The sequence below is a fragment of the Paeniroseomonas aquatica genome (genome assembly GCF_030409335.1).
Taxonomy (GTDB): domain Bacteria; phylum Pseudomonadota; class Alphaproteobacteria; order Acetobacterales; family Acetobacteraceae; genus Belnapia; species Belnapia aquatica.
This window is the reverse complement of sequence record NZ_JAUFPN010000195.1, coordinates 54,624-108,423: the sequence shown is the minus strand read 5'-3', so window position 1 is coordinate 108,423 and position 53,800 is coordinate 54,624. Positions and strand designations below refer to the sequence as shown.

The following is a 53,800-nucleotide window of genomic DNA, read 5'->3' as shown; positions in this document are numbered from 1 at the left end:
GCACATCTCGAGATGCGCGCTCCGCCCATGCACCTGCTGCGAGGAGGCGTGGATGTCGCGCATCCGCCGCTCGAAGGGGCCGGAGAGCATGATCGCGCTGGCCCCGGCCTCGTGATAGGCCCACTCGGCCACCTCCTTGGCGCGCTGGATGCCCGAGGTCGTCGCCAGCCGGATCATCGCCCGCTCGGTCATGGTGATGCGGCCGGTGGCCTCGGCCACCGCATGCGCCTCCTCCAGCACCTCGATCAGCCAGGCGCGGGCGGAGCGCAGCTTGGCCTCGGCCTGGGCGATGCCGTTCTGGATCACCTCGCTGTCGCGCAGCGGCCTGGTCGCCGCCGCCGCGGTCTTGCCCCTGGCGAGGTCCACGAAGGCATCCAGCAGCCCGCGGGCGATGCCGATCGAGACCCCGGCGAAGCCCGCGGAGTAGAGATGGCTGGTGGTGAACTGGTACAGCGGCGCCTGGATGCGGCGTTCCGCGTCGCTGTCGCGGCAGACGCCGTACTCCTCCGGCACGAAGATGGCGTCGTAGGTATAGGTGTCGCTGTTGGTGCCGCGCAGGCCGACGACGTTCCAGACATCGTGGAAGCGCGCCATGCGGCGCGGCACCAGCATGCTGCGCTCGTGCTGGCTGCCGTCGGCATTCCTGCGGATCGACCCATCCGGCTCGATCACCCGGCAATGCCCGCCCATCCAGGTGGCGTGCCGGTTGCCGCTGGCGAAGGCCCAGGTGCCGCTGACCCGGTAGCCGCCGGGCACCACCTGCGCCGCGCCGTTGCCGAAGCCCCAGGCCAGCACCGCATCGGCCGGGCCCCAGATCTCCCGCGCCACCTCGGGCGCCATGTAGGCCGAGGCGATGGAGCAGCCGGAGGCCTGGCAGAGGCACCAGCCGGCGGAGCCGTCGGCGGCGGCGATCACCTCCATCATCCGGTAGAAGGCGGCCGGGGTGACCTGCTCGCCGCCATAGGCCTGGGGCAGCAGGGTGCGGAACAGCCGGGCCCCGTGCATGGCGCCGAGGACCTCGGGCGGGATGGCCTTGTCGGCCTCGATCCGCGGCCCGGCGGCCTCGAGGACGGGGGCGACCGCGCGGGCGCGGGCCGCCGGTTCGCCGCGGTCGAGCATCGATGTGACGCCAGCCAGAGCCGTGGACATAGCCGCCCCTTTCGTCCCGTTCTTGGTCGATCGACCAAATTGCGTGACGCGAGGGGCTGCTGTCAATGCCGGCGGCGGGGCGGGTGGGGGGATCGGGGGATCAGGCCTGCTTGCGCTCGATCAGCCCGCGGCGGATCCGCCGCCCGCGCCGGATGCGGTCCTCGATGAAGCCCGCCTCTCCCCAGCGCACCGCCCGTCCCAGCGCCTGGGCATCCTCGGTGAAGCGCGCCAGCATCTCGAGCAGCGCCTCCCGGTTGTTGAGGAAGATGTCGCGCCACATGTCGACGTCGGAGGAGGCGATGCGGGTGAAGTCGCGGAAGCCCGAGGCGGCGAATTTCAGCACCGCCTCCCGCGTCTCCTCGGCCAGGTCGTCGGCGGTGCCGCAGATGGTGAAGGCGATGAGGTGCGGCAGGTGGGAGACGATGGCGACGACCTTGTCGTGGGTCGCCGCATCCATGCGCTCGACCATGGAGCCGCAGCGCCGCCACAGCTCGGCGATGCGCTCGACCGCCGCGGCATTGCCGCCGGGCACCGGGGTCAGGATCACGTAGCGGCCGCGGAACAGGTCGGCGAAGCCGGCATCCGGGCCGGAATGCTCGGTGCCGGCCATGGGATGCGCCGGCACCAGGTGCACGCCGGGCGGCAGCAGCGGCCCGAGGTCGCGGATCACGCTGCCCTTGGTGCTGCCGACGTCGGACAGCACGCAGCCCGGCGCCAGGTGCGGCGCGATGGCCGCCATAACCCCGGCATAGGCGCCGACCGGCACGCAGAGGATGACGCAATCCGCCCCGCGCACGGCCTCGGCCGGATCGGCCTCGACCACGTCGGCGAAGCCGAGCGCGCGGACCCGGGCCAGGGTTTCGGGCTTCCGGGTATGCGCCACCACCGTGCGGGCGATGTCGCCGCGCTCCCGCGCCGCCCGGGCGATGGAGCTGCCGACCAGCCCGACCCCGATCAGGCAGAGCCGCTCGAACAGCGGCTCGCCCCGCCTGTCATCGACCACGCAGGAAGCCCGTCAGCGCATCCAGCACCATGCCGCATTCCTCGGCGGTGCCGATGGTGATGCGCAGGCACTGCGGCAGGCTGTAGGAGGCCATCGCCCGGACGATCAGCCCGCGCGCCTTCAGCGCCGCATCGGCGGCCTGGGCGCGCTCGGCGGTGCCGAAGTCGGCCAGGATGAAATTGCCCTCGCTCGGCACCACCGCGACGCCGAGCGCCCGCAGCCCGTCGCTGACCTTGGCCCGCCATTCGCTGTTGTGGGCGACCGACTTCTCGACCCAGCCGGCCTCGGCCAGGGCGGCGACGCCGGCGGCGGCCGCCGGGGCATTCACGTTGAAGGGCCCGCGGACCCGGTTCAGCACGTCGGTGATGTGCGGCGGCGCATAGGTCCAGCCCAGCCGTACCCCGCCCAGGCCGAAGACCTTGCTGAAGGTGCGGGTCATGATGGTGTTGGTCCCGGCCTCGACCAGCGCCACGCCGGCGTCGTAGTCCTCCCGGGTGACGTATTCCGCATAGGCGGCATCCAGCACCAGCAGCACGTCCTCGCGCAGCGCCGCCCGCAGCCGGGTGACCTCGCTCGCCGGCAGCATGGTGCCGGTCGGGTTGTTCGGGTTGGCCAGGAACAGCAGCCGGGTGCGCGGGCCGACCGCGGCCAGCATCGCGTCCACGTCGGCGGTCAGGTTCCGCTCCGGCACCTTGATGACGCGGCAGCCGGCGTAGCGCCCGGCGATGTCGTACATGACGAAGCCATGCGCGCTCATCACCAGCTCGGTGCCCTCGCCGCCATAGGCCATGATGATGTGGCCGATCAGCTCGTCCGAGCCGTTGCCGCAGACGATCCGGGCCGGGTCCAGCCCGAAGCGGGTGCCGATCGCCTGGCGCAGCGCGGTGCTGCCGCCGTCGGGGTAGCGGTGCAGCTCGGCCGCCAGCTTCGCATAGGCCGCCTGCGCCCCCGGCGGCACGCCGAAGGCGCCCTCGTTCGAGGAGAGCTTGATGATCCGGTTGACGCCCGGGATCTTGGATTCGCCGCCGACATAGGGCTCGATCGACAGGATGCTGGGGCGCGGCAGCAAAGCGGACATCAGCCTTGGTCTCCTCTCTCGGGCACCGCGTAGAAACCCAGCGGCAGGGCTCGGTCCACCGGCAGGCCGGCCAGGCGCGGGTCGTCGGCCGTCAGCACGCCATCCACCTCGGCCAGCGCCCGCAGCACCCCGCCGTCGCGGCGGAGCTGCAGCATCCGGGGCGCCAGCCCGGCCGCGGCCAGCGCCGCGGCGAGCGGCGCACGGCCGGGCTCCCCCACGGCCTCGAGCCGCAGCAGCGAGCGGTCGGCCCCGCTCGGGTCGGGCGCGCCCGGCGCGACGGCCAGGGCCCCTTCCTCCCCGCCGGCGGCGAGGAAGGGCAGCCGGGCGATCACCTGCAGCCGCGGGCTGTCGAGGCCGAGCCACCAGGCCGCCTCCGGCGCCTCGCCCTCCTCGGGCAGCGGCAGCACCGCCACCTGGGCCTCGCCGCCGGCGACCGCCGCGAGCGCCCGGGCGGCGCTGGGCAGGATTTCCAGCGGCGTCAGGCTGCCGAAATGCTCCCGCGCCAGCCGCTCCGGCCCCCGGCCATGGACCGCGACGGTGAAGCCGCCCTGCTGGGCGGAGGAGGAGGCGAGCAGCTCGCGCCAGAGCCGCACCAGCGCGACCGGCGGCAGCGGCCCGGCGTGGCGGGCCAGCAGCCGGCGCAGGATCATCGCCTCCCGCCCCGGGCGCAGCGGGCTGGGGCTGCCGGCCTTGGCCCGGCTGGCGGCCAGCCGGGCGACCACCGCGGCCCGGCGCATCACCAGATCGTGCAGCGCGTCATCCAGCGCATCGATCTCCGCCCGCGCCTGGGCGAGCGGGTCCGAGGGGACGGACCCGGGGGCGGTATCGGGGGCTGGCGCCAAGTCGCTGTCTGAAGATGTCATGTCCGGGGCGTCTTTCGCGGCAGCAATAGACGCTGCCCCGCCCCGCGCCAAGGCTCCCCCGGCCCCACCCCGCGCCCCTCGGCCGGCGGCGCCCGTTGAAGAGCCGGCCCGGCGGGCCTATTCCTGGCAGCCAGGCCAGCAGAACCGAGCATGTCAGCACCCGTCGTCCCGCTTCCCCAGGTTGACCACCAGCGCGCCCTCTTCGCGGAGGGCCTGGCGCTCGACTGCGGCATGGTCATCGCGCCCATGGCGGTCGCCTACGAGACCTATGGCACCCTGAACGCCGCCAGAACCAATGCGGTGCTGGTCTGCCACGCGCTGACCGCGGACCAGTACGTCTCGGCGACCCATCCGCTGACCGGCCGGGCCGGCTGGTGGGACACCATCGTCGGCCCCGGCCTGCCGCTGGATACCGACCGCTACTTCCTGATCTGCGCCAACGTGCTGGGCGGCTGCATGGGCAGCACCGGCCCGCGGGAGGAGATGACCGACCCCGAGGGCCGCCCGATGGGCCGCCCCTGGGGCACGGATTTCCCCAACATCACCATCCGCGACATGGTCCGCGCCCAGAAGCTGCTGGTCGACCGCCTCGGGATCGAGCGGCTGCTCGGCGTCATCGGCGGCTCGATGGGCGGGATGCAGGTGCTGGAATGGGCGGCGACCTTCCCGGACGCGGTCTATGCCGCGGCGCCGATCGCGACCGCCGCCTACCACAGCGCCCAGAACATCGCCTTCAACGAGGTCGGCCGCGCCGCCATCCACTCGGACCCCGACTGGCGCGGCGGCCGCTACTGGGAGGATGGCGGGATCCCGGCCAAGGGCCTCTCGGTCGCCCGCATGGTCGCCCATATCACCTACCTCTCGGAACAGGCGCTGACCCGGAAATTCGGCCGGCGGCTGCGCGGCGCCAGTTCGCTCACCTTCCTCGAGGACGTCTTCGAGGTGGAGAGCTACCTGCGCCACCAGGGCAGCACCTTCGTCCGCCGCTTCGACGCCAACAGCTACCTCACCATCACCCGGGCCATGGACTACTTCGACCTCGGCGCGGAGCATGGCGGCGACCTCTCGGCCGCCTTCCGCGGGACGAGGACCCGCTTCTTCGTCTCCTCCTTCTCCTCGGACTGGCTCTTCCCGACCAGCGAGAGCCGCGCCGTGGTCCGCGCCCTGAACGCCGCGGCGGCCAATGTCAGCTTCGTCGAGATCGCCTCGGACAAGGGCCACGACGCCTTCCTGCTGGAGGAGCCGGACTTCCACCGGGCGCTCGGCGGCTTCCTCGCCGGCTGCGCCGACCGGCTGGGCGTCTAGCGGGACCCCGGTCCCGCCGCCGGCTTGCCTTCCCCGGCTGGTCTGGCGCCGGCCGGGCCCCCATATCATCCCCCTTTCCCTCAGGATCTCCGCCATGCCGCCCAAAGCCGGCCTCAATGACGGACTAGTCGGCCAGGCCGCGGCGCTCGCCCGCGAATTCGCCCCCGAACTCGATGCCGTCCTGCTGACCCATTTCCCCGATGCCGAGACGCTCGACCTTTACCGGACGGGCGATTTCCGGCTGGGCGAGGCCGACCTCGCCACCGTCACCGCGGTGAACCGCGCCGTCGCCGCCGAGCTGGCGGCCAATGGCGTGCGGGTCTTCGTCCAGCGGGCCGACCGCGGCGCCTTCCGCCGCTGGATGGATGGCCGCATCGACACGGTGGAGAACCGCCTCGCCTGGCGCGACCGCGCCCGCATGCTGAGCGGCGCCGCGGCGCTGGAGGCGCTCGGCCTCGATGCCCGGATCATCCCGGCCCAGCCCAGGCTCGGCACCGTCCCCGGGCCGCTGGCCGACAGCCTGCTGGCCGCCTTCGCCGAGGAGGACGGCGCCGGCTTCGAGGCGCTGGCCCATGCGCTGCTGGCCGGCGGCCGGGCCGGCGTGCTGGAGCTGGCGGTGCGCAAGGCGGCCGACCGGCTCGGCGAGGACATGGCCGAGGACCTGGTCGGCGCGCTGCTGGCGGTGGCCGAGGGCGCCGAGGCCGGGCCTTCGGGCTGGGCCGAGCTGGTCGCCCTGCCGGTCGCCCTGGTCCAGGGCGAGGTGCCCGAGGCCGCCGCGCTGGGCAGCGGGCTGATCGCCGCCGGCATCCTGCCGGCGACGCTCGAGCTGCGCTTCCTGCCCGGCTGGCGCTCGCCCGAGGCGGTCGCCCGGCTCGACCCCGCCGCCATGCGCCGGGTGCTGCTGGACCTGGTCGCCGGGATGGAGCCGCGCGACCTGCCGCCGGCCGATACCGACGAGCTGGCCGATGCCGGCTTCGGCGTCCTGCTCGGCGTGCAGCTCGACTGGACCATCCCGAGCTGGGAGGAGATCGCCGCCGAGGGCCCGCCGGACGAGGAGGCCGAGGAGGACAGCCCGGAGGACGCCAAGCGCACCGCCGCCTTCGACCGCTGGCGCGCGGCGACCTTCGAGGCCGGCGGCTGCGTGCCGCTGGCCCTGGTGCCGCCCTCCGAGATCGGCGACGAGGTCAGCGACTTCCTGGGCGAGGCCGGGCAGGAGACCGCCGGCATCGAGGAGATCCGCGACTTCGTCGCCATGGCGCGGCAGGAGGCGCCGGGCGAGGAGATCGTCTGCCGGCCGGAGGTGGTCGGCGACGGGCTGGAGCTCTCGCTCTACACCGCCGCGGGCCGCTTCCTCGACAGCCTCAGCCTCGCGGCCGACGAGCTGCCAGCGCGGGCCGAGGAGATGCCGCGGCTGATCGAGGCCTTCGTCGTGGTGGTCAAGGACGCGCCGGGCCGCTGAGGGGCGGCGGCCGGCGCGGGTCCCGCGCCGGCTGCCGGGGCGTCAGCGGACCTCGGGCGCCCTGCCCTCGCCGGCGCCCGCCGGCAGGGACTGGTTCGCGGTGATGCGCCAGATGGTGTTCGAGAGGTCGTCGGCGACGATCAGCGCGCCGCGGGGATCCACCGTCACCCCGACCGGCCGGCCGCGGGTATTGCCCTCGCCGTTCAGGAAGCCGGCGACGAAGTCGACCGGCTCGCCGGCGGGCTTGCCGTCGCGGAAGGGCACGAAGACCACCTTGTAGCCGACCGGGGTGTTGCGGTTCCAGCTGCCGTGCTGGCCGACGAAGACGCCGTCGGCAAAGCGCCCGCCCATGGCCGGACCCGAGAAGGCCAGGCCGAGCGCCGCCACGTGCGAGCCCAGCGCATAGTCCGGGGCGATCGCCGCGGCGACCTTCTGCGGATTCTGCGGCTGCGCCCGGTGGTCGACGTTCTGGCCCCAGTAGCTGTAGGGCCAGCCGTAGAAGGCGCCCTCGCGCACCGAGGTCAGGTAGTCCGGCACCAGGTCGGGGCCGATCTCGTCCCGCTCGTTCGCCACCGCGAAGAGCTGGCCGGTGCCGGGCTGGATCGCCAGCGCGGTCGGGTTGCGCAGGCCGGTGGCATAGGTCCGGTGCGCGCCGGTCCGGATGTCGATCTGCCAGACCATGGCCCGGTCGATCTCGGCGTCCATCCCGCGCTCGGTGATGTTGCTGTTGGAGCCGATGCCGACATAGAGGAAGCGGCCGTCGGCGCTGGCGGTCATCGCCTTGGTCCAGTGGTGGTTGATCGCCGCCGGCAGCTCGGTCAGGGTCACCGGCGGGCCGCTCGCCTGGGTCTGGCCGTCCCGGTAGTCGAAGCGCACCACCGCATCCTGGTTGGCGACGTAGAGGCCGCCGTCGACCAGCGCGAGGCCGTAGGGCGCGTTGAGGCGGTCGGCGAAGACGCCCTTCATCTCGTAGGTGCCGTCGCCGTCGGCGTCGCGCAGCAGGGTCAGCCGGTTGCCGCCGGGGACCGAGGTCTTGCCCAGGCTCTTGATGAAGCCGGCGATGATGTCCTTCGGCCGCACCGTGGGGGCGCTGCCGCCCGCCCCTTCCGCGACCAGGATGTCGCCGTTCGGCAGCACCAGGGTCTGGCGGGGAATCCGGAGGTCGGTGGCGATGGGCGCGATCCGGTAGCCCGCCGGCACCGTCGGCAGGGAATCCCCCCAGCTCGCCGGCCGCGGGATCTTCATCGAGGGCAGCAGGCCGCGCTGCGGCTCCGGCAGCGTCGGGCTGGGGCCGTGCTGCGCCTGCACCCGGTCGTCGTCGCAGCCCGCCAGGGCGAGCGCCAGGGCGCCCATCAACAGAGCCGAGCGCATCATGCCATCTCCTGCGTATGAAACCCGGAATAGCCGATCCAGCTCGCGGCGAGCGCCAGGGCCGACACGACCGCCGAGAGGTAGAGGCCTTCGGGCATGACCGCCCAGGCGTCCTTGGCGTGGACCAGGGCATTGACGAAGCCCAGCGCCCACATCGCCAGCAGCAGCAGGCAGTAGAGGATCAGGCGGCCCCGCCTGGCGGAGCCGCGGCGGAACAGGTTGACCAGCGCCCAGAGCACGGCGAAGGCGCTGAAGAACAGGCCGCCGGCGATGAGCCAGGAGGCGAAATTGGACCATTGCACGTGAAAGCTGGCCCGGTAGGCGAGGTCGCTGAGCAGGGCGCCCAGGAACAGCGGCAACGGGAAGGCCAGCAACAGGGCATGCAGCGGATGAAGCGGCCTCGCCAGGGGCGAGGCGGTCAGAGTGGCCACGGCGTTTCCTCTCATGCCGGGACCCGGCCGCATGGCCGGGCGTCGGTAAGGCGCTGTTGGCCAGCGAATCACCGGTCCGCGAGTTTCGTCCCGGGCGGAGATTTCATGCGCCCGAAACTCAATGCGCGCCCGTCATCTCCACCAGCTCGACCACCAGCCCCGCCGTGCTGGCAGGGTCGAGGAAGGCGATGCGGTGGCCGCCGTGGCCGCTGCGCGGCACCTCGTCCTGCAGCCTGATGCCCTTGCCCTTCAGCTCGGCCAGCGCCGCCTCGATGTCATCGACCTCGAGGCAGATGTGGAACAGCCCCTCGCCGCGGGTGCGGATCCATTCGGCGGTGGCGCCGGTCTCGTCCTGCGGCTCGAGCAGCTCGAGGGCGCTCTCGCCGATCGGCAGCATGGCCAGGCGGATCCGGTGCTCCGGCAGGGTCTCCTCGTGGTCGCAGCTGATCCCGAGCGTCGCCAGCGTATCCCGCACCGCATCCAGGTTGCGGACCGCGATCGCCACATGTTCGATGCGCTTGATCTTCATCGGAGCCTCCTTGAACCGGCGCCAAGGGTGATACCCTGCCGGCAAGAACGGAAGGGGGAAGCAACCATGGTCCGGATCGCCCGCCGCAGCCTGCTCGCCGCGACACTCGCCACGCCCGGCCTCGCCGCGGCCGAGGCCCCCTGGCCCAGCCGCGGCATCACCTGGGTGGTCCCCTTCGCCGCCGGCGGCATCACCGACAGCTCCTCCCGGGTGGTGGCCCAGCGGCTGTCGCAGATCCTCGGCCAGCCCGTCGTGGTGGAGAACCGGCCCGGCGCCGGCGGCACCATCGGCGCCGAGGCGGTGGCCCGGGCGGCGCCCGACGGCCATACCCTGCTCTATGGCAGCCAGGGGCCGATCGCCGCCGCCCCGGCGCTCTACCCCGCCCTGCGCTACGACCCGAAGCGGGACTTCGTCCCGGTGCAGGGCCTCGGCGCCTCGCCCAACATGGTGGTCACCAGCCCGGGGCGGCCCTGGCGCAGCATGGCCGAGCTGGTCGCCGCCGCCCGGGCCCGGCCGGAGACCCTGACCTATGCCTCGACCGGCGTCGGCACCGCGCCGCACCTGGCGGTCGAGATGCTGCAGCAGGTCACCGGCATCCGGCTGATCCACGCGCCCTATGCCAATGGCGCCCAGGCGGTGAACGACGTCATCGGCGGCCGCGTCGACGTGATGTGGGACTACCCGATGACCAGCATCCCGCATGTCCGCGACGGCCGGCTGCGGGCGCTGGCGGTGACCGACCCCGCCCGCGTCCGGCTCGCCCCCGAGGTCCCGACCATGGCCGAGGCCGGCATCCCCGAGGCGGAATTCCTGCCCTGGGCGGGCCTGTTCCTGCCCGCCGCCACCCCGGGCGCCATCGTCGCCCGGCTGGCCGCCGGCCTGCGGGAGGCGATGCAGGACCCCCGGGTGCAGGAGTTCTTCGACGGCACCGCGACGGTGCTCTGGCCCGAGATGGGCCCGGAGCGGTTCAAGGATTTCCTGGCGGCGGAATGGCCGCGGATCGCCGCCCTGGTCGCCCGCTCCGGCGCCCGGCCGGGCTGAGCCCGGCCCCGCGCCTTGCGCCGGCAGGCCCGATTGGCTAGCTCCACCGCGGCCGGAGGATGGACCGCATGAGCGAGGCGAAACCCGCGGAGAAGGCCCAGCGCGCCCTGGTGCTGGACACCGAGACCACCGGCCTCGACCCCGCCACCGGCGACCGGGTCATCGAGGTCGCGGCCATCGAGCTGGTGAACCTGATGCCGACCGGCCGGGTCTACCACGTCGTCATCGACCCCGAGCGCGACATCCCGCCCGAGGCCAGCAAGGTGCACGGCTTCACCATCGAGATGCTGCGCGGCAAGCCGAAGTTCGCCGAGATCGCGGAGGGGCTGCTCGACTTCCTCGGCGATGCGCCGATCGTCGCGCACAACGCGCCCTTCGACTTCGGCTTCCTCGATGCCGAGCTGGTCCGCGCCGGCCACCGCCCGCTCGACCGCGCCCGCATGGTCGACAGCCTGATGCTGGCCAAGCAGCGCTATCCCGGCATGCCGAACAGCCTCGATTCGCTCTGCCGCCGCCTCGGCATCGATAATTCGATGCGGGACAGCCACAATGCGCTGCTCGACGTGCAGCTGCTGGCCCAGGTCTACCTCGAGCTGATGGGCGGCCGGCAGCCCGGCTTCGTGCTGGCGCTGAACATGGGCGGGCCGGTGGTGACGCTGGACGGGCTGGCCCGGCCCCGCACCCCGCGGCCCATCCTGCCGAGCGAGGCCGAGCTGGAACGGCACGCGGCTTTCCTCGGCAAGCTGAAGGAGCCACTCTGGCTGCAATAGCAACCGGAGGAACCCAGGAATGCCCCAGGTCCAAGGCAAGGTCGCGCTCGTCACCGGCGCGGCCTCCGGCATCGGCGCCGCCTGCGCCCGCACCCTGGCCCGCGAAGGCGCCCGGGTGCTGCTGACCGACCTCGACGATGCCCGCGGCGAGGCGCTGGCCGCCGCCATCCGCGAGGCCGGGGGCGAGGCCGCCTACCTCCACCAGGACGTGACGGAGGAGGACCGCTGGGCCGAGGTGGTGGCCGCGGCCGAGCAGCGCTTCGGCCGGCTCGACGTGCTGGTCTCGAACGCCGGCATCGGCATCATGACCAGCATCGTCGACATGACGCTGGCCGACTGGCGGCGGCAGATGGCGATCAACGTCGACGGCGTCTTCCTCTCGGTCAAGCACAGCATCCCCGCCATGCGCCGGGCCGGCGGCGGCTCCATCGTGCTGATCTCCTCGGTCGCCGGGCTGCGCGGCTCGGCCGGCCTCGCCGGCTATTCCGCCAGCAAGGGGGCGGTGCGGCTCTTCGCCAAATCCGTGGCGCTGGAATGCGCGCGGGAGAACATCCGCTGCAACAGCGTCCATCCCGGCATCATCGAGACGCCGATCTGGGAGAAGATCCCGGTCGGGGCGGCCGGCTCCGGCCGCAACGCCCCGCTCGACCCCCGCGCCATCGCCCTGGCCAGCGTGCCGACCGGGGTGCTCGGCCAGCCGCAGGACATCGCCGACGGGGTGCTGTTCCTCGCCTCCGACCAGTCGCGCTACGTCAACGGCTCGGAGCTGGTGATCGACGGGGCGCAGACCGCGGGCCGGGTCGGCAGCATCGCCCGGCCGTGACGTCCCCGGGGAGGGGCGAGTGATTTGCCCTTCCCCCGCACCCATGGCTAACTGACATTTCAGTCGTTAGCCTGGGGGACCATCATCAATGCCGGAAGCGCCGACGCCCTCGCAATTGCGGCCCCTGGCGTCGCCCAGCCCCGATAAGCATGTGGAATACTCCACCCCCATCGGCGACACGGTCAAGACCACCACCTGCTACATGTGCGCCTGCCGCTGCGGCATCCGGGTGCATCTGAAGGATGGCCAGGTCCGCTACATCGAGGGCAATCCGGACCACCCGGTGAACAAGGGCGTGCTCTGCGGCAAGGGCAGCGCCGGGATCATGACGCAATACTCCCCGGCCAAGCTGCGGGCGCCCTTGAAGCGCATCGGCCCGCGCGGCTCGGGCGAGTATGCCGAGATCAGCTGGGACGAGGCGCTCGAGACCGCCACCGGCTGGCTGAAGCACGTGCGGGAGACCGACCCGCGCCAGCTCGCCTTCTTCACCGGCCGCGACCAGTCGCAGAGCCTCACCGGCTTCTGGGCGGCGCAATTCGGCACCCCGAATTTCGCCGCGCATGGCGGCTTCTGCTCGGTCAACATGGCGGCCGGCGGGCTCTACACCATCGGCGGATCGTTCTGGGAGTTCGGCGAGCCCGACTGGGACCGCGCCAAGTACTTCCTGATGTTCGGCGTCGCCGAGGACCACGACAGCAACCCGATCAAGATGGGCCTGGCCAAGATGAAGGCGCGCGGCGCCAAATTCATCTCGGTCAACCCGGTCCGCACCGGCTATTCCGCCATCGCCGACGAATGGGTCGGCATCCGCCCCGGCACCGATGGGCTGTTCGCCCTGGCGCTGGCGCATGAGCTGCTGCGCACCGACCAGATCGACCTCGAATTCCTCGCCCGCTACACCAACGCCTCCTGGCTGGTGGTCCGCAACCCCGGCGGCGCCGACGACGGGCTGTTCGCCCGCGACGAGGCCGGCAAGCCGCTGGCCTGGGACCGCGCCCGCGGCGCGGTCGATGCCTCCCTGGTCGATCTCTCCGCCGTCATGGTCGGCGACTTCACCCTGGCCGATGGCCGGAAGGCCCAGCCGGTCTTCCAGCTGATGGCGGAACGCTACCTGGCGCCGGAATACGCCCCCGAGGCGGTCGCCGAGCGCTGCGGCATCGAGGCCGCCCGCATCCGCACCATCGCCGCCGAGATCGCCGACGTCGCCTTCAACCAGGCGATCACCCTGGAGCAGCCCTGGACCGATGTCTGGGGCCGCCGGCACGAGACGATGGTCGGCCGCCCCGTCGCCTTCCACGCCATGCGCGGCATCTCCGCGCATTCCAACGGCTTCCATTCCTGCCGCGCGCTGCATGTGCTGCAGATGCTGCTCGGCGCGGTCGATACCCCGGGCTCCTGGCGCTACAAGTCGCCCTTCCCGCGGCCGATCCCGCCCGGCCCCGGCCCGGCCGGCCGCGGCGCCAAGCCGAATACCCCGCTCGCCGGCAACATCCTGTCCTTCCCGCACGGGCCGGACGACCTGCTGGTGGACGACGACGGCAATCCGCTGCGGATCGACAAGGCCTTCTCCTGGGACGCGCCGCTGGCGCTGCACGGGATGATGCACACGGTCATCGGCAATGCCGGGATCGGCGACCCCTACAAGATCGACACGCTCTTCATGTTCATGGCCAACATGGCCTGGAACAGCGCGATGAACCCCGGCGAGGTCATCCGCATCCTGACCGAGCAGCAGCCGGATGGCGAATACACCATCCCGCACGTCATCTACTCCGACGCCTACTACTCGGAGACGGTGCCCTATGCCGACCTGATCCTGCCGGACACCACCTATCTCGAGCGCTGGGACTGCATCAGCATCCTCGACCGGCCGATCGGCAGCGCCCATGGCGCCGGCGATGCCATCCGCCAGCCGGTGCTCAAGCCGGACCGCGACGTGCGCCCCTTCCAGGACGTGCTGATCGAGCTCGGCTCCCGCCTCGGCCTGCCGGCCTTCACGAAGCCCGATGGCAGTCCGCGCTGGAAGGACTACCCCGACTACATCGTCAACCATGAGCGCATGCCCGGCGTCGGCCCGCTCGCCGGCTTCCGCGGCGCCGACGGCACGAAGAAGGGCGTCGGCGAGCCGAACCCGGACCAGCTGCAGCGCTACATCGACAACGGCTGCTTCTGGCGCGACCACCTGCCGCCGGAGCAGTCCTACTACAAGCACGCGAACAAGGATTACCTCGAGCAGTCCAAGGCCATGGGGCTGATGGGCAAGTCGGACCAGATCGTCATGCAGATCTGGTCGGAGCCCCTGCAGAAATTCCGCCTCGCCGCCGAAGGCCATGGCACCAGGCAGCCGCCGGACCGGCTGCGGGAGCGGGTGCGGACCTATTGCGACCCGCTGCCCATCTGGTACGCGCCGCTGGAGCACACCGGCCAGGACCTCGGGGAATTCGACCTCTCGGCCATCACCCAGCGGCCGATGGCGATGTATCATTCCTGGGGCTCGATGAATGCCTGGCTGAAGCAGATCCTGGGCTCCAACAAGCTCTACATGGCCCGCGCCCGCGGCGCCGCGCTCGGCATCGAGCAGGACGACTGGGTCTGGGTCGAGAGCCGCGCCGGGCGCCTGAAGTGCCAGGTGGCGCTGATGGAGGGGGTGAACCCCGACACGGTCTGGACCTGGAACGCCATCGGCAAGCGCTCGGGCGCCTGGAACCTCGACCCCGGCAGCACGGAATCGACCAAGGGCTTCCTGCTAAACCACGTCATCTCGGAATGGCTGCCCGCCCAGGAAGGCTTCCGCCAGGCGAACGCCGACCCGGTCACCGGCCAGGCCGCCTGGTACGACCTGCGGGTGAAGGTCAGCAAATGCGCCCCCGGGGAGGAGGGCATCACCAGCCCCCACCCGGAGACGCTGGGCCTGCCGCCGCACATGCCCGACCGCCCCGACATCCTCCGCTATTCAACGAAGGCCAAGCCGTGACCTGCCTGCCCGAGATCACCCCCGGCCAGAAGAAGCTTGGCCTCGTCATCGACCTCGACACCTGCGTCGGCTGCCAGGCCTGCGCGACCAACTGCAAGGAATGGAATTCCTCGGGCCACAGCGGCCCGCTGCCCGACCTGAAGCCCTATTCCGCCGGGGCCGAGGGCGTCTGGTTCAACCGCGTCCACAGCTACGAGGCCGGCGAGGGCGCCGACGGCCGCACCGTCCACTTCCCCCGCTCCTGCCTCCATTGCGAGACGCCGGACTGCGTGACGGTCTGCCCGACCGGCGCCTCCTACAAGCGGATCGAGGACGGCATCGTCCTGGTCGACCACGACATCTGCATCGGCTGCGGCTTGTGCGCCTGGGCCTGCCCCTATGGCGCCCGCGAGATGGACGAGGACGAGGGGGTGATGAAGAAATGCACCCTCTGCATCGACCGGATCTACAACGAGACCATCCCCGAGGCGCAGCGCCAGCCCGCCTGCGTGCTGACCTGCCCGACCAATGCCCGCCACTTCGGCGACCTCGGCGACCCCGAGAGCGATGTCAGCAAGCTGGTCGCCGCCCGCGGCGGCCAGGACCTGATGCCGGAGCTGGGCTACAAGCCGGTCAACAAGTACCTGCCGCCGCGCAAGCGCAGCAGCGCCGCGGCCACGCCGCAGGAAGCCGTGCCGACCGCGATGGACATCAAGAACCCGCTGCTGCGGTGGATGGACAAGGTCCTGACGCGATGAACCCGGCGCCGTCCATCGTCTTCTTCACCACCGCCTCCGGTGCGGGCTACGGGTTGCTCTTCTGGCTCGGCCTGCTGCGGCCGCTCGGCATCGTCCCGGCGACCCCGGCCTTCGCCCTGGTCTGCCTGGTGCTGGCGCTGCTGCTGATCACCGCCGGCCTCGTCTCCTCGATGCTGCATCTCGGCAATCCCACCCGGGCCTGGCGGGCCTTCAGCCAGTGGCGGTCCTCCTGGCTGTCGCGGGAGGGTGTCGCCGCGGTCGTCACCTATGTCCCGGCGATCGGCTTCGGCGCCGCGCTGCTGGCCGACCTGCCCGGCCTCGCCACCCTGGCCGGGCTGCTGGCGGCGGTGGGCGCGGCGGTGACGGTCTGGTGCACCGCCATGATCTATGCCTCGCTCAAGCCCATCCGGCAGTGGCACCACCCGCTGGTGGCGCCCGGCTACCTGCTCCTGGCCGGCTATTCCGGCATGGCGCTGCTGGCCGGCGTCTCGGCGCTCGGCGGCGTGGTCGGCGGGCCGGCGAGCTTCATCATCACCCTCGGCCTGGCCGCGCTGGTCCTCAAGCTCGCCTATTGGCGGATGATCGATGGCGGCGACCCGGTCGCCACCGCCGAGAGCGCCACCAGCCTCGGCTTCATCGGCAAGGTCCGCCCGCTCGACCCGCCGCATACCGAAAGCAACTACCTGCTGCGGGAGATGGGCTTCCGCATCGCCCGCAAGCACGCCGCCTCGCTGCGGACCATCGTGCTGGTCGGCGGCTTCGCGGCGCCCATCCTGCTCGCGCTGCTGGCGACGCAGATCGGCGGCGGGGTGGCGCTGCCGGCACTCGCGCTCGGCGCCCTGCTGGCGCTGGCCGGCCTGCTGGTCGAGCGCTGGCTGATGTTCGCCGAGGCGACCCATACGGTGACGCTCTACTACTCCGGCCGCTGACGCCCCGGCACTTCCAGCCAGCGCTTCTCTGCCTCCACCAGCAGGAACAGCACCAGGGTCACCGCCGCCACCGCGGCCCAGAGCCCGACCCCGATCGCCGCCGTGCCCAGCAGCGCCTGCAGGGGCGGCGCATAGGTGAAGGCGAGCTGCAGCAGCAGCGTCCCCGTCACCGCCAGCCAGACCGGCCTCGCCGCCGCGGTGCCGAGGCCGGCGAAGGGCGAGCCGGCGGCGCGGCGGACGTTGAACAGATAGGCCGCCTGGAACAGCACCAGCACGTTCACCGCCGCGGTCTGCGCCTCGGCCAGCGACGACCCGCCCGCCCGCGCCCAGGTGAAGACGCCGAAGACCCCGGCCAGCACCAGCACCGAGACCACCAGGATCCGCCGCAGCAGCAGGCCGTCCAGCAGCGGCGCATCCGGGGCCCGGGGCGGCCGCCGCATCACCGCCGCCTCCGCCGGCTCGAAGGCCAGGGCGAGGCTCAGCGCCACCGTGGTCACCAGGTTCACCCACAGCAGGTGCAGCGGCGCCAGCGGCATGGTGAGGCCGGCGACGGCCGCGACCAGCACCACCAGCCCCTCGCCGCCGTTGCCGGGCAGCGCGAAGAGCAGCGCCTTGCGCAGGTTGTCGGCGACGACCCGGCCCTCCCGCACGGCGGCGGCGATGGTGGCGAAATTATCGTCGGCCAGCACCATCTGCGCCGCCGCCTTGGCCGCGTCGGTCCCGGCGATTCCCATGGCGATGCCGATGTCGGCGCGGGCCAGGGCGGGGGCGTCGTTCACCCCGTCGCCGGTCATCGCCACCACTTGGTCGCCCCTTGGGCCACCCGCCTGCAGGGCCTCGACCAGCGCCAGCTTCTGCTCCGGCGCGACCCGGGCGAAGACATCCACCCCGGCGGCGCCCTGCCGCAGCGCCTCGCCCGGCAGGTCGGCGCCGGTCAGCACCCGCCCCGGCCGCGCCAGCCCGACCGCGGCGGCGATGGCGCCGGCGGTCGCCGGATGGTCGCCGGTGATCATCACCACGCGGATCCCGGCCGCACGGCATTCCGCCACCGCCTGCCGTGCCTCCGGCCGCGGCGGGTCCAGCAGCCCGACCAGCCCGACCAGGGTGAAGCCACCGGCTGCCACCGCCGCCGGCTCCAGCGGCGCCTCCGGCGCCGGCTCGGACCGCCGGGCCAGGGCGAGGACCCGGCGTCCGGAGCGCGCCATGGCCTCGGCCTCCGCCAGCCAGGACGCGGCCTCCAGCGGCTGGTCCCCCGCCACATCCCATTGCCGGGTACACAGCGGCAGCACCGCCTCCGGGCCGCCCTTCAGCAGCAGCGCGTCGGCCTGCCGCACCGCCATCCAGCGCCGCACCGCATCGAAGGGGATGGCGCCCCGCCGCGGCTGCGCCGCCCGGATGGCCGCATGGTCGCCGCCCGCCCGCCGCGCCAGCGCCAGCAGCGCCGCCTCGAGCGGGTCGCCGACCGCGGTCCAGCCCGCCGCACCCCTCGCCAGCTCGGCATCGTTGCAGAGCACCAGCGCCGGCAGCAGCGTGCCCAGCAGCTCCGCCGGCGGCACCGCACCATCCTCAAGGGTCAGGCTGCCCTCGGGCCCATAGCCGGTCCCGCTCGCCACCAGCCGGTGGCGGCCGATGCTGACCCGGTCCGCCACCAGCTCGTTGCGGGTGAAGGTGCCGGTCTTGTCGGAGCAGATCACGCCGACCGAGCCCAGGGTCTCCACCGCCGCCAGATTGCGGATCAGCGCCTGCTGCCGGGCCATGCGACCCACCCCGACCGCCAGGGTCACGGTGACCAGCGCCGGCAGCTCCTCGGGGATGGCGGCGACGGCCAGGGCCACGGCGGCCAGCAGCATCGCCCCGGCCGGCTGGCCATGCAGCAGCGTGCCGGCGAGGAAGGCGAGGACCGCGAAGCCCAGCACCGCGACGGCGATCCAGCCGCCGAGCCGGGCGATCTGGCGCAGCAGCGGCGTCTCCGACCGCGTCACCGCGCCGAGCAGCACGCCGATCCGGCCGACCTCGGTCGCCGCCCCGGTGGCCACCACCAGCCCCAGCCCGGTCCCGGCCACCACCACCGTCCCGGCATGGAGCATGCAGTGGCGGTCGCCGGGCGGCGCGGCGGCGGCCACCGCCGGCACCGCCTTGTCGGCGGGCAGGGACTCGCCCGTCAGCGCCGCTTCCTGCGCCCGGAGTGCCTGCGCTTCGAGCAGCCGCAGATCCGCCGGCACCCGGTCCCCGGCCTCCACCGCGACCACGTCGCCCGGCACCAGGCTCTCGGCCGCCACCTCCTGCCGCCGGCCGTCGCGCAGCACCCGCGCCCGCGGCGCCAGCAGCGCCACCACCGCCGCCAGCGCGCCTTCCGCCTTCTGCTCGAGGTAGAGCCCGATCCCGGCATTCAGCAGGATGACCGCGGCGATGACCCCGGCATCCACGGCATGGCCGAGGACGCCGAGCGCCAGCGCCGCCACCGCCAGCAACTGGACCAGCAGGCTGCGGAATTGCGCGGCGAAGCGCCGGGCGAGGCCCGGCCGCTGCCGCCCCGGCAGGCGGTTAGGGCCGTGCCGGGCGAGCCGTGCCGCCGCCGCCGCCGACGTCAGCCCCTCCGGCCCGGCCTCCAGGGCGGCGAGCGCCTCGGCCGGGGCGGAAGCATGCGGCGGCAAGGCGGCTGGATCGGGCATGACGCCATCCATCACCCGATGTTACGGTTTTGCAAGCCGCGGCCGGAACAGCGGCGGTCCATGATTTGCTTGGCTGCAAGCATCCGCCGCGCGGCGGCAACACTGGGAGACGGGGCAATGCGACATCTGCGAGGACTGTCCTTCTGCGCGGCGCTGGCCGCGGGCCTAGCGATGCCGGCCAAGGCCGCCGACCTCACCATCGCGGTGGGCGGCGCCTTCACCTCCATGGACCCGCATTTCTTCGACCTCTCGCCCAACCACGCCCTGGCCTGGCATGTCTTCGACCGGCTGGTGCACCCCGACCTCGACCAGCGCCCGGCGCCCGGCCTTGCCACCTCCTGGCGCGCCGTCGACGAGCTGACCTGGGAGTTCAAGCTGCGCGAGGGCGTCCGCTTCCAGGACGGCACGCCCTTCACCGCGGACGACGTGGTCTTCACCTTCGCCCGCGCGCCCAACGTGCCGAACAGCCCGACCTCGATGGGCCAGTACATCCGCCCGGTGACCCGGCTGGAGGTGGTCGACCCGCATACCATCCGGCTGCATACCGCCGAGCCGGTGCCCTTGATCCCGCAGATGATGGGCAGCTTCTCGATCGTCGGCCGCCGCCAGGGCGAGGTGAACGGCCAGGCGCTCGGCACCGCCGAGTACAACAGCGGCCGCGCCGCCATCGGCACCGGGCCCTACAAGCTGGCCTCCTTCGCCATCGGCGACCGCGCGGTCTTCACCCGCAACCCGGACTGGTGGGGGCCGAAGCAGCCCTGGGACCGCGTGACCTACCGGCTCATCAGCAACGACAGCGCCCGGGTCGCGGCACTGCAATCGGGCGACGTCGATGCGATCGACACGGTGCCGACCCGCGACGTCGAGCGCATCCGCCGCGACACCCGGCTGACGGTGCAGTCCCGCCCCGGCCTCCGCCTCATCTACCTCTACGTCGATGCCAACCGGCCGCAGTCGCCCTACGTCACCGACCGCGACGGCAAGGTGCTGCCGCAGAACCCGCTGCGCGACGTGCGGGTGCGCCAGGCGCTCAGCCTCGCCATCAACCGCGAGGGCATCCGCCGGCAGATCATGGAGGGCAATTCGCTGCCCACCGGCCAGGCCATGCCGGAGGGCAGCATGGGCTACGACCCCTCCATCCGGGTGCCGCCCTACGACATCGATGCCGCGAAGAAGCTGCTGGCCGAGGCCGGCTTGCCGGACGGCTTCAACCTCACCCTGCACGGGCCGAACGACCGCTACGTGAACGACGACGGGATCGTCCAGGCCATCGCCCAGATGTGGTCGCGCATCGGCGTCCGCACCGCGGTCTCGACCAGCCCGGCCAGCGTCTTCTTCACCGCCGGCGGGGTGCGGGACGAACATTCCATCTCGCTCACCGGCTGGTCCACCTCGACCGGCGAGCCCGATACCCATCTCTCATTCATGCTGGCGACGCCGGACCCGCCGCGCGGCCGCAGCACCCGCCTCCGCCCCTCGCACTACAGCAACCCCGACCTCGACCGGCTGGTCGACCGGGCGCTGACCACCATCGACAACGAGGCGCGGGAGAAGCTGTATTTCGAGGCCATCCGCATCGGCTTCCAGCGCGACGCGGCAGTGATCCCGATCCATCACCAGGTCAATGTCTGGGCGATGCGCAAGGGGATCGCCTATACGCCGCAGCTCTCCGAGCAGACCCGCGCCATGGAGTTCAGCCTGGCGCGCTAGAGCGGTTTCCGCTCTAGCCTGTTGTTCTGGCGAGCAAATATCTCCGGTCTGATGAGTCCATCGGATCGGAGTTTGCTCTGGGCCTACTTCAATAGGCTGAGGCTCGACATCAGGCCGCGCAGGGCGTCGAGCCCGGGCGCGGCCAGGGCTGGGTCGAAGGGCCGTCCCGCCGCGGTGCCGCGGGCGGCGCCGACGGCGGCCCGGTCCTGGCCCAGCTCGGCCGGGGAGAGCCGGCCGTTGCCGTCGTAGTCCAAGCTCTCGACCAGCAGCCGCGCCGCCAGCACCCCGGCCAGCCCGGCGGCACCGGTCGCCGCGCCCAGGGTCTCCGCCGTGGCGCCGTCCTGCAGGGCGACGACCCAGCCGAGCCCCCGCGCCAGCCGCGCCAGCTCCGCGCTGCCGAGCTCGCCGTCGCCCGAGACATCCGCCTGCCCGACCAGCGCGCCGAGGCAGGCCCCGGCCTCCCCGGCGCAGGCCGCCTCGAGGTGCTCCAGGGCCGCCAGCAGGGCGAAGCCCTCGCCATGCCGCGCCGCCAGCGCCGCCGGCACCGCGGCGCAGCGCTGCCAGCGGGCCACCGGCGCCGCGCCCGGGAGCTGGTCGTCGCGCGTCTTCGCCTCGGGCTCGGCGGTCTCCAGCGCCTCCCCGGCCGGGCGCAGCAGCAGCCGCGGCGCCTCCGCCCCGCGCGCGGTGCCGATGCTCCAGCCGCCCGCTTCCCGCAGCGCGGTGAAGCGCAGCAGGCGGCCGCTGCCCGCCGCCGGTACCCGCGCCGCCGCCCGCGCCGTCACCTGCAGCAGCGCGGCGGGGCTGGCGCAGTCGCCCTGCACCCAGGTCCCGCGCAGCCCTTCGGGCAATCCCTGCCCCAGCGCCAGGCCCGGCGCCAGCAGCAGCAGCAGTGCGGCCAGCCACCTCATTGCAGCACCAGCTCCTGCCCCGTGCAGAGATCGGCCGCCGGCAGGCGCCACTCCCGCCCGTCGCGGAAGACCGCGGTCAGGTCCGCCTGGCAGCGACCGGGCCCCGGCGGCAGGTCGTCCGGCGGGGTGAAGTCGAGGCTCTCCCCGGCCCCCAGCACGGTGCGCCCGAGCCGGTCCGGCCCGCGCTGCGCCGCCCCCGCCGGGTCGGCGTAGAGCTCCACCACCGGCAGCGCCGCGGCATTGCGCAGCCGGACGCTGCCGGGCTGCAGCGCCGCCTTCTCCGGCCCGCCGGCCTCCGCCGCCGGGCCCGGCCTTTCCTCCAGCGTCCAGCCCGGCCGGAGCGCGATGGTGCTCGCGGCGCAGATATCGACCCCGCGCCGCTCCTCGGCCGAGCGGTTGTCGAAGACGATCCGCAGATCCGCCTGGCAGCCGCCCTCGACGCGCACCACCTGCCGCGCCCCCGGCGCCAGCACCGCATCGCCCAGCACATCCGGACCCCAGTCGTCGCTCTCGGCCGGGGAGACGAAGGCGCGTTCCACCGGATGGCTGAAGCCGTTCACCAGGGTCACCTGGCGGGAGCCGCCCTCGCCCGCCACCGGCCGGCCGAAGCTCACCGCCGGCGCGGCGCAGGCATCGAGGCCGCGCCGCACCTCCTCCCGGTCGTCGTCGAAGACCGCACGCAGGTCCCAGGCGCAGCCGGCCCCCCGCAGCCGCAGCCGGAATTCGGACCGCGGCTCGACCATGCTCGAGCCCAGCCGGTCGCTGCCCCAGGCGTTGCGGTCGGCCGCGCCATCCGCCGCCCGGGCATAGAGCTCCCGCAGGGTGCGGCGGCCCTGGTTGGTCACCGTCACCTCGCGCAGCGGCAGGCCGGAGTCGCCGAAGGCCAGCCGCGGCACCCGGCAGACATCCTGGCGCTCGCGGACTTCCTCGGTCCCGTCGGCGAAGACCGCGCGGAGGTCGAAGACGCAGCCGGAGAGGTTGCGCAGCCGCAGCCGCAGGCTGTCGCCGGCCGACACCGTCTCGCTGCCCAGCCGGTCCGGCCCCCAGCCGGCCTCCGGCGCCCGTCCCGCCGGCCGGGCGCCGGGGGTGGCCAGGTAGAGTTCGCGCAGGCCCTGGTCGGCCTGGTTCACCACCTCCACCTCGCGCCGTGGCCCGGTATCGGCGAAGGCCACCCGCGGGTTGCGGCAGAGGTCGACGCGCCGCCGCATCTCGTCGCCGCCCTCGAAGGTCGCGCGGACCTCGAAGGCGCAGTCCCGGGTGCGGCCGAGCGCGACCCGCAGGCTGGCGCGCGGCGGCAGCACGTTGGGGCCGAGGCGGTCCGGCCCTTCCTGGCCGGCGCCGGGGCGGAAGATGAACAGCTCCTGCAGGCTGCGGTCGGTCTCGTTGGCGACCACGGCCTCCCGCAGCGCCGGGGGGGCCTGGCCCCAGGCTGGCCCGGCCAGCATCAGCACCGCCGCCAGCATCATGCGCCGCATGGGAATCCCCTGAATTGCCGGGGGAGAATGCCGTTATGCTATCTCTGGTTGCAAGCCGCTCATTGCGTGGCCAGCAGCCCCGCCTCGCGCATCAGCCGGCCGATCACCGCCTTGTCGCGGCGGAACAGCGCCTGGGCCTCGGCCGGGCCGGCGACGACCGGGTCGCTGCCGGTCGCCTCCAGCTTGGCCCGGGTCGCGGCATCGCCGGTCGCCGCCTGGAAGGCGCCGGCGAGCCGGGCCTGGATCGGCTCGGGCGTGCCGATGGGGCAGAAGACCAGGATCCAGGTGGTCAGCTCGTAGCCCGGCAGCACCTCGCCGATCGCCGGCGCCCCCGGCAGGTTCGGCCGCCGCCCGGCCCCGGTCACGCCGATGACCTTGCCGCGGCCGGACTCCAGCACCGGGCGGAAGCTGCTCTCGCTGATGAAGCAGGCATCGAGCCGCCCGGCGGCGACGTCGCGGGCCACGTCGGCACCGCCGCGGTAGGGGATGTGCTCCATCCGCACCCCGGCCATCGCCTGCATCAGCTCCCCCATGAGGTGGCCGACATGGGCGACGCCGGGGGTGCCGAAGGTGACCTCGCCCGGCCGCCGCTGCGCCTCGGCCAGGAAGCCGCGCAGGTCGCCGGCCGGGAAGCCCGCGCGCATGCCGAGCACATAGGGCGCGCTGGTGAGCTGGGTGATCGGCAGCAGCAGGTCGTAGTCGAGCGGCAGCGACTTGTTCACCAGTGGGGAAGTGATCGTCGTCGCTCCCTCCATGACCAGCGTGTAGCCATCGGGCGGCGCCTGCGCCGCGGCGGCGGCGCCGACCGCGCCGGAGGCGCCGGTGCGGTTCTCGATCACCAGCTGCTGGCCGAGGTGTTCCCCGGTCCTGGCCTGCACGATCCGGGCGACGGTATCGGCGATGCCGCCGGCGCTGTAGGGGCAGATCAGCCGCACCGGGCGGTTGGGGAAGTCGCCGATGCCCTGGGCGCCGATCCCCTGGGCCAGGGCCGGCATCGGCAGCAGCGCCGCCCCGAGCAGCGCGCGGCGCCTCATCGCGGCGGCTCCTCGCCGAAGTCCCACCAGATGCCGGCCATCAGCCCCAGCCCCTCGCGCAGCAGCGGCGCCAGCGCGTGCTCGTCCGGGCCGTGCTGGTTGCAGCCGGGGTAGCTGTTCGGGATCCAGATGCAGGGGGCGTCGAGGATCTTGAGGAACAGGTCGGAGGGCGAGGAGCCGGAGGAATTCGGCACGATGTTCGGCGCCTGGTTGGAGGTCCGCCGCATCGACTTCGCCACCGCCCTGACCCAGGGATTCTCCGGGTCGGTCCGGCTGGCCGGGAACATGCTGCGGTTCAGCGCCTCCTCCACCCGCACCATGCCGAAGCCATGCGCGTCGAGGTGGCGGCGGAGGTTCGGCACGATGGTCTCGGCCGGCACGTCCACCGTATGCCGCACCTGCAGGCGCGCCCGGGCCTTGCCCTGCACCGCATTGGTCGGCGCATCCGGATGGCCGCAGACCGAGGCGAGGACGATGACGCTGGTCCAGGAATAGATCCGCTCCGCCTTGCTCATCCCCGGCTCGCCCCAGTCGGCGCTGCCCTCGGGCACGCCGGGGATGTCCTCGAAGACCAGCGCCTCGACCGCCGCCTTCACCGCCGGCGGGATGGTGGCAGGCAGCCAGCCATCGACCAGGATCTTGCCGCGCGGCGTGACGATGGAGGCCAGCGCATGCGCCAGCACGAAGCCGGGGTCGTCCAGCACCCCGCCCCAATGGCCGGAATGGTGCTCGCCCTCGCGGTAGTCCACCACCAGGTCGAAGGCGACGCCGCCGCGGGCGCCGAGCGACATCTCCGGCATGAAGGTGGTCTGCCGCGGCCCGTCGAGGGCGATGAAGACATCGGCCGCGCAGGCCTCGCGGTGGAGTTCCAGGAATTCGGCCAGCCCCGGCGAGCCCACCTCCTCCCCGGTCTCGACGAAGAATTTGGCGTTGAAGCCGAGCCGGCCGCGCTCGGCCAGCACCGCCCGCAGGGCCTCGAGCGCGATCAGGTGCTGGCCCTTGTTGTCGACCGTGCCGCGGCCGTACCAGCGGTCGCCGGCGACGGTCACCGCCCAGGGGTCGCGGCCCTCGGCCCATTGCGGCGCCAGGCCGCGCACCACGTCGCCATGGCCGTAGATCAGCACCGTCGGCAGCGCCGGATCCTCGATGCGGGTCGCCAGCAGCACCGGGCCGCGCCCGGCTTCCGGATTGTCGAGCACCCGGCTCTCGAAGCCCATCCCCGCCAGCATCGGCGGCAGCACCTCGCCGCAGTAGCGATAGAGGTCCGGCAGGCGCTGCGGCATCTGGCTCTCGGTCGGCACCGCCACCAGGGTGCGCAGCGCGGCCAGGTAGCGGCCGTCGTCGTAGCAGGCGGTGGCGCGGGCGATGGCGCCCTCGCGTGAACCGGACATCGCAGGCCCTCCCGAAGCGCGGCCATGGTGGGCTTGGCCTCCGCCGCGGGTCAACGCCCCCGGGGCCGGATCGAATCGATGCAACCATACGCGTTCGTGAGCGAAACTTTCGCCGAAGATAACGCTTCAGACAGTTTCACGACGGCAACATCCAGAGGAGCATCGATATGAATTGGTCTCGTTCAGCCATGGCACTGGCCGCGCTGGCCGCCCTGGCCGCCTGCACCACCTCGGCCCCTCCCCCGCGGGCGCCGTCCAACGTCGGCGCCAGCGCCGCCGCGCCCATCGTCCCGGGCACCGGCCAGATCATGGGCGGCATCAGCAATGCCGAGGTCGAGCGCACCACCCCGGGCGCCGGCGCCCAGGCGCCGATCGTCCCCGGGACCGGCCGCATCATGGGCGGCACCAGCAACGCCGAGATCCAGCGCACCCGGCCCGGCCGCGGCGTGCAGGCGCCGATCGTGCCCGGCACCGGCCAGATCATGGGCGGGATCAGCAACGCGGAAGTCAACCGCGTCGGCGGCGGCCCGCCGGCCCGCTGAGGTAAGGGGGCCAGCCCCGGGGGCACTGCCCCGGGGCTGGCCTCACAGCGCGCGCATCACCGCCCGCAGCGCCAGCGCCAGCAGCCCGACCGCGGCGACGCCGGCGGCCCAGAGCCCGAGGAACCACAGCCAGCGGCGCAGCGCCCCGGCGGCCATGCTCAATGGTACCCGGCCCCGGCCTTCACCTTGCCGCGGAACAGCCAGTAGACGTAGGCGGTATAGGCCAGGATGACGGGGATCAGCACCGCCGCCCCCACCAGCAGGAACAGCTGGGAGGAGCGCGGCGCCGCGGCATCCCAGATGGTGATCTCGGGCGGCACGATCATCGGCCACATGGTGATGCCGAGCCCGGTATAGGCCAGGAAGAACAGCCCGATGGCACAGAGGAAGGGCAGCCCGTCGCGCCAGGGATGGCCGTCGGTCTCGCCCAGGCTGCGGAACAGCTTCCAGGCCAGCGCCACCACCAGGACCGGCACCGGCAGGGCGGTCAGGATGGCGGGGAAGGCGAACCAGCGGGCGCGGAATTCCGGCAGCAGGAAGGGCATCACCAGGCTGACCAGGACGATGCCGGCCAGGGTCAGCGCCGCCAGCCGCCGCGCCAGCCGCGCGGCCTGGGCCTGCAGCTCCCCTTCCGTCTTCCAGACCAGCCAGCAGGCGCCGAGCAGGCCGTAGCCCACCACCAGCGCCGCCGCCGTCAGCATGGAGAAGGCCGTCAGCCAGTCCCACCAGCCGCCGGCATAGGCCCGTTCCTCGACCTTGATGCCCTGCACGAAGGCGCCGAGCGCCAGCCCCTGGCAGATGGTGGCGGCATAACTGCCCCAGGAGAAGGCGCGGTCCCAGACCAGCCGCTGCCCCGGCGTCGCCGCGCGGAACCGCATCTCGAAGGAGACGCCGCGGAAGATCAGCGCCAGCAGCATCAGAATGATCGGCATGTAGAGCGCCGGCAGGATCGTGGCATAGGCCAGCGGAAACACCGCGAACAGCCCGGCCCCGCCCATGATCAGCCAGGTCTCGTTGCCGTCCCAGACCGGCGCCACGGTATTGACCGCGACGTCGCGGTCCTCCTCGCCGCGGATCCAGGGGAACAGGATTCCGATGCCGAGGTCGAAGCCGTCCATGCAGACATAGAGGAAGACCGAGGTGGCGATCAGGAAGGCCCAGATGGTGGCGATGGTCTCGGCGCTCATGCCACCGGCTCCTGCTGCCGGCCGGCATCCGCCGGCGCGACGTGGCGGTTGCCGGGCGCGGCCGCCGGGGTGATGCCGGCGGTGCGGATCGGCTCGTCCCGGCGGGGGCCTTCCTCATGCGGCATGGGCGGGTGGCGGAACAGCCGGAACAGGTACCAGATGCCGGCGCCGAAGACGCAGAAATACACCACGACGAAGGCCGCCAGCGAGGCCGCCACGGCCGGCGCGGCGATGGGGCTGACGCTCTCGGCGGTGCGCATCAGGCCATAGACGGTGAAGGGCTGCCGCCCGGCCTCGGTGGTGATCCAGCCGAAGGTGACGGCGACCAGCCCCGATGGCCCCATCGCCACCGCCCAGCGCTTGAACCAGGGCGTGTCGTACAGCCGCCCGCGCCAGCGCAGCAGCAGCGAGGTGGCGCCGAGGGCGATCATCAGCACCCCCATGCCGATCATCATGCGGAAGGACCAGAAGACCAGCGGCACGTTGGTCGGCCGGGCATCAGGCGGAAAGTCCTTCAGCCCGCGCACCTCGCCGTCGAGGCCGTGGGTCAGGATCAGGCTGCCGAGACGGGGGATGCCGATGGCCATCCGCGTCTCCTCCGCCGCCATGTCCGGCAGGCCGAAGAGCAGCAGCGGGGCGCCGCGCTGGGTCTCCCAGTGGCCCTCCATGGCGGCGATCTTCTGCGGCTGGTGCTGCAGGGTCACCAGCCCCTGCATGTCGCCGAACAGCGCCTGGGCCGGCGCCACCAGCGCGGCCATCCACATCGCCATCGAGAACATGACCCGGGCGCGCTGGTTGCCGCGGTCGCGCAGCAGGTGGAAGGCGCCGACCGCGCCGATGATCATGGCGGTGGTCAGGTAGGCGCCGGTGATGGTGTGGAGGTAGCGCAGCGGGAAGGAGGGGTTGAAGACGATCGCCCACCAATCCTCGGGCAGGAAGCGGCCATCCGGCCCGATCGAGTAGCCCGCCGGCGTGTGCATCCAGGAATTGGCCGAGAGGATCCAGAAGCCCGAGATCAGCGTGCCGACCGCGACCAGGCAGGTGGCGGCGAAATGCAGCCCCTTCCCCACCCGGCCGAGGCCGAAGAGCATCACGCCGAGGAAGCCAGCCTCGAGGAAGAAGGCGGTCAGCACCTCGTAGCCGAGCAGCGGCCCGAGCACCGGCCCGGTGCGGTCCGAGAAGACCGACCAGTTGGTGCCGAACTGGTAGGAGAGCACGATGCCGGAGACCACGCCCATGGCGAAGTTCACCGCGAAGACCTTCAGCCAGTAGCGGAACAGGTCGAGGTAGAGCTCGCGCTTGGTGAACAGCCACAGCCCTTCCAGCACCGCGAGGTAGCTGGCCAGCCCGATGGTGAAGGCCGGGAACAGGAAGTGGAAGGTGACCGTGAAGGCGAACTGGATGCGCGCGAGCAGCAGCGCATCAGGCAAGGCATCCCAGAGCATCGGCCGATCCCGGACGGAGGGTCCGGCGGGAAAAGACTTTGCCGCCGCCAGTGTTCCGCCACACGCCGGGCATGTGGGTCACGAACCCGTCAGCCGCAAGCCGCCCCGCGGCGTTGTAACCTCAGGCGGCGATGCGTAATCCCGCGGCCGCCTCGACCCGCACGCTCATGACCCCGACGACCTGGCCGAGGTTGCCGGCGACCAGATGCACCATCTCCTCGGGCATTGCCTCCAGCACCAGCTCGATGTGGAGAAGCTCGCCGTCCCGCACCGCATGGAAGAGGTCGGCGACGAGGTCGCGCTTGGCCAGCGGCTGCAGCAACCGGGGCAACAGCCCGGGGCTGCTTTCCGCCGTGACGTGGAAACGCTTGGCGACGAGATTGGACTGGGACATTGAGGCAGGATCCGGTGCAGTGCGCGAGGCAGGGTGGGCGGGACGAACCCCGGCGGCGCAGGACGCGCCGTACCCACGGCGCGACTCAGGCAGCCGGGCTAATAATTCGCGCAATACGGGTGAAGCGGAACCTCATGGCCGGAAGCCTAGCGCAGCCCGGGCGGGCCGCGCCACCCCTAAAATGCTACCGGCCCGGCCGTGCCGGGTCCTGCGCCGCCGCGGGCAGCGGCGGACCGGCGGCGGGCCAGGCCCAGGGCGAAAGCTGGGCCACCGGGATCCGGGCCAGGGTGAGGGTGCGCTCCTCCAGGGTCAGCGGCACCTCGAGTTGCGGCGCCCCGCCCTCCGCCGGGGCCCGGCCGAGCAGCCGCACCAGGGTCCGGGCGCCGGCGGCGCCGCGCGGGGTCAGCAGCCCGGCCGCCGCGGCGGCGTCCAGCGCCTCCGGCGCGCCGGTCAGCTTCAGGGTCCCCGCCCCCATCGGCTGCAGCGCCTCGTCCAGGGTCAGGGTGGCGGTGCTGGTCGCGCCCACCGGCCCCCAGCGCAGGGCGAGGGACCGCAGCGCCAGGGTGCCGCCGCCGTCGCGCCAGGCTTCGGCCCGCGCCGCCGGCCCGCGCCCGGGCGGCACCGGCCCGCTCAGCGCCAGGTCGAGCTCCAGCGCCTGCAGGCTCCGCCCCAGCGCCGCCGAGAGCGGGGAGGCCGGCAGCACCACCCCCGTCACCCCGCCGCCGAGGGTCACCGCCGGCTCGCCCTCGATCGCGGTGATGCGGGTCTCGACCGCCAGCCACAGCCGCGCCGCCTCCAGGCCCGCGCCGCGCAGCCCCTCCCCCTCCAGCGTCGCCTCGCGCGGCAGCACGTGGCGCTCGATCGGCAGCTCGGCGGTGAGGCGGTCGGCGGCGAAGGGCAGCTCCAGCGCGCCCAGGCGCAGGCGGTGGTGGCCCGGCATCCGCACCACCAGCCGGTCGACCAGCGGCAGGGAGACCCGCAGCTCCAGCGCCTCGGCCTGCCAGTCCATGCCGCCGGGCAGGGTGGCGCCGCCGCCGGCCAAGTGGAATTGCGGCAGGGTCAGCGTGGCGGAGAAGGGCCAGCCGCCGCGCCGCGGCGCGCCATGCCCGAGCTGCCAGCCCTGCGCCCGGCGACCCTCGGCCCAGGCGGCGAAGCCCTCCTCCAATTGGCGGCCCATCCAGCGCCACAGCAGCGCATGGCCGGCGGCGAGCAGGAGGAGGACCAGCGCGGCGCCCAGCAGCGCCCGCACCCCGAGGCGCCGGCGCCGGCCGGACGCGCGGCCGGGAAGGGCCGACGGCTTGGCGGACATGTCGCCGGAGGATATATCCCGAAGCCCGGCCCCAGGCGAATTGCCGCCGGCGGCCCCCCGGTGCCCTTCCCATGTCCACGCCGCAGCCGCTCGATCCCGACGGCCATCTCTATGTCTTTGCCTATGGCTCCTTGATCTGGCGGCCCGGCTTTCCCCACCTCGGCGCCCATCCGGCCCTGCTGCGCGGCTTCCACCGCCGTTTCTGCCTCTGGAGCCGCTTCTACCGCGGCACCGCGGAGACGCCCGGACTGGTGCTGGGGCTCGACCGGGGCGGCGCCTGCCGCGGCGTCGCCTTCCGCGTCCAGGCGGCGGAGGCCGCGGCGGTGCTGGCCTACCTCGATGCGCGGGAGAACATCGGCGACGAGGTGGTCTATACCCGGCGCCTGCTGCCGGTGCGGCTGCTGGACAGCGGGCGGCCGGTGCAGGCCGTCACCTACGTGGCCAACCGCGGCCATGGCAGCTACTGCCGCCCCGGCCCGGACCTGGCCGCCGCCGCCATCGCCCGCGGCATCGGCACCGCCGGGGCCAACCGGGACTACCTGCTCAACACCCTGGCGCACCTGCGGGCGCTGGGCGTGCGGGACGCCGGCCTGGACCGGATCGCCGCCCTGCTGCCCGCCATGCCGGTCGATTGTCCACAATCCCCAGGGGGTTAGCCGCTTCGCTGTGCGCAACCGGGAGCGGGTTGTTCCGACCCGAGTCGCTCACTGACGCGTGATGGAAAATAATCAATCGATTCAATAGCTTGCTGATATGTCGTAATGGTATGCAAAAGATTTTCCCGGCATATTTCTTGGGGAAAACCCTATCGGTGCAGCAGTTTGCACCCTGCTGCTGGTCTCACGGCGCAGCGCGCGGTGCCAAGTCATCCACGGTGTTATCCACAGGCTGGCCGGCCATCAGCCGGTCGCTTTCGGCCTCGATCAGGCTCTCGAGCCGGGCCAGCAGCACCGGCCGCGGCAGCCCCGCGGGCAGCGGCGGCAGCACCGAGATGACGATGGTCCCCGGCCGCTTGAGGAAGGCGCGGCGGCCCCAGAGCACCCCGCTGTTGGTCGCCACCGGGACCACCGGCAGGCCGGTGGCGGCGGCGAGCGCCGCGATGCCGGGCTGGTAGGGCACCCGCTCGCCCGGCGCAACCCGCGTGCCCTCGGGGAAGATCACCAGCTGCCGGCCGGCCGCGGCCGCGGCCCTGCCCGCCTTCAGCAGGTGCCGCATCGCCGCCGCGCCACCCGAGCGGTCGACCGAGATCATCCCGACCTTGGCGACCAGGAAGCCGTAGAAGGGGATCCGCAGCAGCTCCTGCTTCAGCACGTAGGCGCAGTTCGGCACCAGCAGCAGCCAGACGACGGTATCGAGCGCCGACTGGTGCTTGGCGGCGATCAGCGCCGGGCCCGACTGCGGCAGGTGCTCCCGCCCGATGACCTCCAGCTTGATCCCGCAGATCCAGCGCAGCTCCTGCACCACCAGCCAGGCCCAGAAGCGGATCGGCGGCATGGTCCAGTGCGCCGGCGCCAGCAGCACCGGCGTCGACAGGATGGCGACCGCGGCGGTGGTGCCGAAGAAGGCGATGTTGAACAGCACCGAACGGAACCAGGTCAGCATGGGGTCATCTTCGCGGGGGGTCCAGGGGCAGTCCCAGCAGCCCGGGAACGCCGGCCCAGGCTGCGAGGAATTTCAGGTATTCGCCGGCCAGCAGCGACCAAGTGCGGGGCTGGCCGCCCGCCGCCGGGTCGCGCAGCCGCGCCGGTACCACGGGGTGCGCCACCAGCGCCACCTCCGGCAGCGTCCGCCGCAGCTCCAGCAGGGCGCGCGGCATGTGGTAGCCGGCGGTGACCACCCGCAGGGAGCGCAGCTGCGCCCCGCGCGCCCATTCCGCGATCTCGGCCGCGTTGCCCCGCGTCGAGGTGGCGCGCGGCCCGAGCGCCACCCGCCCCGCCAGCGGCTCCGGCTCCAGCGCCGCCAGCCGGGCGACATCGGCCAGCGTCACCTGCGGATGCACGCCCGAGACCAGCAGCCGGTCGGCCCGGCCCTCCCGCAGCAGGCGGAGGCCGGTCTCGACCCGCTCCGCCCCGCCGGTCAGCACGGCGATCCCGTCGGTATGGCGCGTCGGCTCCGCCGGATCGCGCCCGGCCAGCACCAGGAATGCGCCGAAGCCCGCCACCAGCGCCGCCAGGGCCAGGGCCGGCGCGGCCAGCAGCAGGCCCCACCGCCAGCGGCGAGGCCGCTCGAGGCGCCGCTCCGGCAGGTCGCTCACGGCAGCCGGCGCAGCCATCGCCGCACCGTCACCTGCGCCGTCAGCCAGCCCAGCCCCGCCGCCAGCAGCGGCAGCGGCGCCAGCGCCTCCCAGGGCAGGCTGGTCCAGGGCCAGTCGAGCATCGACTCCGCCGGCTGCCCGCCCAGCAGCGGCGCGGCGAGGTCGGCGAAGCCGGCCAGCACCGGCACCGCCAGCAGGGTTCCGGCCGCCGCCCCGGCCGCCACCAGCCAGCCCGCCCGCTGGGCGAAGCGCCCGGCGATATCCGCATCGGTCGCGCCCAGGTCGTGCAGGATGGCGATGGCCTCCCGCCGGGCCGCGATCCCGGCCCGGACCGCGACCGCCACCACCGCCGCGGCGATGCCGGCGACCAGCGCCAGCGCCGCCAGGGCCACCGCCTGCAGGCTGCGGGCCAGCGCCACCAGCCGGGCGACCCAGACCCCGTGGGATTCGACCGAGGCCCCGGGCACCGCCGCCGCGATCCGCCGGGCCAGCGCCTCCGGCGCCACCGGCAGCCCGGCCAGCTGCAGCTCGATCACCACCGGCAGCGCCATGGCCGGCGCCTCGCCGAGCCAGGGGCGCAGCAGCGCGGCCATGCGCGCCTGGTCCATCGGCTGCGCCCGGGTCACCTCCGGCATCGCCTCCAGCGCCGCCAGCCCGCGCGCGAGCCGCGCCGCCCCGGCATTGGCCGGCAGCTGCACCGTCATCGCCGCCGCGGCGCCGCCTTCCCAGCGCGCGGTCAGCTCCGCCGCCCCGCGCGAGCCGGCCAGGGCCAGCGCCGCCAGCAGCGCCATGGCGGCGACCAGGGCCGGCAGCAGCCGGTCCGACAGCGCCCGCCGCAGGCCCAGCGGGTCCCGCCCCCGGCTGCGCCGCAGCCGCGGCACGGCGGGTTGCCGCGCCGGGATTCCCATGCCGTCAGCCATGCCGCACCAGCCGGCCCTCGGCGAGCCACAGCGCCGGGCCCGGGTGCTCGGCCACCAGGGTCTCCGCATGGGTCGCCACCACCACGGTGGTGCCGAGCCGGTGCATCTCCTGCAGCAGCGCCAGCACCCGCCGCGCCTGCGGGCCGTCGAGGTTGCCGGTCGGCTCGTCGGCCACCAGCAGGGCCGGGCGCATCACCACCGCCCGGGCGATGGCCACGCGCTGCTGCTCGCCGCCCGAGAGCGTCGCCGGCAGCGCGGTCAGCTTCCGCTCGAGCCCCGCCCAGCGCAGCATCTCCGCCGCATCGGCGCGCAGCTGGGCCTCCGGCCGGCCGGCGACCCGCATCGGCAGGGCGACGTTGTCGAAGACGCTGAGGTGCGGCAGCAGCCGGAAGTCCTGGTAGACCACGCCGATCCGCCGCCGCAGCGCCGGCAGCGCCGCCCGCCGCGCCCCGGCCAGCCGGTGGCCGAGGATCTCCACCTCGCCCCGGCTCGGCCGCAGCGCCAGGTGCATCAGCGCCAGCAGCGAGGATTTCCCCGCCCCGGAGGGGCCCAGCAGCCAGTGGAAGCTGCCCTGCGGCAGGGTGAAGCTGAGGTCGCGCAGCACCTCCGGCGCCAGGCTGGGCTTACCCTGTCCGGGCTGCCCCGACCCGGCCGGCGTTCCATACCGCAGCCCGACATGCTCGAAGCGCACCATGCGGCGGACAATGCCGCCCGCCGCCCCCGCCGCCAAGGGGCCGGGCGCCGGGACGGGCGATCGCGCCCCCCGCCGGGCAGCGCCGGGCGGCGACAGAGGCAGACCAAGCAAGGCTTGCAGCCGCGCCGCCCGCCCCGCAGATTACGCCGGCCCATGCGCATCGCCTGCCCCACCTGCGACGCCACCTACGAGGTGCCGGATGCCCTGATCGGCGGCGGCCGGCTGCTGCGCTGCGCCAAATGCGGCCATGACTGGATGGTCCGGCCCGCGGCGGGCGACTCGGCGCCGGCCGCGGCGACGCCGGTGCCGCCACCGCCCGAGGGGCCGCCGCCCTTCCGGCCGCCCAGCCGCCAGGCGCAGCCGATCCACCCGCCGCTGCCGAATCCGGCGGAGCAGCGGCGCGCCCGGGCGGCGGCGATGCTGCTCTGGGCGGCCTGGATCGGCTCGGGGGTGCTGCTGGCGGCGCTGGGCGCCGGGGCCTGGGCCTATCGCGGCCCGATCGTCGAGGCCTGGCCGCCGGCCGCCAGGCTCTACCTGCTGCTCGGCGCCAGCCAGACCGGCTGAGGCCCGGCCGCCCGGCAGCCGGGAAGGCTGGGGCCCGAAGCCTCAGGCGTGGCCGACCGGCCCGAAGGAGTCCTGGTTGGTGGCGGTGACCACCGCGGCGAAGAGCCGCAGCGCATCCGGGCCGCCGCGGTCGTTCAGGGTGCCCTGCTCCATTTCGATCGCCAGCAGGCGGGCGTGTTCCGCCAGGGTTTCGGCGGCGCGGCGGAGAGCCTCCCGGGAAAGCGCGAGCTGCAGCTCGTCGGTCAGCAGGTTCCAGTCGGCAGGAGGCATGGGGTTTCCATCCGGTATGCCATTCTGGCGCGGTAGCAGGGGGCCGCTCATGCGGCGGCGGGTCCTTGCTAGCAGAGCGGGGGTTAATGCCGGCTTGCGATCGGCCGCCTCAGGTGAAGCGGAGCCGGGCGACGCCCAGCAGGTCGAAACCCGCCTCGACCTCGCCCGGCCCCTCCAGCACGCCCTCCAGCCAGATCGGCGGGGTGACCGAGCCGAGCCAGACCACCTGCCCCGCCTTCAGCCCGCCGAAGACCTCGGCCGCGCCGGAGCCCGCCAGCCAGGCCAGCGCTTCTAGCGGATGCCCGAGCAGGTCGCGGCCATGGCCGCTGCCCACCACCTTGCCGCCGATGCGGAACTCGCCCCGCGCCGCGCCGAGGTCGAGCGAGCGCCAATCCGCCACCGGCGCGCCGAGCACGCCCGAGGCGTGGAAGACCTGGTCGGCGATCAGCGTCGGGGTGCCGAGCGTGGCGAGGTCGCCGTAGCGGCGCTCGACGATCTCGATCGCCGGGAAGACCTCGGCGACGGCCGCCGCCGCCTGCTCCCGCGTGCAGGGGCCGAAGGGCAGGTCGCGGCCCAGCCGCACCCCGATCTCGCATTCGACGCCGGGGTCGAGGAAATCCGCCCGGCGGAAGGCCGCCCCGCTCGGGTTGACCGAGCCCGCCGGCACGAAGCCCGCCGCCGGCCCGGCGAGGCCGAGGTAGGCCTGCATCTGCCGCGTCGTGGCGCCGATCTTGAAGCCGGCCGGCGGGACGGCGCCGAGCGCCTCGGCCACCTCGTGCTGCACCGCGTAGCCGGTGGCGAAATCCTGCGGCGCGTCGCCGCCGAGCGGGGCGAGGATCCCCCGGGCCCGGCGGGCGGCGAGAATGGCGTCTGCGGCGGCACTCATCGGTGTTCTCCCCGGACCAGCTCGTACAACGCCACCGCGGCGGCGGCCGAGACGTTCAGGCTCTCCATCTCCGCGGCGATGGGCAGGCGGGACAGCTCGTCGCAATTCTCCCGCGTCAGGCGGCGCATGCCGTCGCCCTCGGCCCCCAGCACCAGCGCCACCCGGCGGCCGCCGAGCCCGGCCTGGGTCTGCGCCAGGGTCACCGGCGCGGCGCCGTCGAGCCCGACCACCCAGAGCCCCGCCTTCTTCAGCTCATCCAGGGCGCGGGAGAGGTTCACCACCCGCACCACCGGCACGACCTCGAGCGCGCCCGAGGCGGCGCGGGCCAGCGCCCCGGTCTCGGGCGGCGCGTGGCGGTCCTGCATCACCAGGGCGGAGGCGCCGAAGGCCGCCGCCGAGCGCAGGATGGCGCCGATGTTCCGCGGGTCGGTCACCTGGTCCAGCACCAGCACCGGCCCCTCGCCGTGCTCGAGGGCGCGGTCGAGGGTGAGGTTCGGCAGCGGCTCCACCAGCAGCGCGGCGCCCTGGTGGACGCTGTCCTCCGGCAGGAAGGTGCCGAAGCGCTGCCGGTCGGCGCGTTCCGGGGCGATCCGCCAGCTCGGCGAGCCATCGGCGCGGGGCAGCCGGGCGGCGAGCGTCGCCTCGGCCTCCTCGGTCACCAGCAGGCGCTTCAGCCGGCGGGCGGGGTTGGCCAGGGCGGCGGCCACGGCGTGCAGGCCATGCAGCCAGACCCCGCCGGCGCCGCCGCGCTGCTCCGGCACCGGCGGCCGGCGGGAGGGGGCGGGGCTGGACTGGTTCGATCGGCGCATGCCGTCATTTGGCCTGCGGCAGGGCCGCTGTCCATCGCCCGGTGGCGGTTATCTGTTGGACACGTCCGGGCCGGCGAAGACCCGCGCCGCGCCCCAGCTCACCAGCGAGACCACGATGGCGCCCATCAGCGCCGGCCAGAAGCCGTCCACCCGGAAGCCGGGCAGCAGCAGCGCGGTCAGCCCGAGCATGGCCGCGTTCACCACCAGCAGGAACAGGCCGAGGGTCACGATGGTCAGCGGCAGCGACAGCAGCACCAGCACCGGCCGCACCACCGCATTCACCAGCCCGAAGACCAGCGCCGCCAGCAGCAGGCCGAGCAGCCCGCCGACATGGATGCCGGGCACGACCTGGGTCGCCGCCCAGAGCGCGAAGGCCGTGATGAAGGTGCGTGCCCAGAATCCCATGTACCGTCTCCGCCTGTGGTCCGGCGCCCATATGGTGCCGCCGGGGTGGCCCCGCCCAGGGCTGCGGGCCACGCGCCCGGACAATATCTCAGGCCGGCGCTTCGCGCGGCGGCAGGCGGCGCAGCAGCCAGAGCATGATGCCCATGGCCGGCAGCGCCGCCGCGGTGGTCATCAGGAAGAACACCTCCCAGCCCAGCTGCTCCGCCAGCCAGCCGGAGGCGGCGCTGAAGGTCCGCAGCGGCAGCACCGCGAAGGACGACAGCAGCGCGTATTGCGTCGCGGTGAAGCTGCGGTTGGTGAGCGAGGAGAGGTAGGTGAGGAAGGCGGTATCGGCCAGCCCGTCGGTGAAGGCCTCGATCCCCACCTGGGCCCAGAGCATGGGCAGGTCGTGCCCGGCCCGGGCCAGGGCAACATACATCAGGTTGGACAGCATCTGCCCGAGCCCGGTCAGGACCAGCGCCCGGGCGGTGCCGAGCCGGGCGACCACCCAGCCGCCGGCCAGCGCCCCGCCGAGGGTGGCGACCAGCCCGAAGACGGTGCTCACGTTGGCGACGTCGGTGCGGGTGAAGCCGAGCCGGTTGTAGAAGGTGGTCGCCATGCCGCCGGCCAGCGCCTCGCCAAGCTTGAACAGCGCGATGAACAGCAAAATCGCCAGCCAGTACCGCCGCCGCATGAAATCGGCGAAGGGGTCGACCACCGCGACCCGCATCCGCTGGCGCCAGCCGCGCGCCACGGCGAAGCCGGGCGGCGCCGCCGGCTCGGCCGGGGCCGCCAGCACGGCGAGGAAGCCGAGCCCGACCAGCCCCGCGGCATAGGCATAGGCGCCGGCCCAGCCGAGGCTGCCGACCAGCCAGAGGCAGCCGGCGCCGCTGGCCACCAGCGCGCCGCGATAGCCCCAGAGGTAGCAGGCGAGGCCGAAGCCCTGCTCGCGCTCGGCCAGCACCTCGATGCGGTAGGCGTCGATGGCGATGTCCTGGCTGGCCGAGAGGAAGGCGACCAGCACCGCCAGCGCCGCCGTGGTCAGCGGCGAGACCGCGGGGTTCGACAGGCCGAGGACGATGATCGCCAGCATGAGGCAGGGCTGGATCACCACCAGCCAGCCGCGCCGCCGGCCCAGCCTGGCCAGCCAGCCGGGCGGGACCGGCGGGCGGAGGTCGTCGAGCAGCGGCGCCCAGAGGAATTTCAGCGCATAGGCCCAGCCGACCAGCGCCAGCATGCCGATCTCGGTCAGCGACAGCCCGGCCTCGGTGAACCACTGGCGCAGCACCTGCCCGGCCACCAGCGGCCAGGGCACGCCGGCGGCGAAGCCGAGCGCGAAGAGCACGAGGAAGCGCCGGTCCTGCCACCAGGACAGGTGGCGGCGGGGTGCGGGCGGCGATTCGGGGGCGGCCATGCGCCGGGCTAGCAGAAGCGCCGGCCCGCCGCCATCCGCGCGACGGGCCGGCCTGGCTTGCTCCGGCGGTCAGCTCACCCCGGCCTGCCGGCCGGGGCGGCGGGCGCCGCCCTCAGGTCCGGCCGCCGCCGCCACCGCCGCCGCCGCCGCCGCCGCCGCGCGGCGAGCCGAGCCGGTCCTGGCGGTCCAGTTCCTGCGCCGCCCTGGCCGTGGCCGCGGCGACCCGGGGCAGCGGCGGCAGCGCCGCCAGGCGCCGCAGGGTGGCGCCGCCGCCGGCCGGGAAGATGGGCACCGACAGGGCGCGTTCCGCCGCCGGCTGGTCCCCGGCATTGAGGGCGCGGGAGGCGGTATAGAGCGCCTGGACCACCGGCTGGGCCGGGGCATTCGGGGCGATGCCGATCGCCGGGCGCAGCTCGGCGAGGCCGGCGGCGAAATCCGGGCCGGTGGTGCCGGTGAAGCCGCGCCAGCGCGGGCCATAGGGCAGCTCGGTCGCCAGGTATTCGAAATTGGCGACGGCCCGGGCCGCGGCCGCCGGCTGGCCGGCGAGGGTCGTCGGGGTGGCGAAGGCATAGGCGGTGCCGATGATCGCGGCCCGGGTCGGGTCGCCGGCGCCGACGACGGCATCGTTCGGCAGGGTGGCATAGCCCTGCGGCGGCTGGTCCGGGGCGACGCAGCCGGCCAGCAGCAGCAACGCAAGGGCGGGAAGGCGCGGGTTGAGCATGGCCTGGATCCTCATGCGTCCCGGGTGGTTGCTTCCCCGGGATCGGGTATGGCGCAAAGATGGGGACCAAGCCGGCAGGGGAGAATAGGCATGAGCGGCAGTCAGGGCACGACCACCGGAATACCGGCCCCCGAAACCCCGGCCGCGGCGCTGCGGCGGCGGTTCCCCACCTTCGCCGACCTGCAACGCCGGGCGAAGTGGCGTGTTGCGCGCTTCGCCTATGATTTCGTCGCGGGCGGGGTCGGCGACGGGGCGCCGAACGTGGCGCATAACCGGGCGGCGATGGATGCGGTGCGGATCGTGCCACGCTACGCGCTCGACGTCTCGGCGGTCTCCATCCGGACCAGCCTGTTCGGGCGGGACTATGCCGCGCCGGTGGGCGTGGCGCCGATGGGCAACATCGGCATGGTCTGGCCGGAGGCGGATGCGATCCTGGCGGCCGCGGCGCAGGCGGCGCGGATTCCCTACGTCTCGTCGACCGTCGCCAACGTGCCGATGGAGCGGCTGGCCGCGCTGGCGCCGGATGTCTTCTGGTTCCAGCTGTATGGGCTGCCGGCGGAGAAGCACGCGCTCTCCTTCGACCTGATCCGCCGGGCGGAGGCGGCGGGAGCGCATGCGCTGGTGCTGACGCTCGACGTGCCGATGCGGCAGAAGCGGGTGCACGACATCCGCAACGGGCTGGTGATGCCCTTCCGCTACCGGCCGCGGACCTTCCTCGACATCGCCCGCGCGCCCTTCTGGGCGCTGGAGATGCTGACCAAGGGGCAGCCGACCTTCCCGAACATGCGGAAATACGTCGGCGAGGGCGCCAGCCTCGCTGACATGGCGGGCTTCGTGCAGCGCAACATGGTCACCGGCGTGACCTGGGAGGACATCGCCAGCTTCCGCGAGGCCTGGCCGCGGGCGCTGGTGCTGAAGGGGATCCAGCACCCGGAGGATGCGGCGAAGGCGGTGGCGCTCGGCGTCGACGGGATCTGGGTCTCGAACCACGGCGGGCGGCAGTTCGACGCGGCGCCGGCCTCGATCGACAGCGTGCCGGCGATCGCGGCGGAGGTGGCGGGCAAGGCGAAGGTGCTGTTCGACGGCTCGATCCGCTCGGGGCTCGACGTCTTCCGGGCGCTGGCGGTGGGGGTCGACATGTGCTTCGCCGGGCGGGCCTTCCTCTATGCGGTGGCGGCGCTGGGACGGGCGGGCGGCGACCATGCCGCGGCGGCCTTCATGGAGGAGGTGCGGGGCACCTTCGCCCAGGCGGGGACGGTGAGCGTGGCGGATGCGGCGCGCGCTGCGGTGCTGCATCCCGGCGCGGTCTGGCTGGGGCCGCCGGCCAATGCGCCGCGGGCGCCGGCGGGCTAGGCCCCGTCCCGCAGCAGGTCGCTGATGACGCGGTCGAGCTGGTCGAGGGTGTTGCAGACCGCGGCCACCCGGCAGTGGGGCGCGTAGCGCAGCATGTCCGAATCGCCGGTGCCCCAGACGGTGCGGACCTCGGGGTTCAGCCAGACGATCTGCTTGGCGCGGTTGGCCATGCGGGCGAGGATGTCGACCCGCGGGTCGGTGCGGTTGCCGCGGCCGTCGCCGAGGATGATGACGGTGGTCTGGCTGTCGAGCAGCGGCATGAAGCCGCCCTCGAAATCGGCCAGCGCGCGGCCGTAGTTCGACGACCCGAAGCCGGCGCGGTCCATCACCGCGGGGATGGCGCGGTCGATCGGCTGGTGCTCGAGCAGGTCGGAGACATCGGCCAGGGCGCCGGAGAAGGCGAAGGCCCGCAGCCCGGCCAGCGCCTCGTTCAGCGAATAGAGGAAGAGCAGCAGGAACTGGGCGAGGGCCGCGACCGAGCCGCTGACGTCGCAGAGCACGACGAGCTTCGGCTTGTCGATCGTCTCCTGCTTCCAGACCGTGAGGAAGGGCACGCCCTCCCAGCCCATGTTGCGGCGGAGGGTCTTGCGCACATCCAGCACGCCGCGGCGGTCCCGCTTGCGCTTGCGGCCGTATTGGGTCGCCAGCCGCCGGGCCATGGCGCGGACCAGCAGGCGCATGCGGTCGTGGTCGCGGCGGTCGATGGCGGACATGCGGGTGCGCGACAGCACGCGCTCGCGGAATTCCTCGTTGCGCCCTTGCGCGTAGAGCAGCAGGTTCTGCTGCACCAGGTCCTTCACCTGCTCCCGCAGCCGGTCGCGGCCGGCGCGCAGGCGGGCGGTGCGGGGCGCCTCCGGCGCGGCCGCGATCTCGCGCTCCACCGCGCCGAGGCCCATGCGCTCCAGGATGCGGCGGGTGTAGAGATTCACCTGGGTGAAGATGGTGATGGCGGAGACGCCGGCCTCGGCCGCGGCCTCTTCGGCGGCGGCGGCCAGCGCCGCCTGGTCGCCGGCGAGGATCAGGCGGGAGAGGCCGCCTTCGCCCTGGCCCTGGCCCTCCCCTTGGCCTTCGCCCTGCCCTTCCGGCTGGCCCTCGGCGGGGGCCGCCGGGTCGCTGTCCCCCGCGGTCTCCTCGCGGAAGCCGGCGCGGGTGAAGAAGAGGTCGAAGCAGGCGGCGAAGGCGCGCTTTTCCTCCGCGGTCTTGGCCAGCACCAGGCCGAGGGTGTCGCGCAGCCGGGCGCGGTCCTCGAAGCCGACGAATTGCACGGCCTGCACCGCGTCGATGCTCTCGGCCGGCGAGATGCGGAGCCCGGCGCTGCGGGCGGCGCGGAAGAAGTCGAGCAGCGGCGTGTTCATCCCCTGGGCCATTACCGGACGGGCACCGCCTCGCGCTTCGCCTTCAGCAGCAGCTCGCCGAGCTGCGGCTCCACCGCCTCGATGTCGCTCTCGAATTTCAGCAGCACGTTCAGCGTCTCCCGCACCAGGGTCGGGTCGAGCTCGCGGACGTGCAGCAGCACCAGGACGCGGGCCCAGTCGATGGTCTCGCTGACCGAGGGCTGCTTCTTCAGGTCGAGCGTGCGGATCTGCTGGACGAAGGCGACGAGCTGGCGGCGGAGGTTCTCCTCCACGCCGGGGACGCGGGTCGCGATGATGCGGGCCTCCAGCCGGGCATCGGGCAGGCCGATGTGCAGGTGCAGGCAGCGGCGCTTGAGCGCGTCGCCCAGGTCGCGCTGGCTGTTCGAGGTGAGCAGCACGATGGGCGGGACATCGGCCTTGATGGTGCCGATCTCGGGGATCGAGACCTGGTAGTCCGAGAGGATCTCGAGCAGGAAGGCCTCGAATTCCTGGTCGGCCTTGTCGACCTCGTCGACCAGCAGGATGGCGCCGCCCGGCTCCCGCAGCGCGCGCAGCAGCGGGCGGGGTTCGAGGAAATGCTCGGAGAAGAACAGGTCGCTGAAGCCGTGCAGCTTGGTGAGCGCGGACTCGAGCCCGGGCTCCTCGCCCAGCACCGCGCCCAGGCGGTCCTTCAGGATTTGCGTGTAGAGGAGCTGCTTGCCGTATTTCCACTCGTACAGCGCCTTGCTCTCGTCGAGCCCCTCGTAGCACTGCATCCGGATCAGGCTGAGGCCGAGCCAGGAGGAGAGCGCCTTGGCGAGCTCGGTCTTGCCGACGCCGGCCGGGCCCTCGACCAGGATCGGCTTGCGCAGGTGATGCGCCAGGTAGACGGCGGTGGAGATGGAGCGGTTGGCGATGTAGCCGGCGGATTCGAGCCCGCGGTCGGTGGCCTCGATGGAATGAAGCTGGTCCTGCCAGGCGATGCTCATGCGGCGGGCTGTGCCATTGTGGGGACGTCTCCGATAGCGGGCTATGCAATTTCCCCGATCATGGACCGGCCGGGGCAAGGCGCCAACCTCCCCCCGGCCGGCGGCCTTCGTTCCGGTCACGAATATGCGGCTGGAGGGAACCGGCCGGTTCGCTATGGTGCCGTCCAGGGAAGAAAATCCAAGGAGGCTGCCGCGTGCAATTATCCGACCGGGTGACCGGCGCGGTCCTGGTGGGGCTGGGGGGGCTTGCGGCCTGGAGCGGCTCGAGGCTGCCGGGCGTGCCGGGGCAGGATGTGGGGCCGGCGGCCTTTCCCATGCTCATCGGCGGCGGCCTGATGCTGTGCGGGGCGATGATCGCCCTCGGCATCGGCCACAGCTTCGAGGTGCCGGAGGAGGAGGAGGCGGTGCCCGGGCGGTCCCGCTTCTACGGGCTGCGGGTGCTGGTGCCCCCGGCCCTGCTGCTGTTCTACATGTTCGCCGCGGAGCCGCTGGGCTTCCTGCTGACCGCCTTCCTGATGGTGCTGGTCGGCGCCTTCGCGCTCGGGGCCCGGGCGAGGCTCGCGGTGCCGCTGGCGCTGGTCGCGCCGCTGATCGTGCACCTGGCCTTCTACAAGCTGCTGCGGGTGCCCCTGCCCGAAGGACTGCTCGGAGCCCCGTGGTAGCATGAGCGAATTATACGAAGCCATCCGGCTGGTCGCCGCGCCGGATGTGGTCATCGCCATCGTCGCCTCGGCGATCTACGGGCTGGTGGTCGGCTCCATGCCGGGGCTCTCGGCCACCATGGCGACGGCGCTGCTGGTGCCGGTGACCTTCTGGCTCTCGCCCATCGCGGCCATCGCCACCATCATCACGGCATCCGCCATGGCGATCTTCTCCGGCGACATCCCGGGCTGCCTGCTGCGCATCCCCGGCACGCCGGCGAGCGCGGCCTATACCGACGAGGCCTATGCCATGACCCGCAAGGGCCAGGCGGAGATGGCGCTGGGCGCCGGCCTCTGGTTCAGCGCCATCGGCGGCATCGTGGGGACGCTGTCGCTGGTGCTGATGGCGCCGCTGCTGGCCGAGATGGCGCTGTCCTTCTCGACCTACGAGTATTTCTGGCTCGCCTTCCTCGGGCTGATGTGCGCGACGCTGGTGGCGCGGTCGAGCCCGATCAAGGCCATCGCCTCCATGCTGCTCGGGCTGCTGATCGCCTGCATCGGGATGGAGAACCCGGCGGGGACGCCGCGCTTCACCTTCGGCATGACCGACCTGCTGGGCGGCATCGAGCCGATCCCGGCGCTGGTCGGCGTCTTCGCCGTGAGCGAGGTGATGCGGGCCATGGCCTCGGCCGAGCCGCCGAAGCTGCCGAAGCGGAAGTTCGGCAGCATCCTGGCCAACCAGTGGATGCTGACGAAGAAGTACCAGAAGCCGATGTGGCGGGGCAATTTCATCGGCATCATCATCGGCGTGCTGCCGGGCGCCGGCGCCGACATGGCGGCCTGGGTCAGCTACGCCATGTCGAAGAAATTCTCGAAGACGCCGGAGCTCTTCGGCACCGGCCACCCGGAAGGGCTGGTCGAGGCGGGGGCGTCCAACAACGCCTCGCTCGCCTCGGGCTGGGTGCCGGCGCTGCTGTTTGGCATCCCCGGCGACACCATCACGGCGATCGCCATCGGCGTGCTCTACATGAAGGGGCTGAACCCCGGGCCGACGCTGTTCACCGAGAATGCGCGCAGCATGTATGCGCTCTATCTCATCTTCATCATCGCCAACATCATCATGATCCCGCTCGGCATCGTCATGATCCGCATGGCCTCCACCGTGCTGCGGGCGCCGCGGGCCTCGATCATGCCGGTGATCCTGCTGCTGTGCGCGGTCGGCGCCTATGCGACGGGGAACAACCTGTTCTCGGTGGGGCTGGTCGGCGCCTTCGGCATCCTCGGCTTCGTGATGGAGCGGAACGGCTATCCGGTGGCGGCGCTGGTGCTCGGCATCGTCATGGGCAGCATGGTGGAGACGAATTTCGTCACCAGCCTGATCAAGTCGGACGGCGACGTGCTGCCCTTCTTCGAACGGCCGGTCTCGGCGGTGCTGGCGGCCATGACCATCGGCGCGCTGCTCTGGCCGCTCGGGGTGTGGATCTGGAACCGCACCGGCGGTGCGCGCTTGCAGCCGCGCGGCGCGGCAGAGTAGCAGTTGATCATAACGACGCCGGAGGAAATAGAATCATGCATGACCTGACCCGCCGCGGCCTGCTCGGGGCCGCCACTGCCCTGGCCGCCCCCCTGCTCGCCGGCCCCCTCGCCGGCCCGGCCCTCGCCCAGCCGAAGTGGCCGGCCCGGCCGGTGCAGATGCTCTGCCCCTGGGCGGCCGGCGGCGGCACCGATGCGGTGCTGCGCATCGTCGCCATCCTGTTGGAGAAGGAGCTGGGCCAGCCCTTCAACGTGGTGAACCGCACCGGCGGCTCCGGCGTGGTGGGCCATGCCGCCATCGCCGCGGCGCCGGCCGATGGCTACACCCTCGGCATCATCACCGCCGAGATCTGCATGCTGCACTGGCAGGGGCTGACCGAGGTCACCTACAAGAACTACACGCCGCTCGGGCTGATGAACAACGACCCGCCGGGCATCCAGGTGAACATCAATTCGCCCTACAAGGACGTGAAGCAGCTGGCCGACGCCATCAAGGCCAGCACCCCCGGCAAGTTCAAGGCGAGCGGCACCGGCCAGGGCGGCATCTGGCACCTGGCGCTGGCCGGCTGGCTGGGCGCCATGGGGCTGAAGGCCGACCACGTGCGCTGGGTGCCCTCCAACGGCGCGGCGCCGGCGATGCAGGACCTGGCGGCGAACGGCCTCGACTTCACCACCTGCTCGGTGCCGGAGGCCCGCGCCATGCTGGATGCCGGGCGTGCCCGCAGCCTCGCGGTGATGGCGCCGGAGCGGCTCTCCGCCTTCCCCAATATCCCGACGCTGAAGGAGGCGATGGGGGTGGACTACAACTCCGGCGCCTGGCGCGGGATCGCCGGCCCGCCGGGCCTGCCGGCGGCGGTGGTCTCGACCATGGATGCGGCGCTGGGCAAGGTCTTCGCCAGCCAGGAATACAAGGACTTCCTGAACGCCCGCGGCTTCGGGATGGTCTATGCCGATGCCGCCGGCTTCGGCGAGCACATGGCCAAGGCCGATGTGTCGCTGGGCGATGCGATGAAGGCGGCGGGGCTGGCCAAGGTCTGAGGCGGCGCGCCCCGGGCCGCGTCAGGCCCGGGGCGGAGCGGCCTGCAGCAGGCGGGTCAGCAGGGCGATCTGTTCCTGCTGCTTCGTCAGCAGCGCCTCGATCTGCTCGGTGCGGAGGTGGTCCAGCTTGTCGTGCAGGGCCATGATCTCGATCTCGGCCTTGAGGTTGATCTCGTAGTCATGCGCCGCGTCGGCCCGGTCCCGGGCGGCCTGGCGGTTCTGGCTCATCATGATGACCGGGGCCTGGATGGCCGCCAGCATCGAGAGGATCAGGTTCAGGAAGATGAAGGGATAGGCGTCGAAGGGCCGGACCAGCAGCAGGGTATTGAGCAGGACCCAGGCGGCCAGGATCACCGCGAAGACGATGATGAAGGACCAGGAGCCGCCGAAGACCGCGACCTGGTCCGCCAGGCGCTGGCCGAAGCTGAGCTGCTCGGCGAAGCCCTGCTCGACGTCGCGGCTGATGATGGCGCGCTGCCGGGCGGCGGCCAGCACCGATTGCTCGGCGGCGCTCAGCGACTCGGCCTCGCGGCCGAACCAAAGGGCGGCCGTGTCCTGGGTGGGCTCTGGCATGGGCGGTCTCCGGCAACCGGCGGCGTTGCCGGCATGCCACCTTGCCCGAAGCGGAGAGAGACGCCACCCTCTCCCCCAGCACAGCAAGGGGGGCAGGCGTGGCCGGCTTCAAGAGCACATCGTCCTATATCGCCTCCCGCGACCTCGAGGTCGCGGTCAATGCCGCCGTGGCGCTGCAGCGGCCGCTGCTGGTCAAGGGCGAGCCCGGGACCGGCAAGACCGTGCTGGCGCACGAGGTGGCGCGGTCGCTGGGCTATCCGCTGGTCGAGTGGCACATCAAGTCCACCACCAAGGCGCAGCAGGGCCTCTATGAATACGATGCGGTCTCCCGGCTGCGGGACGGCCAGCTCGGCGACGCGCGGGTGCACGACATCGGCAACTACATCGTCCGCGGCAAGATGTGGGACGCCTTCGAGGCCGACCGGCCGCAGGTGCTGCTGATCGACGAGATCGACAAGGCCGACATCGAATTCCCGAACGATCTGCTGCTCGAGCTCGATCGGATGCAGTTCTTCGTTTACGAGACGCGGAAGACCGTGGTGGCCAAGCACCGCCCCGTCGTCATCATCACCTCGAACAACGAGAAGGAGCTGCCGGACGCCTTCCTGCGCCGCTGCTTCTTCCACTACATCCGCTTCCCCGACCGCGAGACGATGGAGCGCATCGTCCAGTCCCACTTCCCCGACATCAAGCAGGAGCTGGCGCGGGAGGCGCTGAACGTCTTCTTCCAGGTCCGCGGCGTGGCGGAACTCAAGAAGAAGCCGGCGACCTCCGAGCTGCTGGACTGGCTGAAGCTGCTGATGATCGAGGACCTGCCGCCCGAGGTGCTGCGCAGCCAGGACCCCAAGACCGCCATCCCGCCGCTGTACGGGGCGCTGCTGAAGAACGAGCAGGACGTGCACCTGTTCGAGCGGCTGGCCTTCCTCTCGCGGCAGCGGCAGCGCTAGGGGGCCCCGCAGATGCTGGCGCAATTCATCTACGCGCTGCGCGGCGCCGGCATCCCGGCGAGCATCACCGAATACCTCACCCTGCTGCAGGGCATGAAGGAGGGGGTCGCCGACTACAGCGTCGACGACTTCTACCACCTGTCCCGCGCGACCCTGGTGAAGGACGAGCGGCACCTCGACCGCTTCGACCGGGTCTTCGGCGAGGTCTTCAAGGGGCTGGAGCTGCCCGAGGGCGGCGAGGACGGCGACCTCTCCCGCCAGCTGCCGGAGGAGTGGCTCCGCAAGCTGGCGGAGAAGCTGCTGACCGACGAGGAGAAGGCGATGATCGAGGCCGCCGGCGGCTTCGAGGCGCTGATGGAGAAGCTGAAGGAACGGCTGGCCGAACAGAAGGGCCGGCACCAGGGCGGCTCCAAGTGGATCGGCACCGCCGGGACCTCGCCCTTCGGCGCCCATGGCTACAACCCCGAGGGCGTGCGGATCGGCCAGGAGGAAAGCCGCCACCGCCGGGCGGTGAAGGTCTGGGACAAGCGCGAATTCCGCGACCTCGACGACAGCATCGAGATCGGCACCCGCAACATCAAGCTGGCGCTGCGCCGCCTCCGGCGCTTCGCCCGGCAGGGCGCGGCGACCGAGCTGGACCTGCCGGACACCATCCGCTCCACCGCCAACAATGCCGGGTCGCTGGACCTGAAGATGGTGCCGGAGCGGCACAACACGGTGAAGGTGCTGCTCTTCCTCGACATCGGCGGGTCGATGGACGACCACGTGCGGATCTCGGCCGAGCTGTTTTCCGCCTGCCGGGCGGAGTTCAAGCACCTCGAGCATTTCTACTTCCACAACTGCCCCTACGAGCGGCTCTGGACCGACAACCGGCGGCGGCGCGAAAGCGAGGTCCCGACCCTCGAGGTGCTGCGGAAATACGGGCCGGACTTCAAGGCGATCTTCGTCGGCGACGCCAGCATGAGCCCCTACGAGGTCATCCAGCCCGGCGGCAGCGTGGAGCATTGGAACGAGGAATCGGGCGCCGCCTGGATGCAGCGGATCACCGGGCATTTCCGCCGCAGCGCCTGGCTGAACCCGATGCCGCAGGCCGCCTGGGACCGTACCCATTCGACCGGGCTGCTGCTGCAGCTGATGGAGAAGCGGATGTTCCCGCTGACCCTCGGCGGGATCGAGGCGATGACCCGGGAGCTGAGCCGCTGAATTGACGAAGGCCCCGGGGTCGCCCCCGGGGCCTTCCTTCAGCCCCCCGGTTCAGGGCAGCGGCTGCGGGTTGGGCGAGAGGCTGCGCAGATAGGCGATGATGTCGGCGCGGTCTTCCGGCTTGGGGATGCCGGCCAGGACCATGCGGGTGCCGGGGGCATAGGTCGCCGGCTTGTTGAGCCAGGCGTTCAGCTCCTCGTAGTTCCAGGGGCCGGTCTTGGCCTTCAGCGCCGCCGAGTAGTTGAAATTCTCGAGGTGGCCATGCGGCTTGCCGACCACGTCATAGAGGTTGGGGCCGACGCCGTTGCGCCCGCCTTCGGTGAAGGTGTGGCAGACGCCGCAGGTGCGGCGGGCCAGGGCGGCGCCGTTCTCGACATTGGCGGCGGCGAGCAGCGGGCCGATCGGCGCCAGTTCCGCATTGGAGACGGGCCGGGCGGCGGGGGGGGTGCCCGGGGCCGTGCCCATCGGGGCGGCGGGGGTCGCGGCGGCGGCGGGCTGGCCGGCCGGCGGCAGGGGCGCCGGGTTGGGCGACAGGCTCCGCAGATAGGCGACCACATTGGCGCGCTGCTGGGTATTGGCCAGGCCGGCATAGGCCATGCGGGTGCCGGGGGCATAGGTCGCCGGCTTGTACAGCCAGGCGTTCAGCTCGTCGTAGTTCCAGGGGCCGGCCTTGCCCTTGATGGCGGCGGAATAGTTGAAACCCTCGGCATGGCCATGCGGCGCGCCGACGATGCCGTAGAGGTTGGGGCCGATGCCGGCCTTGCCGCCCTGGTTGAAGCTGTGGCAGGCGCCGCAGTTGCGGGCGGCGATCTGCTGGCCGGCTTCCACATCGGCGCTGGCGAGCAGGCCCGAGATCGGCTCCGGCCCGGCGGGGGCCGCCGGGCCGGAGCCGGCGGGGGCGCCGCCGGAGGGGTCGCCGATCAGGATGGCGCTTTCATGCGGCTTCTCGCCGTGGACCAGGATCTTGCCGACCTGACCGGCCACCATGAAGGTGATCCCGGCGGTGAGCACCGCGGCGAAGACCTTGTTCAGCTCGAGCGAATTCATATGCGGTGACGTCCTCGGAGCAGCAACGGACGGTTGACCGCGCCAGGCAGGCGCGCGGGAAGGTTCAGGTTCCATATAGCCGATGCCGGTAACCCCGCAACCCATCCCCCGCGCCAAACCCGCCGCCGCAAGGCGGATGTGACGTGGCCGGCAGCACCCCGGCGACCTGCCCCGGGGATGCTGCCGGCCTGGCCGGGCGGCCCGGCGCCAGGCGCCGGGCCGCGGCGGTCATTGCCGGATCGGCGGCGGCGCCCCCTGGTCCCGCACCGCGTTCAGCTCCGGGTAGTCCCGCAGCATGGAGACGCCGAGCAGGGGCTTGTTCACCCCCTGATGGCAGGTGCTGCAGTTCACCTTCAGCGGGTCCCCCTCCGGCCCCACCCGGGCGCTGACGGGGCCGCTGGCCGGGCCGTTCGGATGGGCGGCGAAGATCGGGGCCAGCGGGGTGATGTAGTTGAGGTTCAGGTCCCGCACCATGCGGATCCCGTGCCAGGCATTGGTCCGCTGCGGCGTGCTCTGCTCCCAGCGGGAGAAGGCCCGGCTGTTGTGGCAGGCGGTGCAGTTGACCCCGAGCGAGGTCGACATGTGGATCATCAGCCCATAGGTCCACTCGGTCTCCTTGGTGCCCGGGTTGGGCCGGCCGGCGAGGTGGTCCCGCGCCACCACCCGGATGTTCGCCGGGGTCTCGCCCTGCGCCAGGAAGGGGGTGAAGGGGTCGTAGGGCAAGGAGGACAGCCCGACCGCCGGGCTGGCCAGGTTCTGCCCGGCGGTGCCGCCGGACAGGCCCGCGGTGCGGGGCGGCGTGGTGATCTGGCTCCAGGCCGCGGCCGGGACCGGGTTGCCGCGGTGGCAGGTGTAGCAGGTGACGCCCGTCTCCTGGACATGCGGCTTCCACTCCGCATTGATGCGGGCGACCATCTGCAGCATCCGGCGCGAGACGACCTTGGTATAGACCTCGTCGGAGGCCATGTTCTCCGGGTTGTGGCAGTAGTTGCAGCCCTGCGCCGGCGCCACCCAGGTGGTGAGCGCCGCCATGGTCCGGGCGAATTCGGTGACCGAGAGCTCCCCCAGCACCTGGACGTTGCGGTAGATGGCGCCGGCCTTGGGCCCCGCCGCCCCGACCTTCGGGATGACGGCGGGGACGATGTTCGCCGCCTCGTCACGGGCCAGAAACCGGGGGTTGTAGACCTGCTCCATGGCCAAGCCGCGGAAGCCGAGCTGCACGGTCTCGACCGGCGGGGCCTCGAAGGTGGTCAGCAGCGCGCCGCCGGCAAGCAGGGCCGCCGCCGCCGCCGCGGCCTTGATGACGAGGCTCATTGCACTGCTCCTCCCAGGGGGGTGGGCGCCGTGGGCGTGGGCACCAGGGCCGGGGCGACCGAGGGGGCGGTGAAGGGCTCGGCCGGCGGCAGGGTGGCCGGGTCGGGCAGGCCCGAGAAGCTGCCGGCCGGGTATTGCGGCGCGAAGTTGTGCTCCACCGCCCAGAGGTACCAGTTGTCGACCACCGTGCCGGTCAGCAGGATGCCGATGCCCCCGGTCAGCGGGCAGAGGACGGCGAACCACCAGGCCCAGCGGTGGATCGATTCGAAGGTGGCGTTGAAGCCCATGCACCAGCGCCAGAACAGCGCGCCGCGCTCGGCCGCGGTGCCGCGGTCCAGCACCAGCTCGATCTCGCGCTCGCCGCCGAAGCGGCCGAGCGCCAGGATGGTCGCACCATGCATGGCGAACAGCAGCGTCGAGCCGTAGAGGAAGACGATGCTCAGCGCATGGAACGGGTTGTAGAACAGGTTGCCGTAGCGGATCGAGAAGGCGGCGGTCCAGTCGAGGTGCGGGAAGATGCCGAAGGGCACCGCCTCGCTCCAGCTGCCCATCAGCACCGGGCGGATGAAGCCCAGCACGAAGTAGAGCCACAGCGCCGCGGCGAAGGCCCAGGCGACATGGGTGCCCATGCCGAGCGCCCGCGCCCGCCGGTAGGTCCGCACCCACCAGAGCACGACCGAGAGCGAGAGGAAGAAGCCGGCGACGATCCACCAGCCGCCCTCGTTCAGCGGCGGGAAGCGCAGGCCATAGGCCGGCGAGGGCGGCTCGAGCGCCAGCCAGGGCAACTGCCGGATGAACTGCGACAGGCTCCAGCCGACGCTGTCGAGCATGACCAGGCCGATGATCTCGAAGGCGATGAAGCCGCAGATGATCGACAGCAGCCCGGTCATCCCGAGGTAGATCGGGCCGACCTGGGCATCGCCCAGCATGCCGAAGAGGTGGTTGATGCCGGTGCGCGCCTGGCGGGTGTTGTGCTCGGCGCTGAGCGGGACGCCGGAGTAGATCGGCCCCCGGACCTGCAGGCGGGTGAAGATGTTCTGGTATTCAGGCATGTCTCGGTCCTCCCCCTATCGCCCGACCGGCAGGTTGGCCCACCAGCTCCACCATTCCGGCCAGCCGCGGGTCCAGAAGGGGCCGCTGATGATGATGCAGACCGCGCTCCAGAAGCCGGCCGACAGCGCCACGAAGAGGCCGAGCCGGTGGATGCCGAGCGTGCCGATGGAATAGCCAATGAGGTCGCGGAAGAAGGTGTTCTCGTGCTCCGAGGTCTTCACCGGCTCGCCGCGGGGCGGGTTCAGCGCCGAGAGCACGAGGGCGCCGTGCAGCGACAGCGCGAGCACCGTGGTGAAGAAGAAGGTCACCGCGATCATGTGCGCGGGATTGTAGTGGAAGTGCAGGTGCTGGTAGCCGACGTTCGACACCCAGTCGAGATGGCTGAAGATGCCATAGGGGAAGCCGTGCCCCCAGGCGCCCATCAGCACTGGGCGGATGACCACCAGCGAGAAGTAGGCGAAGACCGCGACGCTGTAGGCGATGGGGATGTGGTAGCCCATGCCGAGCTTGCGGGAGATCTCGGCCTGGCGCAGCGTCCAGGAGACGAAGGCGCCCAGCGCGCAGATGGTGATGACCTGCCAGAGGCCGCCCTCGCGCATCGGCGCGAAGCCGAGGCCGTATTTCAGGTCGGGCGGGGCGATGTTGATCAGCCACGGATTCCAGGTCCCGCCGATCGCCGCGCCATAGAGGATCAGCGCCGTGCCGAGGAAGGTGAAGAAGGCCGTGGTGATGCCGAAGAAGCCGACCCAGAAGGGGCCGATCCAGAAATCGAAGAGATCGCCGCCGACGAGTGTACCGCCGCGGACACGGTACTTTTGTTCAAAGCTCAGCATGGCCATCGCTTGACCCTCCCATCCGCGCGGGACAGTGCCATACCCGCCGCGCAGTACCCCTCGACAGTGGACGAGACGGGCGGGCCGCCAGCCTCGTCCGCTGTTCCGGAGCGGTTTGCCCGAAGCTACCGAACGGGCGGACGCACCGCGGGCTGGCCTGGCGTGAAATTCTGCGCCGTCGAGCACCAGCCGAGGTGATCGCAGTAGCGCGGCGAACTCAGCACCACGAAATGGATCACCAGGGCGACCAGGATCACGCCGATCGCGGCGAGAACCAGGGAGCGACGTGGATCAAACAGCATCCACATCTTATGCATGTTCTGCATGGTCTGTTCCTTTCCTGGGCGGCGTCAGGACGCTGCCGGGTTGCTCAGAAGAAGCGCCAGTCCGGCGGAACGACCGAGTTCCCGTAGACCAGCGGGCGCCAGAGCCACACCAGGATATGCGCGCCCATCGAGGCGAAGACGGCGAAGGCCCAGCCCTTGATGAGCAGGTTG

The 53,800-nt window shown here is 72.6% G+C and carries 53 protein-coding genes (2 of these 53 only partly in view); 18 read left to right on the top strand and 35 right to left on the bottom strand.

The annotated features are described in order from the left end of the window. The 4 genes from QWZ14_RS24985 to QWZ14_RS24970 all read right to left on the bottom strand — a co-directional run. A protein-coding gene (locus tag QWZ14_RS24985; RefSeq protein WP_290319699.1) for an acyl-CoA dehydrogenase family protein crosses the window boundary here: on the bottom strand, positions 1-1,149 show its 5' portion. The gene continues 45 nt to the left of window position 1, outside the view; only the first 1,149 of its 1,194 coding nucleotides appear in the window; the start codon lies at positions 1,147-1,149; its stop codon lies beyond the left edge, outside the window. A 100-nt stretch (positions 1,150-1,249) separates the two neighbouring features. Next, positions 1,250-2,152: a prephenate/arogenate dehydrogenase family protein gene (locus tag QWZ14_RS24980; protein WP_290319698.1), complete on the bottom strand. Its 903-nt coding sequence runs from the start codon at positions 2,150-2,152 to the stop codon at positions 1,250-1,252. Next, the gene (gene hisC / locus QWZ14_RS24975; protein WP_290319697.1) at positions 2,142-3,230 is read right to left on the bottom strand and encodes a histidinol-phosphate transaminase; all 1,089 of its coding nucleotides are present in this window, start codon (positions 3,228-3,230) and stop codon (positions 2,142-2,144) included. Before hisC ends, QWZ14_RS24980 begins: the two co-directional genes overlap by 11 nt. Further along, positions 3,230-4,093: a chorismate mutase gene (locus tag QWZ14_RS24970; RefSeq protein WP_290319696.1), complete on the bottom strand. Its 864-nt coding sequence runs from the start codon at positions 4,091-4,093 to the stop codon at positions 3,230-3,232. The genes hisC and QWZ14_RS24970 overlap by 1 nt, the downstream gene beginning before the upstream one ends. Positions 4,094-4,243: 150 nt before the next feature. Between QWZ14_RS24970 and metX the strand changes: the two genes are divergently transcribed. After that, positions 4,244-5,398 carry a homoserine O-acetyltransferase MetX gene (gene metX / locus QWZ14_RS24965; RefSeq protein ID WP_290319695.1) on the top strand — a complete coding sequence of 385 codons (1,155 nt, stop codon included), beginning with the start codon at positions 4,244-4,246 and terminating at the stop codon, positions 5,396-5,398. Between the two features lie 94 nt (positions 5,399-5,492). Further along, a complete protein-coding gene (locus QWZ14_RS24960) occupies positions 5,493-6,857 on the top strand; it encodes a hypothetical protein (RefSeq protein WP_290319694.1) in 1,365 nt (454 codons plus the stop codon). A gap of 42 nt (positions 6,858-6,899) precedes the next feature. Here the strand turns inward: QWZ14_RS24960 and QWZ14_RS24955 are convergent, their stop codons facing one another. The 3 genes from QWZ14_RS24955 to mce form a co-directional block, all read right to left on the bottom strand. Further along, the gene (locus tag QWZ14_RS24955; RefSeq protein ID WP_290319693.1) at positions 6,900-8,231 is read right to left on the bottom strand and encodes a PQQ-dependent sugar dehydrogenase; all 1,332 of its coding nucleotides are present in this window, start codon (positions 8,229-8,231) and stop codon (positions 6,900-6,902) included. Then, entirely contained in the window at positions 8,228-8,659 is a 432-nt protein-coding gene (locus QWZ14_RS24950; protein WP_290319692.1) for a DUF2231 domain-containing protein, read from the bottom strand. The genes QWZ14_RS24955 and QWZ14_RS24950 overlap by 4 nt, the downstream gene beginning before the upstream one ends. Before the next feature lie 118 nt (positions 8,660-8,777). Continuing rightward, the gene (mce, locus tag QWZ14_RS24945; RefSeq protein ID WP_290319691.1) at positions 8,778-9,188 is read right to left on the bottom strand and encodes a methylmalonyl-CoA epimerase; all 411 of its coding nucleotides are present in this window, start codon (positions 9,186-9,188) and stop codon (positions 8,778-8,780) included. Positions 9,189-9,254: 66 nt separating this feature from the next. On the opposite strand from mce, the gene QWZ14_RS24940 reads away from it, so the two are divergent. The 6 genes from QWZ14_RS24940 to QWZ14_RS24915 all read left to right on the top strand — a co-directional run bounded on the left by QWZ14_RS24940 (position 9,255) and on the right by QWZ14_RS24915 (position 16,462). Beyond that, positions 9,255-10,229 carry a Bug family tripartite tricarboxylate transporter substrate binding protein gene (locus QWZ14_RS24940; protein WP_290319690.1) on the top strand — a complete coding sequence of 325 codons (975 nt, stop codon included), beginning with the start codon at positions 9,255-9,257 and terminating at the stop codon, positions 10,227-10,229. Between the two features lie 68 nt (positions 10,230-10,297). Continuing rightward, a complete protein-coding gene (gene dnaQ / locus QWZ14_RS24935) occupies positions 10,298-10,999 on the top strand; it encodes a DNA polymerase III subunit epsilon (RefSeq protein ID WP_290319689.1) in 702 nt (233 codons plus the stop codon). A 19-nt stretch (positions 11,000-11,018) separates the two neighbouring features. Next, complete coding sequence (locus QWZ14_RS24930; protein WP_290319688.1) at positions 11,019-11,822, top strand: SDR family NAD(P)-dependent oxidoreductase; 804 nt, start codon at positions 11,019-11,021, stop codon at positions 11,820-11,822. 88 nt (positions 11,823-11,910) lie between these two features. Then, complete coding sequence (locus QWZ14_RS24925; RefSeq protein ID WP_290319687.1) at positions 11,911-14,796, top strand: molybdopterin oxidoreductase family protein; 2,886 nt, start codon at positions 11,911-11,913, stop codon at positions 14,794-14,796. Further along, positions 14,793-15,533, top strand: coding sequence for a 4Fe-4S dicluster domain-containing protein (locus QWZ14_RS24920; RefSeq protein WP_290319686.1), 741 nt, complete (start codon positions 14,793-14,795; stop codon positions 15,531-15,533). The genes QWZ14_RS24925 and QWZ14_RS24920 overlap by 4 nt, the downstream gene beginning before the upstream one ends. Beyond that, positions 15,530-16,462, top strand: a complete 933-nt coding sequence (locus tag QWZ14_RS24915; protein WP_290319685.1) for a dimethyl sulfoxide reductase anchor subunit family protein — start codon at positions 15,530-15,532, stop codon at positions 16,460-16,462. Before QWZ14_RS24920 ends, QWZ14_RS24915 begins: the two co-directional genes overlap by 4 nt. Here QWZ14_RS24915 and QWZ14_RS24910 read toward each other — a convergent pair. Beyond that, a complete protein-coding gene (locus tag QWZ14_RS24910) occupies positions 16,447-19,134 on the bottom strand; it encodes an HAD-IC family P-type ATPase (RefSeq protein WP_290319684.1) in 2,688 nt (895 codons plus the stop codon). The genes QWZ14_RS24915 and QWZ14_RS24910 overlap by 16 nt on opposite strands. A gap of 117 nt (positions 19,135-19,251) precedes the next feature. Between QWZ14_RS24910 and QWZ14_RS24905 the strand changes: the two genes are divergently transcribed. After that, the gene (locus QWZ14_RS24905) at positions 19,252-20,844 is read left to right on the top strand and encodes an ABC transporter substrate-binding protein (protein WP_290319683.1); all 1,593 of its coding nucleotides are present in this window, start codon (positions 19,252-19,254) and stop codon (positions 20,842-20,844) included. Between the two features lie 83 nt (positions 20,845-20,927). Here the strand turns inward: QWZ14_RS24905 and QWZ14_RS24900 are convergent, their stop codons facing one another. Genes QWZ14_RS24900 through QWZ14_RS24885 form a run of 4 tightly spaced genes read right to left on the bottom strand, consistent with a single transcriptional unit; the run spans position 20,928 to position 25,652 of the window. Next, positions 20,928-21,752 carry a hypothetical protein gene (locus QWZ14_RS24900; RefSeq protein ID WP_290319682.1) on the bottom strand — a complete coding sequence of 275 codons (825 nt, stop codon included), beginning with the start codon at positions 21,750-21,752 and terminating at the stop codon, positions 20,928-20,930. Continuing rightward, a complete protein-coding gene (locus QWZ14_RS24895; protein ID WP_290319681.1) occupies positions 21,749-23,227 on the bottom strand; it encodes a hypothetical protein in 1,479 nt (492 codons plus the stop codon). Before QWZ14_RS24895 ends, QWZ14_RS24900 begins: the two co-directional genes overlap by 4 nt. A 59-nt stretch (positions 23,228-23,286) precedes the next feature. After that, a complete protein-coding gene (locus tag QWZ14_RS24890) occupies positions 23,287-24,261 on the bottom strand; it encodes a Bug family tripartite tricarboxylate transporter substrate binding protein (protein ID WP_290319680.1) in 975 nt (324 codons plus the stop codon). Continuing rightward, positions 24,258-25,652, bottom strand: coding sequence for a M20/M25/M40 family metallo-hydrolase (locus tag QWZ14_RS24885; RefSeq protein ID WP_290319679.1), 1,395 nt, complete (start codon positions 25,650-25,652; stop codon positions 24,258-24,260). Before QWZ14_RS24885 ends, QWZ14_RS24890 begins: the two co-directional genes overlap by 4 nt. Before the next feature lie 167 nt (positions 25,653-25,819). Here QWZ14_RS24885 and QWZ14_RS24880 point away from each other — a divergent pair, with 167 nt between their 5' ends. Beyond that, positions 25,820-26,194, top strand: a complete 375-nt coding sequence (locus QWZ14_RS24880; protein WP_290319678.1) for a hypothetical protein — start codon at positions 25,820-25,822, stop codon at positions 26,192-26,194. A gap of 158 nt (positions 26,195-26,352) precedes the next feature. Here the strand turns inward: QWZ14_RS24880 and cydB are convergent, their stop codons facing one another. From cydB to QWZ14_RS24860, 4 genes are all read right to left on the bottom strand, one after another. Next, positions 26,353-27,381 carry a cytochrome d ubiquinol oxidase subunit II gene (gene cydB / locus QWZ14_RS24875; RefSeq protein WP_290319677.1) on the bottom strand — a complete coding sequence of 343 codons (1,029 nt, stop codon included), beginning with the start codon at positions 27,379-27,381 and terminating at the stop codon, positions 26,353-26,355. Next, complete coding sequence (locus QWZ14_RS24870; RefSeq protein WP_290319676.1) at positions 27,378-28,826, bottom strand: cytochrome ubiquinol oxidase subunit I; 1,449 nt, start codon at positions 28,824-28,826, stop codon at positions 27,378-27,380. Before QWZ14_RS24870 ends, cydB begins: the two co-directional genes overlap by 4 nt. 121 nt (positions 28,827-28,947) lie before the next feature. Next, positions 28,948-29,220: a hypothetical protein gene (locus tag QWZ14_RS24865; protein ID WP_290319675.1), complete on the bottom strand. Its 273-nt coding sequence runs from the start codon at positions 29,218-29,220 to the stop codon at positions 28,948-28,950. A 184-nt stretch (positions 29,221-29,404) separates the two neighbouring features. After that, positions 29,405-30,529, bottom strand: coding sequence for a DUF2125 domain-containing protein (locus QWZ14_RS24860; protein ID WP_290319674.1), 1,125 nt, complete (start codon positions 30,527-30,529; stop codon positions 29,405-29,407). Between the two features lie 71 nt (positions 30,530-30,600). Here QWZ14_RS24860 and QWZ14_RS24855 point away from each other — a divergent pair, with 71 nt between their 5' ends. Next, the gene (locus QWZ14_RS24855; RefSeq protein ID WP_290319673.1) at positions 30,601-31,185 is read left to right on the top strand and encodes a gamma-glutamylcyclotransferase; all 585 of its coding nucleotides are present in this window, start codon (positions 30,601-30,603) and stop codon (positions 31,183-31,185) included. Between the two features lie 184 nt (positions 31,186-31,369). On the opposite strand, the gene QWZ14_RS24850 is transcribed toward QWZ14_RS24855, so the two are convergent. Genes QWZ14_RS24850 through QWZ14_RS24835 form a run of 4 tightly spaced genes read right to left on the bottom strand, consistent with a single transcriptional unit; the run spans position 31,370 to position 34,397 of the window. Then, positions 31,370-32,131, bottom strand: a complete 762-nt coding sequence (locus QWZ14_RS24850; RefSeq protein ID WP_290319672.1) for a lysophospholipid acyltransferase family protein — start codon at positions 32,129-32,131, stop codon at positions 31,370-31,372. A 4-nt stretch (positions 32,132-32,135) separates the two neighbouring features. Next, a complete protein-coding gene (locus QWZ14_RS24845) occupies positions 32,136-32,801 on the bottom strand; it encodes a YdcF family protein (RefSeq protein ID WP_290319671.1) in 666 nt (221 codons plus the stop codon). Continuing rightward, positions 32,780-33,703: an FtsX-like permease family protein gene (locus QWZ14_RS24840; RefSeq protein WP_290319670.1), complete on the bottom strand. Its 924-nt coding sequence runs from the start codon at positions 33,701-33,703 to the stop codon at positions 32,780-32,782. Before QWZ14_RS24840 ends, QWZ14_RS24845 begins: the two co-directional genes overlap by 22 nt. Beyond that, a complete protein-coding gene (locus QWZ14_RS24835; protein ID WP_290319668.1) occupies positions 33,696-34,397 on the bottom strand; it encodes a cell division ATP-binding protein FtsE in 702 nt (233 codons plus the stop codon). The genes QWZ14_RS24840 and QWZ14_RS24835 overlap by 8 nt, the downstream gene beginning before the upstream one ends. 153 nt (positions 34,398-34,550) lie before the next feature. On the opposite strand from QWZ14_RS24835, the gene QWZ14_RS24830 reads away from it, so the two are divergent. Then, positions 34,551-34,961: a zinc-ribbon domain-containing protein gene (locus tag QWZ14_RS24830; protein ID WP_290319667.1), complete on the top strand. Its 411-nt coding sequence runs from the start codon at positions 34,551-34,553 to the stop codon at positions 34,959-34,961. Positions 34,962-35,003: 42 nt separating this feature from the next. Here QWZ14_RS24830 and QWZ14_RS24825 read toward each other — a convergent pair whose 3' ends face one another. From QWZ14_RS24825 to QWZ14_RS24800, 6 genes are all read right to left on the bottom strand, one after another. Further along, positions 35,004-35,231 carry a hypothetical protein gene (locus tag QWZ14_RS24825; protein ID WP_290319666.1) on the bottom strand — a complete coding sequence of 76 codons (228 nt, stop codon included), beginning with the start codon at positions 35,229-35,231 and terminating at the stop codon, positions 35,004-35,006. A 109-nt stretch (positions 35,232-35,340) separates the two neighbouring features. Continuing rightward, entirely contained in the window at positions 35,341-36,117 is a 777-nt protein-coding gene (locus tag QWZ14_RS24820) for a 2-keto-4-pentenoate hydratase (RefSeq protein WP_290319665.1), read from the bottom strand. Continuing rightward, positions 36,114-36,926 (bottom strand): 23S rRNA (guanosine(2251)-2'-O)-methyltransferase RlmB, encoded by an 813-nt coding sequence (rlmB, locus tag QWZ14_RS24815; protein WP_290319664.1) that lies wholly within the window; start codon positions 36,924-36,926, stop codon positions 36,114-36,116. The genes QWZ14_RS24820 and rlmB overlap by 4 nt, the downstream gene beginning before the upstream one ends. A gap of 48 nt (positions 36,927-36,974) precedes the next feature. Continuing rightward, positions 36,975-37,331 carry a phage holin family protein gene (locus QWZ14_RS24810; protein ID WP_290319663.1) on the bottom strand — a complete coding sequence of 119 codons (357 nt, stop codon included), beginning with the start codon at positions 37,329-37,331 and terminating at the stop codon, positions 36,975-36,977. Positions 37,332-37,419: 88 nt separating this feature from the next. Continuing rightward, entirely contained in the window at positions 37,420-38,724 is a 1,305-nt protein-coding gene (locus tag QWZ14_RS24805) for an AmpG family muropeptide MFS transporter (RefSeq protein WP_290319662.1), read from the bottom strand. Positions 38,725-38,836: 112 nt separating this feature from the next. Beyond that, positions 38,837-39,445, bottom strand: a complete 609-nt coding sequence (locus tag QWZ14_RS24800; RefSeq protein ID WP_290319661.1) for a hypothetical protein — start codon at positions 39,443-39,445, stop codon at positions 38,837-38,839. 90 nt (positions 39,446-39,535) lie between these two features. Between QWZ14_RS24800 and QWZ14_RS24795 the strand changes: the two genes are divergently transcribed. Then, on the top strand, positions 39,536-40,798 hold the full coding sequence (locus tag QWZ14_RS24795) for an alpha-hydroxy acid oxidase (protein WP_290319660.1): 1,263 nt from the start codon (positions 39,536-39,538) through the stop codon (positions 40,796-40,798). On the opposite strand, the gene QWZ14_RS24790 is transcribed toward QWZ14_RS24795, so the two are convergent. Further along, complete coding sequence (locus tag QWZ14_RS24790) at positions 40,795-42,153, bottom strand: VWA domain-containing protein (protein WP_290319659.1); 1,359 nt, start codon at positions 42,151-42,153, stop codon at positions 40,795-40,797. The two genes, QWZ14_RS24795 and QWZ14_RS24790, sit on opposite strands and share 4 nt — an antisense overlap. A gap of 11 nt (positions 42,154-42,164) precedes the next feature. Beyond that, on the bottom strand, positions 42,165-43,121 hold the full coding sequence (locus tag QWZ14_RS24785) for an AAA family ATPase (RefSeq protein ID WP_290319658.1): 957 nt from the start codon (positions 43,119-43,121) through the stop codon (positions 42,165-42,167). 194 nt (positions 43,122-43,315) lie between these two features. Here QWZ14_RS24785 and QWZ14_RS24780 point away from each other — a divergent pair, with 194 nt between their 5' ends. From QWZ14_RS24780 to QWZ14_RS24770, 3 genes are read left to right on the top strand one after another with little or no spacing between them, the layout of a single operon-like run. After that, positions 43,316-43,783 (top strand): tripartite tricarboxylate transporter TctB family protein, encoded by a 468-nt coding sequence (locus tag QWZ14_RS24780; RefSeq protein ID WP_290319657.1) that lies wholly within the window; start codon positions 43,316-43,318, stop codon positions 43,781-43,783. 1 nt (position 43,784) lies between these two features. Continuing rightward, positions 43,785-45,296 (top strand): tripartite tricarboxylate transporter permease, encoded by a 1,512-nt coding sequence (locus QWZ14_RS24775; RefSeq protein ID WP_290319656.1) that lies wholly within the window; start codon positions 43,785-43,787, stop codon positions 45,294-45,296. Between the two features lie 35 nt (positions 45,297-45,331). Next, positions 45,332-46,333, top strand: a complete 1,002-nt coding sequence (locus QWZ14_RS24770; protein WP_290319655.1) for a tripartite tricarboxylate transporter substrate binding protein — start codon at positions 45,332-45,334, stop codon at positions 46,331-46,333. Positions 46,334-46,354: 21 nt separating this feature from the next. On the opposite strand, the gene QWZ14_RS24765 is transcribed toward QWZ14_RS24770, so the two are convergent. Continuing rightward, positions 46,355-46,906, bottom strand: coding sequence for a DUF1003 domain-containing protein (locus QWZ14_RS24765; RefSeq protein ID WP_290319654.1), 552 nt, complete (start codon positions 46,904-46,906; stop codon positions 46,355-46,357). 98 nt (positions 46,907-47,004) lie between these two features. On the opposite strand from QWZ14_RS24765, the gene QWZ14_RS24760 reads away from it, so the two are divergent. Together QWZ14_RS24760 and QWZ14_RS24755 are read left to right on the top strand one after the other, a co-directional pair. Continuing rightward, positions 47,005-47,853 (top strand): AAA family ATPase, encoded by an 849-nt coding sequence (locus QWZ14_RS24760; protein ID WP_290319652.1) that lies wholly within the window; start codon positions 47,005-47,007, stop codon positions 47,851-47,853. A gap of 12 nt (positions 47,854-47,865) precedes the next feature. After that, the gene (locus QWZ14_RS24755; RefSeq protein WP_290319651.1) at positions 47,866-49,056 is read left to right on the top strand and encodes a vWA domain-containing protein; all 1,191 of its coding nucleotides are present in this window, start codon (positions 47,866-47,868) and stop codon (positions 49,054-49,056) included. Between the two features lie 51 nt (positions 49,057-49,107). Here QWZ14_RS24755 and QWZ14_RS24750 read toward each other — a convergent pair whose 3' ends face one another. The 6 genes from QWZ14_RS24750 to QWZ14_RS24725 all read right to left on the bottom strand — a co-directional run. Next, positions 49,108-50,103 carry a c-type cytochrome gene (locus QWZ14_RS24750; RefSeq protein ID WP_290319650.1) on the bottom strand — a complete coding sequence of 332 codons (996 nt, stop codon included), beginning with the start codon at positions 50,101-50,103 and terminating at the stop codon, positions 49,108-49,110. A 228-nt stretch (positions 50,104-50,331) separates the two neighbouring features. Beyond that, positions 50,332-51,417 carry a photosynthetic reaction center cytochrome PufC gene (pufC, locus tag QWZ14_RS24745; RefSeq protein WP_290319649.1) on the bottom strand — a complete coding sequence of 362 codons (1,086 nt, stop codon included), beginning with the start codon at positions 51,415-51,417 and terminating at the stop codon, positions 50,332-50,334. Beyond that, positions 51,414-52,469 carry a photosynthetic reaction center subunit M gene (gene pufM, locus QWZ14_RS24740; protein ID WP_290319648.1) on the bottom strand — a complete coding sequence of 352 codons (1,056 nt, stop codon included), beginning with the start codon at positions 52,467-52,469 and terminating at the stop codon, positions 51,414-51,416. Before pufM ends, pufC begins: the two co-directional genes overlap by 4 nt. A gap of 15 nt (positions 52,470-52,484) precedes the next feature. Continuing rightward, complete coding sequence (pufL, locus tag QWZ14_RS24735) at positions 52,485-53,309, bottom strand: photosynthetic reaction center subunit L (protein WP_290319647.1); 825 nt, start codon at positions 53,307-53,309, stop codon at positions 52,485-52,487. A gap of 119 nt (positions 53,310-53,428) precedes the next feature. Then, on the bottom strand, positions 53,429-53,629 hold the full coding sequence (gene pufA, locus QWZ14_RS24730) for a light-harvesting antenna LH1, alpha subunit (protein WP_290319646.1): 201 nt from the start codon (positions 53,627-53,629) through the stop codon (positions 53,429-53,431). A gap of 44 nt (positions 53,630-53,673) precedes the next feature. Then, on the bottom strand, positions 53,674-53,800 hold the 3' portion of the coding sequence (locus QWZ14_RS24725) for a M14 family metallopeptidase (RefSeq protein WP_290319645.1). It continues 59 nt past the right edge of the window; only the last 127 of its 186 coding nucleotides appear in the window; the start codon falls outside the window, past its right edge — the gene reads right to left on this strand; the stop codon is at positions 53,674-53,676.

What these genes read in the sequence shown, in the direction of transcription:
- QWZ14_RS24845 (WP_290319671.1), bottom strand. Translation starts at nt 32,801, where the DNA reads ATGGCTGCGCCGGCTGCCGTGAGCGACCTGCCGGAGCGGCGCCTCGAG.
- pufC (WP_290319649.1), bottom strand. Translation starts at nt 51,417, where the DNA reads ATGAGCCTCGTCATCAAGGCCGCGGCGGCGGCGGCGGCCCTGCTTGCC.
- QWZ14_RS24870 (WP_290319676.1), bottom strand. Translation starts at nt 28,826, where the DNA reads ATGCTCTGGGATGCCTTGCCTGATGCGCTGCTGCTCGCGCGCATCCAG.
- QWZ14_RS24925 (WP_290319687.1), top strand. Translation starts at nt 11,911, where the DNA reads ATGCCGGAAGCGCCGACGCCCTCGCAATTGCGGCCCCTGGCGTCGCCC.
- QWZ14_RS24910 (WP_290319684.1), bottom strand. Translation starts at nt 19,134, where the DNA reads ATGCCCGATCCAGCCGCCTTGCCGCCGCATGCTTCCGCCCCGGCCGAG.
- QWZ14_RS24865 (WP_290319675.1), bottom strand. Translation starts at nt 29,220, where the DNA reads ATGTCCCAGTCCAATCTCGTCGCCAAGCGTTTCCACGTCACGGCGGAA.
- QWZ14_RS24790 (WP_290319659.1), bottom strand. Translation starts at nt 42,153, where the DNA reads ATGAACACGCCGCTGCTCGACTTCTTCCGCGCCGCCCGCAGCGCCGGG.
- QWZ14_RS24770 (WP_290319655.1), top strand. Translation starts at nt 45,332, where the DNA reads ATGCATGACCTGACCCGCCGCGGCCTGCTCGGGGCCGCCACTGCCCTG.
- QWZ14_RS24900 (WP_290319682.1), bottom strand. Translation starts at nt 21,752, where the DNA reads ATGAGGTGGCTGGCCGCACTGCTGCTGCTGCTGGCGCCGGGCCTGGCG.
- dnaQ (WP_290319689.1), top strand. Translation starts at nt 10,298, where the DNA reads ATGAGCGAGGCGAAACCCGCGGAGAAGGCCCAGCGCGCCCTGGTGCTG.
- QWZ14_RS24805 (WP_290319662.1), bottom strand. Translation starts at nt 38,724, where the DNA reads ATGGCCGCCCCCGAATCGCCGCCCGCACCCCGCCGCCACCTGTCCTGG.
- QWZ14_RS24755 (WP_290319651.1), top strand. Translation starts at nt 47,866, where the DNA reads ATGCTGGCGCAATTCATCTACGCGCTGCGCGGCGCCGGCATCCCGGCG.
- QWZ14_RS24905 (WP_290319683.1), top strand. Translation starts at nt 19,252, where the DNA reads ATGCGACATCTGCGAGGACTGTCCTTCTGCGCGGCGCTGGCCGCGGGC.
- QWZ14_RS24810 (WP_290319663.1), bottom strand. Translation starts at nt 37,331, where the DNA reads ATGGGATTCTGGGCACGCACCTTCATCACGGCCTTCGCGCTCTGGGCG.
- QWZ14_RS24800 (WP_290319661.1), bottom strand. Translation starts at nt 39,445, where the DNA reads ATGCTCAACCCGCGCCTTCCCGCCCTTGCGTTGCTGCTGCTGGCCGGC.
- QWZ14_RS24775 (WP_290319656.1), top strand. Translation starts at nt 43,785, where the DNA reads ATGAGCGAATTATACGAAGCCATCCGGCTGGTCGCCGCGCCGGATGTG.
- QWZ14_RS24850 (WP_290319672.1), bottom strand. Translation starts at nt 32,131, where the DNA reads ATGCTGACCTGGTTCCGTTCGGTGCTGTTCAACATCGCCTTCTTCGGC.
- QWZ14_RS24860 (WP_290319674.1), bottom strand. Translation starts at nt 30,529, where the DNA reads ATGTCCGCCAAGCCGTCGGCCCTTCCCGGCCGCGCGTCCGGCCGGCGC.
- rlmB (WP_290319664.1), bottom strand. Translation starts at nt 36,926, where the DNA reads ATGCGCCGATCGAACCAGTCCAGCCCCGCCCCCTCCCGCCGGCCGCCG.
- QWZ14_RS24785 (WP_290319658.1), bottom strand. Translation starts at nt 43,121, where the DNA reads ATGAGCATCGCCTGGCAGGACCAGCTTCATTCCATCGAGGCCACCGAC.
- QWZ14_RS24890 (WP_290319680.1), bottom strand. Translation starts at nt 24,261, where the DNA reads ATGAGGCGCCGCGCGCTGCTCGGGGCGGCGCTGCTGCCGATGCCGGCC.
- hisC (WP_290319697.1), bottom strand. Translation starts at nt 3,230, where the DNA reads ATGTCCGCTTTGCTGCCGCGCCCCAGCATCCTGTCGATCGAGCCCTAT.
- QWZ14_RS24840 (WP_290319670.1), bottom strand. Translation starts at nt 33,703, where the DNA reads ATGGCTGACGGCATGGGAATCCCGGCGCGGCAACCCGCCGTGCCGCGG.
- QWZ14_RS24820 (WP_290319665.1), bottom strand. Translation starts at nt 36,117, where the DNA reads ATGAGTGCCGCCGCAGACGCCATTCTCGCCGCCCGCCGGGCCCGGGGG.
- QWZ14_RS24750 (WP_290319650.1), bottom strand. Translation starts at nt 50,103, where the DNA reads ATGAATTCGCTCGAGCTGAACAAGGTCTTCGCCGCGGTGCTCACCGCC.
- QWZ14_RS24825 (WP_290319666.1), bottom strand. Translation starts at nt 35,231, where the DNA reads ATGCCTCCTGCCGACTGGAACCTGCTGACCGACGAGCTGCAGCTCGCG.
- mce (WP_290319691.1), bottom strand. Translation starts at nt 9,188, where the DNA reads ATGAAGATCAAGCGCATCGAACATGTGGCGATCGCGGTCCGCAACCTG.
- QWZ14_RS24960 (WP_290319694.1), top strand. Translation starts at nt 5,493, where the DNA reads ATGCCGCCCAAAGCCGGCCTCAATGACGGACTAGTCGGCCAGGCCGCG.
- cydB (WP_290319677.1), bottom strand. Translation starts at nt 27,381, where the DNA reads ATGAGCGCCGAGACCATCGCCACCATCTGGGCCTTCCTGATCGCCACC.
- metX (WP_290319695.1), top strand. Translation starts at nt 4,244, where the DNA reads ATGTCAGCACCCGTCGTCCCGCTTCCCCAGGTTGACCACCAGCGCGCC.
- QWZ14_RS24855 (WP_290319673.1), top strand. Translation starts at nt 30,601, where the DNA reads ATGTCCACGCCGCAGCCGCTCGATCCCGACGGCCATCTCTATGTCTTT.
- QWZ14_RS24835 (WP_290319668.1), bottom strand. Translation starts at nt 34,397, where the DNA reads ATGGTGCGCTTCGAGCATGTCGGGCTGCGGTATGGAACGCCGGCCGGG.
- QWZ14_RS24830 (WP_290319667.1), top strand. Translation starts at nt 34,551, where the DNA reads ATGCGCATCGCCTGCCCCACCTGCGACGCCACCTACGAGGTGCCGGAT.
- QWZ14_RS24940 (WP_290319690.1), top strand. Translation starts at nt 9,255, where the DNA reads ATGGTCCGGATCGCCCGCCGCAGCCTGCTCGCCGCGACACTCGCCACG.
- QWZ14_RS24955 (WP_290319693.1), bottom strand. Translation starts at nt 8,231, where the DNA reads ATGATGCGCTCGGCTCTGTTGATGGGCGCCCTGGCGCTCGCCCTGGCG.
- QWZ14_RS24915 (WP_290319685.1), top strand. Translation starts at nt 15,530, where the DNA reads ATGAACCCGGCGCCGTCCATCGTCTTCTTCACCACCGCCTCCGGTGCG.
- QWZ14_RS24970 (WP_290319696.1), bottom strand. Translation starts at nt 4,093, where the DNA reads ATGACATCTTCAGACAGCGACTTGGCGCCAGCCCCCGATACCGCCCCC.
- QWZ14_RS24765 (WP_290319654.1), bottom strand. Translation starts at nt 46,906, where the DNA reads ATGCCAGAGCCCACCCAGGACACGGCCGCCCTTTGGTTCGGCCGCGAG.
- pufL (WP_290319647.1), bottom strand. Translation starts at nt 53,309, where the DNA reads ATGGCCATGCTGAGCTTTGAACAAAAGTACCGTGTCCGCGGCGGTACA.
- QWZ14_RS24880 (WP_290319678.1), top strand. Translation starts at nt 25,820, where the DNA reads ATGAATTGGTCTCGTTCAGCCATGGCACTGGCCGCGCTGGCCGCCCTG.
- pufA (WP_290319646.1), bottom strand. Translation starts at nt 53,629, where the DNA reads ATGCAGAACATGCATAAGATGTGGATGCTGTTTGATCCACGTCGCTCC.
- QWZ14_RS24885 (WP_290319679.1), bottom strand. Translation starts at nt 25,652, where the DNA reads ATGTCCGGTTCACGCGAGGGCGCCATCGCCCGCGCCACCGCCTGCTAC.
- pufM (WP_290319648.1), bottom strand. Translation starts at nt 52,469, where the DNA reads ATGCCTGAATACCAGAACATCTTCACCCGCCTGCAGGTCCGGGGGCCG.
- QWZ14_RS24895 (WP_290319681.1), bottom strand. Translation starts at nt 23,227, where the DNA reads ATGCGGCGCATGATGCTGGCGGCGGTGCTGATGCTGGCCGGGCCAGCC.
- QWZ14_RS24930 (WP_290319688.1), top strand. Translation starts at nt 11,019, where the DNA reads ATGCCCCAGGTCCAAGGCAAGGTCGCGCTCGTCACCGGCGCGGCCTCC.
- QWZ14_RS24795 (WP_290319660.1), top strand. Translation starts at nt 39,536, where the DNA reads ATGAGCGGCAGTCAGGGCACGACCACCGGAATACCGGCCCCCGAAACC.